This is a genomic window from Nitrospirales bacterium (assembly GCA_031315865.1).
Taxonomy (GTDB): domain Bacteria; phylum Nitrospirota; class Nitrospiria; order Nitrospirales; family UBA8639; genus JAGQKC01.
The window spans coordinates 807,400-865,070 of sequence record JALDRJ010000002.1; the positions used below are offsets into that span (position 1 = coordinate 807,400).

Here is a 57,671-nt window from a genome sequence, read left to right on the forward strand (position 1 = left end):
GGGTCACTCATCGTCGGCTGGTACTTATAGTGCGTGGCTCCGACGGCCTCACTCATACCATGAGCCATCAGAGCCCCGGTCGATACGATGGCATGAACCATTTCATGATCGATCATGGCACTGATGATTTTGCCCATTTTGGCGATCGTCATGGCTCCGGACAGGGTCATCACCACCTTGCAGTCCGGGTCCTCGATCATGTTGGTTAAGATGTCGAAGGCTTCCCCCAGACGTCGTCCACCAAAGGCCGTTTTTCGCATAGCGATCAGCAAATCAGAAAATGAGTGGATCGCGCCTGGATCGAGCGACTCGAGCGCTTCTAATCCATCTTCTTTTCCATCATGAAAATGTCGAGTGCTCATACAGGTCCAATCGTTCGAATTTTATCATTCATCATGAATAGCGGTTGAGTCTAGCAGTGAGAGGGAAGTGATTCTGATGAAGGTGGTGGTCCCAACGGGATTTGAACCCGTGTCTACACCTTGAGAGGGTGCCGTCCTAGACCAAACTAGACGATGGGACCAGCTTCCTCAACGTCTGCCCATTACTTTCAAATATCAGGTCTTTCGTTGAACATTTCAGAGGAGATCGACTCTACCATAGGGGGAATCATGGCGCAATGACATCGCAATCCATGAAACGCCACTCCCTCTATAAAGTAGTACGTCTCAGTATTTGCGGCAACCCTCTTTTTTAAATATCCGAGGATTGGATGTTTCGACTGCTTCCCCGTATCGTGAAAACCCCTCGCATGAACGGATGAATACCGCAGTGATAGGCATACTCGCCTGGCGGAAGGTCCGGAACGACAAAATTGCCTCCCGGCTCAATCATTCGTGAATTAAAAGAACAGCGAACTCTTCCCAGGCAATCATCCGCACGAATCGTATGAACTTCATGGGTGCGATTTTCCCACTGGATGATCGCACCCGCGACCATTGAGACCGGCGAGGGAGAAAAAAATGGAGGACGCGGGTCAATCTGGATTGAAACGGTTGGCGAGAGCGCGAAGACCGTTAGCGAGAATGTCAAGATGAGGAGCCCTACGGTCACGAACGAGAGACTTTTGATTGGTCGTGTTTTCTTCTGTAACATGTTTCCCAAAATGGGTCCGTTGAAAAAAGCCGCTAGCTTCGTTCTCGGCCTCTCGCCGCTTGAACCCCATGTGGTGAACGAGCAGGATTTCAGTGCGAGGATCATTATACAACAGTTGTAAGCATGGTCCCGATTCGCGAGAGTGCCGTGCTCACGTAATGCTAGTACGCTCCGCGCGTCAAAATGCCTGCGGCCTTGCTAAACGGACCTTTTTGAACGGGGCCCCTGAAGCTTCAGGCTCACAACGTCTTTCTTGCGAAATATGACCTTTGATTACTTCATGATTCAACACTTCCTACATTGAAAATTTCTGAGGCGTGACCGCGGCTACGGTTTGATCGTCAGAAAAATGGTGCGTTTTCCTCGCTTCAATAGGACGAGCACCGCTGACTCTTCATCCAATTGTCCGGCAATAGCCGTAAAATCTTCGATATTCCGTAAGGATTTTCGGTTGACTTCCAGGAGAATATCGCCATTGCGAAGACCTGCCTGACCTGCTGAGGAATCTGGGGCCACACGAGTGATCAAGACTCCACGTCCATCATCGGCTTTTTGAGGAGGAAGCGGTTCCACCGTGATGCCTGACAGCACATGGTTACCCGTCGATTCGACATCAGGCTGGCTCGATAATTCCGCGACATCTTTTGGCATTTCTCCTATATCGACTTGCAAGTCAAGACTGTTTCCATCCCGCCACACGGACATAGTGACTTCTGAATTCGGAGGAGTCTCGGCCACCAACGCCCGTAACTGCGTGGGATCTCTGACGGGTTTGCCGTTAAAGTTTCGAATGATATCCCCTCGCTGGACCCCAGCGCGTCCTGCTGGACTGTCTGAGAACACGTCGCCAACTAAAGCCCCCGCCGTATCAGGCACGTCGAATTGATTAGCCAAATCAGATGTCAGCTCTTGAATGGACACGCCAAGCCAGCCGCGAATGACTTTTCCATGACCGATCAAGCTTTCCATGACGTTTTTGACCATCCGGCTGGGAATGGCGAACCCTATTCCCATGTATCCGCCCGTTCTTGAAAAAATCGCGGTATTGATGCCAATGAGCTGGCCCGAAAGGTTTACCAGTGCGCCTCCGGAATTTCCTGGATTGATGGCTGCATCCGTTTGAATGAAGTTTTCATAATCCACGATCCCGACATTCGCCCGTCCCACGGCGCTGATGATACCCATCGTGACCGTTTGATTTAGTCCGAATGGGTTCCCCACCGCGAGCACCATTTCTCCTACCTGCAAGGCATTCGAATCTCCCCACGGCAAGGTTGGCAAATCGGTCGCGTCAACCTTAATCACCGCCAGATCCGTCTTGGGATCAGTCCCGATTAACTTGGCCGGAAATTTCCGTTTATCGCTAAATAAGACTGTCAATTCGTCTGCTTTCTCAACCACATGATTGTTGGTCACGATATAGCCATCAGGCCGGACAATCACCCCTGATCCCAATCCCTGCTCCTTCTTCCTTTTGGGCTGCTCAAACTGCCGTTCAAACTCCTCGCCAAAAAACCGGCGAAAAAACGGATCATCGAAGAACGGCGATCGCGGCGACTGCCCCGATTGAGCCACGTTACGGCTGGATGCAATATTCACGACAGACGCCATGGCTTCCTTGGAAACTTTAATGAATGTGTCGTTCGAAGGAAGGGAGACCGAGGCGACGTTCATGGGCTGGGGCTCGACATTGGATATCAGAGTCGAAGCGGTCGCCTCGGCTACGGGATCGGCATTGCCGGGCACCTCAGAACATTGCACGAAAGCACTGAATGTCCATAGGGCCAAGAGCCCCCATAAACCAAGTTTTGGCAAGTTCATAACATGTAGAACGGGACGAGACCGAGATAACAACCGCTGCATGCACGACTCCTTTCACCCAATCAACAGATTCACAGAGCGACCTTCCTTACGGGGCATGTTGAAAAAAGCCGCCAGCGGCGTTCTCGGCATTTTGTCGTGCTCACGTAGTACCAGTACGCTCCGCGCGTCAAAATACCTGTGGCCTTGCTGCTTGGCTCGCATTGCTCATGATCATTGCCAATGGCCCCTACCCTCGCATGATGAAGTGTTCAACATGACTGAAGCACGGAAGATGAGCCAAGACTTTTTTGAACCGCCCCGAAGCTGCTGAGGTACAACATCTTTCTGGCGGCATATGGCCGTTGATAACTTCCTTATTCAACACTCCCTTACGGCATATTCTACACAATCCACTCAATTATCATACCATTTCGGCCATTTGGGGTATATTATGGGAATGGTGAAAAAAGCCCCTATGTGGAAGCGTTTGAAAGGCGGGTCTCAACCGGACTGTGATGAATAAAGGGGAATCGCTGATTGCCAACCGAAATGATCCGCAAATGAACTCTACTCGGCAGGAGAGCGACGCACGCTAATCCCTTGCGGTGAAGCGACAACCAGGGCGGAAGTTAACCCCACAAACAGACCGTTCTCCACAACCCCGGGAATGGCATTCAATTGCTGCGTCAGCCCCCAAGGATTGGAAATAGTGCCCCCATGCAGATCCAGTATGTAATTCTGATTATCTGTCACAAAAAGTTTCCCATCGCGCTGACGAGGAGAAGCTTGATAGCCCAGATGTTCAATCTGCCTGACCGTGTTGGGCCATCCAAACGGGGTTACTTCCACCGGTAAGGGAAAAGAGGAACCCAAGACGGTGACGAGCTTGGCATGATCGACGATGACGACGAACTTTTTCGCCGTCGATGCGATAATTTTTTCGCGAAGTAACGCCCCTCCTCCTCCTTTTATCAGGTTGAAATGAGGGTCGACTTCGTCGGCCCCGTCAATCGCCACATCAATGTCCCATGCTTCATCATCTGACAGGATTGGAATGTGGAGTTCCGTCGCCAGCGCAGCGGTGGAGCGCGATGTCGGCACGCCTTGAATGCGCAACCCCTCTTTCACTCTCACGGCCAAGGCTTCCAGCAGGTACCGAACGGTCGTACCGGTCCCCAAGCCCACGATGTTTCCATCTTGAATAAATTCAAGGGATTTTTCGGCAGCGGCTCGTTTCAGGGTTGCCGTCTCAGTCGTCAATTCGAGTGACACTCCTTCGCGTTGAAATCTCTTCTTCTTGACCTTTCCGCTTGTACGTCTTCCCCGTCACGCCTTATTCGCCAATTGCGCGGCCAGGGACGCTGCACCAAGAAGCGCGGCCTGTGGATTAAGGATGACTTGAACAGGAATTTTCGACAATAATCGTTTGTATCGCCCCTTGGCCATGAAGGCTTTCATAAAGACGCCGTCTCGAAGGAAAGGAAGAATCTTAGGAGCAATGCCCCCACCCAAATAGACGCCACCATACGATAGCGTTTTGAGCGCCATATTCGAAGCCTCGGCTCCATAGATTGAAACAAAGAGCTTTAACGCATCCACGCAGATTTCCGGCTTCCCCGCTAACGCCGCCTCGGAGATCAAGGCAGAAGGATTGCCAGTCGGCAATTTCTCGGCAAACCACGTTGGCTCATTTTTTTGCGTGTCGCGAAGAAATTGATAAATCGTGTGTAGGCCGGGGCCTGATAGAACTCGTTCATAGCTGACATGGAGATAACTGGTTCGAAGATACCGAAGCAGCTCTATTTCCCGATCGCTATTCGGCCCAAAATCCGTATGACCTCCTTCCGATGGACACATATGATAACGGATCCCATCCCAGAACAATGTGACTTCCCCTAGCCCGCTTCCTGCAGCAAGCAATGAACGGGTCCCTGTTTCCATGCGGGGAATCGTAGGAGTCAGGGATTCGAGTTCATCCGGACGTAAAACCAACAATCCATGTCCCGTGGCTTCGAGATCGTTGACCAAACGAACGGTTTTTACCTGCAAATGCTCGGCTAACGTCTCACCCTTAAGAAGCCAAGGCAGGTTCGTGGTCTTACAGGCATTGTCAATCACAGGACCAGGCACGCCGAAGCAGGCGGTGGTGAGCGAGGCTCGTATCTCCGAACCTGAAAGGCGTGGAGAGGAAACAGGAGAGTCTTGGGAATTTGCTCCATCCTCTTCCAATTCCGGAGGAACAGCCATTTCATCTTGATCAAGAAATTCACTGAGAATGTCTTCGAGGGACTCATAATCCTGACTCCAAAATGAGTCCTCTCTGATCGGCTCAACCCGTTCATCTGTCCAGTCGAATAACGCCAGCAACGTTTTTGTTGCACCAATGTCTCCAGCAAGAATCATGACAACGCACTCATTAAATTTAGTCGTGAAAGAAACTCTGTTCTATCGATTTTCACTACACCCTTAGCAACCTATCAGGCTGGCAAGAACCATAACGAATCTATGGACAGGGTGCAAGGCGTGATGGAGAAAACCTGGCTTGCCATTCACCAGAAACCATCAGTTGACACGAAATACGAATCATGGAAACCATCATCAGTGTAAATATGACCACTTGGAAAACGTGGCGGCTTGTCCACACTGGAAGCCTCCCGCGTCCATGACGTTCCACACGATCGCGGCCTCCACGAGAAACCTCTTACCCGTTCTAGAAATACGGACACCTCGATAATCGTCAATATACCCTCGAGATCGAGCCCTACGTAGCATTTCGGCACGTTCAGTTTGGTTGACAGGTTCCGCCGTCAAACGAGACGGCGTCTGTCTGAACTGGTCCCAATCCATTTCCCATAGTAGTAAGGCCGCATGATTGCCATAGTTCAAAATCGGATTATCTTCGATTCCATGAGACACGACAATATCCAGACATTCAAAGACCCGCCGCGCCTGCTCGACCGTTGTTCCATGCCTTTCAATGAGATCAGCCCCCAGCCAATGTCGGTAGCTGTCTAAGAGCAACTGAGTCCAATGGACCACATGGGATTGTTGCCAAACTGACGCTTGTGAACATGGTTGTTCTGGTGGTGTCATGGGTAAAACGAAGACGGCCAAATCTGTCATTCTTAATAGTCTGGGACCAAATTCGCCGCCTCCGACCATAAAAAGTTTATTCAACGATCAACTGCACGAGTCTGAGAGAAGGGCAAAGATAGAGGCCGTTACCCGTTCCGGCGAGGCATGATCAGTTGCAATACTGTGGTCGGCGGCAGCCTGGTATTTTGGCGTGCGTTCTTTGAGAATTTCTTCAATTTCCTCAACGAAGGATTTAGTCCCAGACAACGACGGTCGTTGAGTATCCCCCCCGATTCGTGAAGCGATGGTAGGCACCTCAGCCGTCAACCAAAACACAGTTCCATTCGTCTTGAATGCCGTGACGTTTTGGCCCTTCAAAATCGCCCCGCCACCGGTGTCGATGACGAGACCATCTTGGCGACCTATTGTTTGACAGACCTCGGTTTCTAATCCTCGAAAATGATCCCATCCAAATCGTTCAACGATTTCCGGGATCGTCATTTTAGCCCTGGCGACAACTTCAGCATCGGTGGACATGACTCTCCGTCCCAGTCGTTGCCCCAAGAGTTTCGCCACCGTACTTTTCCCCGTGCCGCGGTACCCGATTAAGACAATATTCACCGAAAATGTTCCTCCAAAACCTTACGCATGACATCAACCGGAGCGGCTTGTCCCGTCCACTTCTCGAATTGACCGACGGCTTGATTCACGAACATTTCGACTCCTCGAATCGTACGGCAACCAGCCTCGCGTGCCTCTCTCAAGAGTCGGGTTTCCAAAGGGTTATACACAATATCCATAACGGTGAGATCGCGACGGAAGAAATCTTTCTTCACGCAACTTGCATTGACTGCTGGATGCATCCCGATAGGCGTACAGTGAACCAGGACCTGAGAAACCGCCATTGCGCTCTTGAGCGCTTCCTCTGTCAGATGAGCATCCGCCACAGTCAGAGATGTTCGTTCACGTATGTCTTGCGCCAACGCCCTTCTCTCGACATCGTCAATACCTAAAATCGTTAAATCCTTGACCTTGCCTTCGACTGCCAGGCCAAACGCAATGGCTCGGGCCGCTCCCCCGGACCCGAGCATCAACACCCTTTGCCCTTCGAGCGAAGTTCCATCCTGCTCAAGAGCCAGGAGCGCCCCCGTGGCATCCGTGTTGTACCCAACGAGTCGACCCTGGTCTTTGACGATGGTATTGACGGATCCAATGTGCCTGGCGGTCGGATCTATCTCATCCAAATAGGGCATGACGGCCACTTTATGAGGGATCGTAACGCTAAATCCTCGAAGATTGCCAAGAGCTCGAATGCCGCGAAGCGCCCCTTCCACGTCCTCCTTGAGCGGCAATGCAAGATAGACGTAATTCAGCCCAAGATGTTGAAAGGCTGCGTTATGAATAGCTGGAGACAGGGAATGATGGACTGGATTCCCCAGCACCCCGCACAGTTGTGTTTGCGTTGTGATCGTCATGCTCTCAACCACTCCTTACCGAATCCTGGATTTTCCGCCGATCAATGCGAATACGAATGTGGCTTGAGTTATCACATACTCATGAGGGAAAACTCAACTTATGGAGGTTCTACAGAGTTTGAGGAAAGTTACTTTGAAGAGGAATGGCAGGAACAAAGGAACAATGTTTCGAAGCGGGGCAAAAATACGCCGGGGAGGGTCTTGGCGCCACTCCCCGGCTAGGTTATGAAGAAATGACTCCTCGAATTATCGAGAGGTCTTTTTGCGGCTCGAAGATTTCTTCGAACGCACGGCGGCTTTCTTTACTGGCTTTTTCTTGACCACTTTGGCCATGAGCTCACCCCCTTTCCTATTCAGTCTTATCGGGCGTTATCGGCACGTTTTCTGGAACACTAAAGTCTTTTTTCTAGGAAAAGACTACTTCGTTTCGCCCCTCACCAGTCAGGCCTCGTTTGACGAAAACACAAGCGTCAGGACGCCGATGTTGGCGGTACTGAATACAGGAAGAGGAAACACTCTTGTCGAATGTTCCAGAATCGGAAGGTTAAAACAGAAGACGCAGAGTAAAGGCTCCAACATGCAGCGTGGAATCCCACTCACCGTTAATCAAGGCTCCATTGATATTGTTGCTGATTCCACGTGTTTGTCGAAGCAAGACCTGATACGCTAAATCTACCCCTATGGCCTTGAGGCCAAGACCATCACAACTCACAACACCAAGAAAATGCCCCCCTGGACCGCACAGGAATCCAAACCCGACAGAGGGAGCTTGATAGGTCGCATCAGGAACGCCTGGTTCGAACGTGGAGCTTGGGATCGGACTTTCCGAATACACGTAGCCTCCTCGCAGGGCCACTTCCCAATGAGGAAGCACGGCGGGGCGGAGCCATCGATGCTCCGTGCCCAGCATCACGATAAAGGCATCATTATAATTGCGCTGGAAAGGGACCGTCAGACCGTTTGAAAGGTTGAGATTGAGGTTTTTGAATTCTTTCCAGTCCTCATAGTCGACATCGACTTCGATTTTCCATTCCCGAAATTCATCCCGCACAGGCCAGAAGGCGATTCCAAAAGAGTAAATATCGGGAAGTTCAACGGTGGTCGATGAATCAGCGACCACGGCTCCACCGGCTAGAAACTGCCCCTTGAGGTTGAGATCGGCGCCACCGCGAAACACGAATCCTACATTCACGATAGGTTTGCCATCCTCGTTACGCCATGGCGTCCATAACAGACTGGCATTAAACCCCACGGCTGTATCCGTTCCATTGGCCTCCAACACAGTGCCAGCCGGTAGTCCAAATGGATTCCCTGGGGCCGCAACCTGCTTGAACTCTCCCTGTCCCTCACCCAGGAAACTGCTAAAGGTGAAGATATCGATACCGGCCCCGAGCGAAATATACTCATTGACCTTCAATGCGACCGTGGGTTTGATATCGATAAGCGGTAGCTCTACGCTCATCACAACCGGAGCCACTTGACTCGATGCCGGGTATTCAACGCTAATCCCAAACGGATTGGTCAGGCCTACACCCACTGTCCAGTCCTTGAGCCATTCACTCCCCAAATCGCCAAGATGCGCAGTCAAGTACAAATGAGTAGGAAGCGGGAATGCCACGGTCCCACCAAACCCTCCGTTGACTTTGGCTCCGGTGACACTGTCATAGTCGATGTCTGCTCCGACGAGCAGAGCGCCACCGGAAAATTGAACACCTCGGAGTTGAGTCATGCCAGCGGGATTAAAGTGTATGGCCGATGGATCATCGGCTTGAGCAAGAAAGGCCGTTCCCTGTCCGGTCGCCGATGCGCTTTGGTCCAAGATTCGAAATCCGGCACCGAGTGCCGCCGAGTGAAAAGTCATGACCGACAGTCCTGCGATGACTACACTCATGAGAAACCGTTGATAGAACGAGAGACCGTTTTGCATAGTGTGTGTCCCTATCTGTGGAGAGGGAGTGTTGTGTGGTACGGAGAGCTGAAACGTAAGGGCAATCCCTAATGATAGCATATCTGTAGGAGTTGGATAGACTCGTTGAATGTCTGGAATAGCACGTCGCAGCGCATCCTCCTTTTTAGGGTTGTCACTCCTTCGTTTCTTGTTGGAACCGGTCTCGATCGTTAGAATAGAGCGTTAGGACGTGAAAGGAGGAAGGGCATGAATATTACGAAACTACTTCATACTCGGATGCGGGTGAGTGACATGTCGCAAACAATCGCCTTCTACCGGGATGTCTTAGGATTAGAAGTCATCGAGGAAAAAGTCTCGCCTCGGGGATCGCATTTGGCATTCTTGGCAGTCCCTAATAGCGACGAACTCATCGAATTATGCAGTTTTCCTGCCAGTGGCCCCGTGAAGGTCCAAGAGGACCTCGTCCACTTGGCATTCCAAGTCCCAAACCTAGACGACACCATACGAGAATTGAATGAGAAGGACATCCCGATTACGGATGGCCCCACTACTTCTTCTTCCGGAAGCCGTTTCATCTTCGTGGATGCCCCTGATGGCTACGAAATCGAATTCATTGAACGCCCGCCCGGGGTCACAATCGTCTAGGTTCGTTCTGTTTTTAACGCATGCATACTGACTATCCGCGCGACCATGATCACGATACGGACGCACCGCCGGTCGATCTCGATCAAAAACTCCGCATCCTTCCGAGCCAGCCCGGCGTGTATCTCTTCAAGAATGCCAAAGATGAGATCCTGTACATCGGAAAGGCTGCGGTCTTATCGGATCGTGTGCGATCGTATTTTCAAACGAGGGCAGACTTCTCACCAAAAATCTCCGTATTAAGTTCCCTCATCCGGGACATCGAGACCATTGTCACGCAATCCGAGCTCGAAGCGCTGCTCCTCGAAAGCAACCTGATCAAACGGCATCGCCCACGGTTCAATGTTGTCCTGCGAGACGACAAACAATATCCCTATCTTCGATTGCCCATCAAAGAGGATTTTCCTCGGCTGTCGATCGTCCGACGAGTCAAACGGGATCATGCGCTATATTTCGGCCCTTACGTTCCCACTGGAGCCATGCGGGAAACGATAAAAATTATTCGCAAGGTCTTTCCTCTGGCAACCTGCGCCATCGATATCGATGGCACCGCGGACCGAGCATGTTTAGAATTCGAGATCAAACGCTGCATGGCCCCCTGCACGGGCAATCAGAGCAAAGAGGAATATCATCGCATCGTCAAACACGTCTGCCTGTTCTTGGAGGGTCGCGATCGCGAACTCGTCGACTCTCTCCGTTCGGACATGTACGCGGCCGCGGATCGAGAAGAGTTCGAAACAGCCGCTCGATTACGGGATCGCATCGCTCGTGTTGAAAAGACGCTTGAAAAGCAACGTATTACGCAGGTCGGCGCCATTGATCAAGATGTATTCGGCATCGCTCGATCTGGATCCGCCATTGACCTGCAATTGCTGTTCGTTCGAGGGGGCTTGCTCATCGGCCGGAAGGACTTTTTCTGGAATGATGGCCAGGACGCGACTGACGCGGAACTGATCCGATCGACGATTGAACAGTTCTACAACAAAGACATGCTGCCACCCAAGGAACTCTTGGTCCCCACCAGGTTCGCCGACCAAGATCTCGTGAAAACATGGTTGAGCGAGAAAAAAGGTCAACCGGTAAGAATTCTGGTTCCGGCGCGGGGTGCGAAACATGATCTGATTACATTGGCCCGAGAAAATGCGACCGTGGCACTCGACCATCATTTGCACAAGCAAAACAAAGAACAAATTGCACGTCGAGAGCTACAAGGCCTGCTCCACCTTCCCCAAGAACCCATGCGAATCGAGGGATTTGACATTTCCAATACCATGGGGACGAATTCCGTCGCCTCCATGGTCGTCTGGGAAGACGGCAAGATGAACAAGTCTGACTACCGACGCTTCAAGATTCAGACTGTCGAAGGGGCCAATGATTTTGCCAGTATCGAGGAGGTGATTACACGTCGCTACGGCGGGACTCTGGCAGAGAAGAGCGACAAAGCCCTGCCATTGCCTGATGTCATCCTCATTGACGGGGGACAAGGACAGCTGAACGCCGCAGTCAGGGCTCTACAAAAACTCCAACTTTCACGAACGCCTGTATTCGGCTTGGCCAAAGCGAAAGGTCAGAAAGAGGAACGCATATACCGCCCAGGCGACTCCTCCCCTATTGTGTTACCTCGAGATTCACAAATCAGCCGCCTAGTACAAACTATTCGTGACGAAGCGCACCGATTTGCTATCCGCTATCATCGTCGACTTCGTTCTCAATCCATCATCCCCCTTCAATCGACACGACGCCGGAACGTTTCGCGCCAACGAACCGGAACAACAGAGCAAGGGTCGGAAGACAAACGATGATTATCGTGAGTCGTGAGGTCACAACAATTTCCGCCATACACATTTTTTATTTTTCACGGTCTGCGGCGGCGTCTATTGACTCCTTACCCCTACACTCCTTACGTTTCACTCATCTAGAAGTGAGATCGACCACCTCTTTAATATTATGCTAACCAACCATCCTCTCCTAGCGTGGACAATCAGCATTTTGTTTTCCCTCTTGGCGATCTCCTTCGTCATTCAATTGGTCGATGATGCCGGGGATCCAATCGTGTTGGATCCAAATCACAAACTCGAACTTCCTCCCCCTCCACAATCCATGTACCAAATAGGAAAAGAGTCCCAACGCCCACCAACACGGACTGATCAAAAGACATCCCCCTCCATAAAACAACACCCAGAAAAGAACGCCATCAATCCGTAACGAACCACGATCTCATCCCCTTGACGGTTTCTAAACTCTCTAATCCAGCGCACCTTAAGAAATTCAGGCTATATCCCGACAAAGACGACAATACGTCTCCAAAGCTTGAGCCGTGACTCTCGACAGGACGTTACCCCACAAGAGCCATAAGCGATGGGCTGTGAATGAGTCTTTTGATAGCCATCAATACATTGTTTCTTGCGCACATCAAACTTCTGGTCCACCTAATTCTAAACCGGATCAATTGAAACCCTCTTCATGTTTGAGGCAGACAATCTTGAACCATTCGTAGCGTCCATCGCGCCACTCATGGAAATCCCATTCAACGCTCATGAGTGATCATCATCCCAACTTCACCCAATATCAATCGTTTGATTACCTGCCTGACGGGATCTGCATTATCCAAAAGAATTGGCTTATCAGATATTGGAATCTTACGCTTCAAGAATGGACCGGGCTTTCTAAGGCATCCGTCGAAAACAAGTCACTCCCATCGCTATTCCCTCATTTAGTCAGGACGCAATGGATTTCTCGGCTGAGTCCCTTGTTTCAAGGTGGCTCTCCCGTCACATTTGAACCTGGACTCGCCCCTCCCATTTTCCCATCCCTGCTTTCTGGAGGCCAACCTCGCATTCAACACACGATCGCCAAGGCCATACGAACTTCAGATGACCAGGAGTGGGAGATATTGATCACGACGCGAGATGTGTCAGGCTTGCCGGAAAATCTTTACGGGGGAGACAAGTCTCAAACGCGCACCCTTCAGAAAATTGACCTACCTTCAGAATCGCAAGGCAGTCGGTCGACTCATGAAAATTGGCTGGCTATCGTTGCGAACAATATCCCGGCACTGATCGCGTATTTTGACTCGACATGTCGCTATCAATTTGCCAATCAACGCTATTTGGATTTTTTCCAGTTGACAGAAGATCAAATAATCGGAAAACACGCTCGAGACATTCTTCCGGAAGACGTGTACGAACAGACGGTCAAAAACCAGGTAGATCGAGCTACAGATAGAAAACAGACCAGATTTCAAATCAAAATAAAGGATGGCGTAGGTCGCCAACGCTGGATAGAGCTAACCTATGGACCATATCATGATCTCCATGGGCGATTTCTGGGATTCTTTGCCGTCATGCTGGACATTCATGAACGAAAATGTGCTGAAGAAGAATTGCGCAACTTATCAGATCGTCTACAGCTGGCCACCCAATCAGCTCATATAGGTATTTGGGAGTGGGACATTCATTCGAATGTTCTTACCTGGGATGAACAGATGTTCAGGATATTCGCGGTAGATAGAAAAGCGGTAGATAGAAAACACGTTAACGGCTGCTATAACTACTGGCGTCAAACCGTGGTCCCGGAGGATCTCCCAGCGGTCGAGGCGATAATCCAATCGGCATTACAGGACCGAACAGCGTTTCAGACAGAATTTCGCATTAGATGGCCGGATCAATCGATTCACTATATCCAGGCTTACGGCATCATTCAATACGATCACCAACATGAACCTGTTCGCCTGATCGGGGTCAACTGGGATATTACCCGGGATAAAAAAGTGGATGAACAGTTCCGCCTAGTCGTCGAAGCCGCGCCCAGTGGAATGCTGATGGTCGACAACAAGGGCAACATAGTCTTGGCGAATCAACAGATTGAAACCATTTTTGGGTATACGCGGGAAGAACTCATGGGACAGTCTGTCGAAATGTTGATACCCAAGCGTTTTCAACGACATCATAAGACATACCGAGAGGGATTTTTCATCAAACCACAGACTCGTAGCATGCGATCAGGCGACGGGATACTTGGTCTTCGAAAGAATGGAACGGAATTTTCAGCAGAAATTGGGCTGAGTCCACTCGTGACAAATCAAGGCACGTTCGTACTTGCCGCGATCTTCGATATCTCTGAACGGAAAAAAATCGAATATCGCATAAAAGCTGAACACGACATCGCCAAAGCATTGACCGAAGCTTCCTCATTGGATGAGGCAGCTCTTCCTCTTCTCCAAGCCATTTGCGTCAATCTTCAATGGGAAGTTGGGGCGTTCTGGAAACCTCTTGAACGTGATGAAGAGCTTTTTTGTGTCGGCATGTTTGAAATGACTCCCGATTCTCATCCCACGTTTCGAAAGGAAACCTTCAACACGACATTTGCCCCGGGCATTGGCCTGCCAGGCCGTGTCTGGCAGAACGGTAAGCCAGCATGGATCAAAGATGTGACGACAGATATGAATTTTCCTCGTGCACCGTTCGCAGAGGCCGAAAACCTCCATACGGCAATCGCGTTTCCCATTGAAATGGATGGATATCTATACGGAGTCATGGAATTCTTCTGTTCAGAGCTCCTTAGTCCAAACACGGACATTTTGGCGATGATGAAAAACATCGGTCGTCACGTTGGTCAATTTGCCAAACGAAGAGACGCCGAACTGAGGGTCGCGACCAGCGCACATATTTTGGAGCAGCAAAATCGCGATCTTGCCCATGCACGAGATGAAGCGCTTTCAGCGGTCAAGGCGAAATCCGACTTTCTTGCCACGATGAGTCATGAGATCCGCACGCCCATGAATGGCATCATCGGGATGACTGACTTATTACTGAACACCTCATTAGACGATGAACAATTGGATTTAGCCAAGACCGTCAAGTCTTCAGGAGAACTTTTACTGAAGATTATCAATGACATCTTGGACTTCTCCAAGACAGAAGCCGGGAAATTAAATCTAGAATCCATTCCATTTGACCTCCGCTCCTGTATTGAAGAAGTCCTGGATTTGCTCGCGGAACGCGCAGAGGCGAAAGGTCTTGAGCTGATCAGTATCGTCTACGCATCCACCCCCACGGCCCTTATCGGAGATCCAGGGAGAATTCGTCAGATCGTGATGAACCTGGTAGGCAATGCTATTAAATTCACTGAAAAAGGCGAAATCGTCTTGCGGGTTTCCGCCCCTCAGCAACAGGAAGAGTTCGTGCACATTCGAATGGAAGTATCCGACACAGGCATTGGAATGTCCGAGGAGGTCCAAAGCCGTCTCTTTCAATCCTTTACACAAGCCGACAGTTCAACAACGCGCAAATATGGAGGAACCGGACTTGGGTTGGCCATATGCAAAAAACTCGTGACTCTCATGGGTGGTGAAATCGGCGTGGACACTTCGCTGGATCAGGGAAGTACATTTTGGTTTACGATTCCTTTGAAACAACAGGACCATGAAACATCAACGTCTGTTGCACCTCCCAGCTTTCTTCGGAACATTCGAATCTGCCTCGCCGAAAGTAACGATACGGTCAGATTCCTTATTCGACACTATGTGCAGGATTGGGGATCGGTTTGTACAGCCACGGCGACAGGAGCTGAGACAATCGCCAGATTACAAGAAGGTATCACAAGACACGAGCCTTACGAATTGACGATCATCGGACGCCAACTTGACGACATGGATGGCATTGAACTCGCCCATTTCATCAAATCCGATCCACGTATCGCCAGTACTCGAATGGTCCTCCTGTCCTCTCTTGGGCAACGGGGAGAGGCCCGTTCCGCTCAAGATGCCGGATTTTCAGCGTACCTCACAAAACCCGTCAAACAGGAGCAATTGTATAAGTGTTTGACGATGGTCATGGGGAAAACGCAATCCGCCACGGATCAAGTGGAAGCCACGACAACATCTCTGATCACCAGACACACACTGATGGAAGATGAAAACCGAAAAAAGATTCGGGTCTTATTAGCTGAAGACAACGTGGTCAATCAAAAAGTCGCTGGAAAAATGCTCAATAAACTGGGCTATCGCGTCGACATCGTCACAAATGGGAGAGAAGCCATTGAGGCCCTGGCTCAAGCTTCGTATGACCTCATTTTCATGGATTGTCAGATGCCTGAGATGGATGGGTGGGAAGCCACAAGAAGAATCCGTGCAGTGGAACACGAACAGCTGAATACGGATGAGGAGTCTGTGTCTCAGGCCTCACGCGTCACATCTCACGTGCCAATTATCGCCATGACGGCGAATGCCATGAAAGGTGACCGGGAAAAGTGTCTAAATGCGGGCATGGACGATTTCATCTCTAAACCCGTGAAGCTTGAACAATTAGAGGAAACCTTACAGCGATGGACCACTCGAAGCACAGAATCAGAAGAACGCTCGAATGTCCTGAGTCAAAACCTTTCGTCACCAGCTCCATGCATAGCTCAAGAAGTTCCTCCGTTGGACATGAACGTTCTGGATGAACTTCGTGCATTGGGAGGGGAGGAAGACCCTGAATTTTTCTCTTCAGTGATCGATCAATTTCTGGAAGACATCCCTCCCCATCTCGATGCGATTCGTCAAGCCATCGAACAACATGATGCCGATTCCCTGATGAAAGCCGCACACGGGTTTAAAGGGAGTTGCCGGTACATCGGCGCCAAGCCATTGGCCGATCTCTGCTTTAGCCTTGAACAGCTGGGGAGGCAAGGGACGACGGAGGGAACCGATTCTCTTCTTGAACAGTTTGACGCCGAACTTTTTCGCGTCCAACGAGCATTACAATCGGAACACCAAATTCAGATTCGTTCCTAACTTGTACTCTCGCAACTGGACACCATTTTCCCTCTACCTTTGATCTGTCGATTCAAACTCTCTAAATCTGAGCGAACTACTAATCCGCTGAGCCATGAGATGACAACCATACCCTGGCTCAGCCACGCAATTCGACGATCCGTGTCTGCTGGAACCTGGCTGAGGTCATGTGAGTTACTGAACAGACCTGTTGTTTGTTAGCGGATTAGTCGACCGCATGACTCATCCGGATTATCTGGAGATCTGGACGAGCAGGTTATCAAGCAATCGCACCTTTCCAAGGCGAATAGCTCCAAGCAAGACCATCTTTCCTTGCGCATGCTTGAGCGGTTCAAGGGTGTCAGCATGGCACACGGCTAAATAATCGACCTTGGCATGCGACTCGTCCTCGACCACCCTCCTCATGAGTGCCTCAATCCGGGAAACGGACGCCGCACCTCGTTGAATCGCCGACTTCCCTGCCTGAAGAGCCTGGTAGAGAAGGGGAGCCCGTTGACGTGCGTGTTCCGACAAGTATTTATTCCGAGAACTTAGGGCTAATCCGTCCGCTTCGCGTATTGTGGGACAACGCACAATTTGCACATCGTGGTTCAAATCTTCGACCATACGCCGGACAATACAGAGTTGTTGATAATCTTTTTGACCGAAGTAGGCACAATCCGGTTTCACCAGATGAAACAGCTTTGTCACCACGGTCGTGACCCCTTGGAAATGCGTGTTGCGTTGAGCGCCTTCCCAGCGTTGCCCCAAATGATTGACCGTGACGAATGTTTGAAAATCCGATGAATAGAGGTCTTGGCGCTTGGGAATAAAGACGGCGTCTATCCTCTCGTTCCGACATATGGCGATGTCCGCTCGTCGAGGACGGGGATACTCATCCAGATCTTCCGTCGGACTGAATTGCAATGGATTGACGAAGATACTGACCACCACATTCTGGCACGAACGTCTGGCTCGCTTCATAAGAGACCGGTGCCCTGCATGCAATGCCCCCATCGTTGGGACAAAACCAAGAAGCGCGTCCTCCACATGGCGTTGTTTCCGCCATCGACGAAGAGCGTTGACTGACCGGAGTATTTTCATGCCGTACGCGGAGGGGGAGAAACGCAAGACGGGCGATTCCCATAACGTGAGCCGGGAACCAGGTCTAAACGCCGAACATCCGACGAATCATCGACTGCGCGGAGAAGATCCAGCGTTGATTGATTGAGAAGTGGATGATTCCACTCTGGGTCGATTTCGACTAACGGTTCCAACACGAATCGGCGGAGATGAAGTCGTGGATGAGGAATCGTGAGGCCTGGTTCATCGATTATCTTCCGACCATAAAACAGAATATCTAGATCCATGGTCCGTGGACCGTTCCGGTTCTCTTGATCACGCCCGAGCGCTCTTTCGGTCTCCTGGCAAATTTCGAAGAGCCTCTGAACAGAAAGCCCAGTCTCGACTGTCACCACGCCATTGTAAAACCAGGTTTGGCCCAGCCGACCTTCCGAATCTACCGGTTGCGTTTCGTAGTATGACGACACGCCGACTAACTGAGACTGTGGTAGCAATCCCATGAGCGCGATGGCCCGATCGCAAAACTCTTGTCGATCGCCGACGTTAGAGCCAAATCCAATGAACGCCGTTTCCATAGACCACACACAATACTGGAGAGAAACGAGGCAGGAAAGCCTGACACCTTCTTCTAGTAGTTACCAGCCTATCTTCTGCATCCGATCGACGGCTTCCGCCAGCCGTTCTTTCGGCGTGGTCACCGTCATACGAATATACCCTTCACCAGGATCTCCAAACCCGTTACCCGGAGTCGTTACGATACCAGCCTTTTCGATTAAATGAGCGGTAAATGAGGCCGATGTGAACCCTTTCGGGACCTCAATCCACACATAAAACGCCGCCGCAGGATTATTGAGAGTCAATCCAAGACGTTGTAGGCCTGGGACGAGAACATCACGTCGCTCCTGATAAATCTTTCGAAGGCCGTCAGTCAGTTGGTCATCAGATTCTAGAGCCGTAATACCAGCCTCCTGAATCGCCTGGAAAACCCCTGAGTCAATATTGGTTTTAACTTTCCCTAGGCCGGCGATGACATCTTTGTTTCCGACCGCAAACCCGATTCGCCATCCAGTCATATTAAAGGTCTTCGACAATGAATGAAATTCGATACCCACATCCATCGCGCCTTCGGCTTCGAGAAAGCTGGGCGGCCGTTTCCCATCATAATAAATCTCCGTGTAGGCCGCATCATGGCAGACAATGATGTGATGCTCCTGGGCAAACTCCACAACACGTCGAAAGAAGCCTTTCTCGTACACGACGGACGTCGGATTATTCGGAGAATTTAAAAACATCATTTTGGCCTTTCGGGCCACGTCCTTGGGAATCGCATCCAAATCCGGGAGAAATCCATTCTGCTTCACGAGTGGCATGATGTGGGCAATGCCTCCGGCAAAACTCGTGGCCACTGGATACACTGGATACCCTGGGCTGGGAATTAAGACGACATCTCCAGGATTGATGAACGCCATGGGAACATGGCCAATCCCTTCTTTTGACCCGATCAAAGTGACGATTTCAGACTTTGGATCAGCATTCACCCCAAATCGCTGCTTGTACCAGCCGGCAACAGCTGTACGAAACGATATCATGCCGTCGTAGGAAGGATATTGATGGTGTTTGGGGTCTTCTGCAGCTTGTTTAAGGCGCTCGATAATCGGAGCCGGCGTCGGCAAATCGGGATCCCCTATGCCCAAATTGATGATATCCATCCCCCTTTCAATCGCCCGTCGTTTCATCTCATCAATCGCCGCGAATAAGTACGGCGGTAAGGTTCGAATACGATCGGCGTACGTGATAGGAAATCCGCCCATGAATGCACACTCCTTTCTTATCCTTGGAAGTACCGTAACGTGTATCTCGTCACACACAATCCCGTTTCGCCTGTTCGTCCCGATCAACGAGGCGATGCAGGCCTATGCACGTTACTCCAGGAACAAGGGCCTAATCAAGAAGCTCAGGGTAAACGGCTCGGGGACTATGTAAGAAAACCCTCTTAAAGAGACGCTGACGTTAAGTGTGTGATCAATCGATCGGCGCAGGCATGCAGTTGAGGAAATGCTGGCAGGGCGCGTGACATTATCGCTTCTGGAGAAAGACCGCTGCGCGTCACATCGTCTGGACATTGTTGACAGAGTTCCTGGACACCCGTCGCATCCAGCTCAAGGTGAAATAACAACGCATAGACGCTGGTGCCATAGCGATATGCCTGCACGGGATCGCGTTCGGATCCAGCAAGATGTACCGTGTTAGGAGGAAGCTCAAATCCTTCTCCGTGCCATTGGAATACATCAAATTTCCGAGGCATCGTCTTGAAGACAGGGTCTTCTTGCCCTTCTTCACTCAATATGATCGGCATCATGCCAATCTCAAAATGGTCACGAGGCGTGACGGGATTGCCCATTGCCTGTGTCAGCAATTGCGACCCCAAACATACACCCACGATTGGAATATTTTTTGACAGAGCCGCTTGTACGTACACGAGCTCTTCTGACAACCATGGATCTGAATCATTCACCGACATGGGCCCGCCCATGAGCAATAAAAAGTCACCCAGCTCGGGAGGAAGCCCGTGTTCTGGAACAAGTTGCCGTAAGACTTGATAGCCCTGCCGCTCCAGCGAAGCCTGAAAGACTCCAGGACCTTCAAAGGGCACATGCATGAGACAATGTGCGGTCTTCATGAATACAACGTTGAACAATTCCCGGCACGAAGCGCGTAGGACGAGAGTTCCATCCAATAAAGTGTTCAGACCGACAATGTGTTTAGGTACAGTCGGTTTGAACGGAACCAGGCAAAGTGTGGAGTGTGAAGCAGGTCACTTGACGGAGACAGCCGGCATTGCATGGCCATTTTTTTGATTGACGCATTCCACCAGATGCCAAAAGCGAAGAGGGTTTACTTTCTTTTTTCTTTCTACGACAAGGGTGGTCCCTTCTAAGACGGTATTGAGGGATAAGTCGGTTCGAAATCCAATGTGTTTACAGAGTGGGGAGATCATTTTTTCAACCGCGGCGATGACTTTGTTGCCATTGCTGAAGTGATTCAGCATCACAATGCGACCGCCAGGCTTACAGACGCGGATCATCTCTCGCACAACTCTCCGATAATCCGGAACGGCCGTGACGACATATGCCGCCATGACGATGTCGAACGAATCACTCTCAAGGTCCATATGAGCCGCATCCATTCGTCGCAAGCTTACATTCGTGAGGCGATGGGTTTGAATCCGTTCTTTAGCTTTCTCTAACATCCCTTCCGAAAAATCTATACCAAGAATTTCACAATAATTTGGGTACAAGGGAAGCGCCTCTCCGGTCCCGATTCCAACTTCCAAGACCCGGTCCCCTGGCTGGATCGGTAATCCTCGGACGGCCGACTCTCGTGATTGCTGAAAGACACGGCCAAAGGTTTGGTCATACATACCGGCATAATTTGTATACACCTTTTCAACTTTGTCGAGGTCCATATACCCTCCAAGAGACGCTTTCACTGATTCGTTCACACGCATTGAGTGAATTGAATATCAATCACATTAATAATGAAACATGAATAAGAAATCTGGTTGGGGATCGTTCAGTTAGGCGGGATACCCGGATGTTGGCGCCGTAGTCGGGACGGCCCACCTCCGCATGACGTTGGCATAATCTACCCAACTTTCAAGGTAGAGTCAACAGATAAGACCACAACTTTCTTCTCGATGAGAAAACAGGAATCAATCACGAGTAATCCTGAAACCTGGGGATATCTCCACTACGACCGATAAACAGGGATTGCAATGCGATCACCTGGTTTCCTACAATCTGAACCTTCATTCCATACGGTATGATAACCTCATCTATATTTCAGGTAAAAAGAAGACTCGGCGAAAGGAAGAATCATAATGCCATTACGCAATCATTTTTTCCCCCTCTTCTGCCTCGTCTTACTCACCACTGAGCTTTTCACGTGGGATTCCCTCTCCAGATACGCCTATGCCATAGACGTAGACCTGACCATGGAACAGGCCAAGCAAGCCTTGTCTCATGGCCGTGAGTCGATGGAAAAGGCTGAAAATGTCGAAGATGTCGCGAACATTATGAAGGCGGCAGAACGAGCCATTCGCGTCGGAGACAATCCAGAGGAAGCCCCCTGCGGCCCCCACGCCATTCTTCGTACACGTCGGTATTGGCTGGAATATTTCGGTCGGCGAGAAGCCGCTGAATCGAAACGCCAGAAAAAAACGGTACGTATGCCGGATAGTAAAATAGAAGAAATCTTAAAAATGCCGTACCTTGAGGTCGAAGTTCGTCTCTGTGGTGATGAGGAGTTTTTCGCCGAAGGGGTTGATGTGGCGTTACAGCAGGGGAGAACCATGGCTCGTCCTGTCGATGTTGGAGCCGCTGAGCGCGGGAAGAAAAACCCCGGTGACGTCCCAAGTTACCGGTCTCGCTTTACGGCAAGATTTGCCTATGCGGACTTCGACCCAACAGCCGAAAGCACGTTGGCAGTTTTTTTTCCTGATGGAAACCTCATCAATATCAATGCCGATCTTTCGAAAATTCACTGAACGTTCTGACTGACATATTTCGTATCTGATTCTTTTCTCATATTTCTGGGCTGGCCTCTTCAGCTCCCTTTTCCCATTCTGCCATTTTCAACGTATAGAGATGGTGATAGAGTCCCCGAAACTCGAGTAACGCGGCGTGCCGGCCTTGCTCAACGATCTGTCCGTGATTCAACACGAAGATCCGGTCAGCTGATTGAATCGTCGTCAGGCGATGCGCGATGATCACCGTCGTTCTTCCCTCCATAAGTTTATCCAGAGCGGCTTGGACAAGCGTCTCTGATTGACTATCGAGGGCCGACGTGGCTTCATCCATGATTAAAATCCTCGGATTTTTCAGGAATGCTCGAGCAATAGCTATACGTTGTCGTTGACCACCGGACAGGTTCACGCCTTTTTCTCCGACGAGTGTTTCATACCCGTCCGGCAGAGAAAGGATGAACTCATGCGCATTGGCGCCGAGACTTGCGGCATAGACCTCTTCCTTGCTCGCGTCACGACGGCCATAACGAATATTTTCGAAAATCGTGTCGCCGAACAACACGGTCTCCTGGGGAACCAACGCGATTTGCCGGTAGAAGCTATCCAATCGACATGTTCGTAGGTCATGGCCATCGATAGAGATACGTCCATCTATAGGATCATAAAATCGGTGGAGTAGATTGATAATCGTAGTTTTCCCCGCACCCGTCGGCCCGACAAAAGCCACACGTTCCCCGGGTTGAATCTCGAATGACACATCAGACAACACCCGCTGCCTTGGATCATAGGCAAACTCGACGCGATCAAATTGTATGTGGCCCTGAATTTTGGGAAGAACGTTCATATCCGGTGAATCACGAATTTCCGGCTGGGCATCAAGAATCTCAAAGACTCTGGTCATGGCGCCTTGCGTTTCCTTAAACTGCGCGAACACTCGGGCCACGGAGCCGAACGGACCGATGAGGATGCCGGCAAACAGGACGAAGGCAAAGAGATCTCCCGGTGTCATCGTTCCTTCGATGACCTGCTTTCCTCCATACCAGAGGACTGCGATCGCCATCGAAAATGTGAGGAGGGTAATTACCGGAATGAAGACCGCCAAAATGGCTGTTCGTCGTAACGTGGTGGCCACGAGCTCATCGGAAGCAGCCCGAAATCGCTGCTCTTCCCGAGGCGTTTGCACAAAAGACTTGACGATACGTATACCCGAAATCACCTCTTCTATAAGGGTCGTTAGCTCAGCCGTACGATCTTGAATCTGGACGGAGAGTGATTTCAAACGACGGCCGAAAAGACGAGCCACGAGCGCCAACAGCGGCAACAGCAATAGAATCAGGCCACACAGACGCCAATTCATCATCACGAGAAACCCGACTCCACCAACCACGGTCACAAGATGTTTGACGGAATCGATAGGGGTTTCCGTCAACATGGACTGAATGACTCCCACGTCGTTCATGAGCCGCGAAACGATCTCTCCCGTACGTCTTTTCGAAAAAAAATTGAGTGATAACTGCTGGACATGGCTGAACAGTCGCACTCGAAAATCAGCCACAATCCTCTGTGCGACCTGTGACGTTAAATAACTCTGCGCCATCGACATCAAACTCTGCCCAACCATGAGCCCTAAAAAGACCCAGACCGCCGAAGTGAGCTGCGCCAGATCCCGTTGAACGGTGATGAGATCCCACAGGTTTCCGGCATAGCGAATTAACAGGAGATTCAGTGCGGCAACCCCCATCACCAGCAAGGCGGAAACGGCCATCTTAAAAAGGTACGGGCGGAGGAAAGGGAGAAATCGAGAGAAAGTGGCCATGTCGTATTGATGGGGAAAGAACTACAGCGTAAGACCAGCCTTGAGAAGGCGTGAGGATGAAACAGAAACGTGCAGAAGAGAAGACGACAAGGGAGGGCTAGGGCACAAGTTTCATCAGTCCAATTGAGTCACAGACTCAATCATATTTTTGTTTAAAGCCACGAAGTCAGCCGGTTCGCTCTCATTCACGATCACTTCGGTCAAATTAATGAACAACACTGATTCATCGTTCAAGACGTCAGAGATTCTGTTACGCATGGGAGGAATCAACAGACTCCCCACATAGGTATTAAGAGAGGAACGGATTCGAATACGCGCTTTTTTTCCCTGAGTCATATGTCCCTATGGCTCAGAATGATGAGCCGTTAATTCCGACGACGCGCAAATTTCATTCGACGACGGAGTTTCTTATGCTTATGTTTTCGCATTTTTTTTCTCCGCTTTTTGACGACGCTTGCCATAGACTCTTTCCTTACAGACGCATAGGGAGTAAAAGGACTATCCCGATTGTATCAGAGAAACCTAAAACTTCAACCGTAAAACCTGTGAGTTGAACACAGGAAGGGTAAGTATCACAGGCTCATAAAAGGTGTCAAGAAATATGCAGATGGCCGGATTGCCTTCATCGGACCTTTCGACTCTGTATCTTTTCACGAATCGACTTGACCTCTTCTCTCGCGTGCTCGGTATAATGTGCCGTGACTGAACCAACGATGATACGCGCATGGTCCTTACTTCTTCTCATCCTCAGTTCGACGGGATTTCTTATCAGTTGCTCCTCTGATCCTCCTCGGTATCCTGAAAGCCATGCACGATTTGAACGAATCGTCGAAGCGGTCAACGTGCTACGACAGGCTTATGTCGCTCAAGACCTGGAAAAGATCAAGGACCTGCTTCTCCCGCTCGAGACGCTCCAGCGGTGGGAGCGAAGCGTTCAGCGAGACTTCGAGACCTATTCCAGCATTGAGTTAGATCTTTCGATCGACCGAATGGTCATTAACGGCGATCTGATCTCTGTCCTCGTTTCATGGCAGGGAGAATGGAAAGAATCTCCTGAAAAACAAAGCATAAAAGAACGAGGCCATGGGACACTGCATTGGAGCGGAACACACGTCATTTTGCTCAGTGGCGTGGAAGGCAATTTACCGTTTGGCATGGCTGACCGACAAGCCATGTCTTAGTCGATTCTCAACCTCCGTTTCTGTATTTTTACTCACGCCCACGCTACACCTCATCATCTATGGCCCTCGCTCACACACCGCAAGTCACGCAAATCATCGAGACGGACTTCCTCGTCATCGGAAGCGGAGTCGCGGGAATTCGGGCAGCCTTAGAACTGTGTCATCATGGCCGAGTTCTCATGGTGGCCAAAGGCGGCCCACAAGAAAACAGTACACTCTTCGCGCAAGGCGGCGTCGCCGTGGCGTTAAGCGAGGAAGACCACGTCGATCTTCATTTTACGGACACGATGAAGGCCGGGCACCAGCTTTGCCGTAAGCCTGCGACTAAAGCCCTTGTTCAGGAAGGACCAGCCCGTATCGAAGAACTCCTTGAATGGGGGGCTAAATTCGACAAAGTAAAAGGCAAACTGGCTTTTGCTCATGAAGGCGCTCATAGCCGGCGTCGGATTTTACGCGCGGGAGGCGATGCAATCGGATGCGAGATGGTCAGGGTGCTCACGACTCATGCCCGGCTCCAACCGAACATTCAGTGGATCGGCAATCAATTCAGTATCGACCTCGTCGTGCTTGACGGTCGGTGTTGTGGTGCTGTCATCCTCGAAGAGCAGACTGGTCAGCTAAAAGTCATCCTTGCGGCCTCGACTGTTCTGACGACTGGAGGGGCCGGACAGGCCTATGCTCGCACAACTAACCCGATCAGCGCCACCGGCGACGGCATGGCGATGGCTCTAAGAGCCGGGGCAGCACTCGAAGACATGGAATTTGTCCAATTTCATCCTACCGCGCTGTATTTACCCTCGAGTCCTCCCTTCCTCCTTTCAGAAGCCATGCGAGGAGAAGGTGGCCGGCTGAGGAACAACAAGCGGGAGTTTTTCATGAAACGGTATCACAAGGACAAAGAACTCGCTCCACGTGATATCGTCGCCAGGGCCATCTGGTCCGAAATGCAAGCCACGAAGGCCCGGCATGTCTATCTCGACATCACGCATCTCAGCGCAGGGTTTATCAAAAAACGTTTTCCGACTATTTACACCACCTGCCTTCGGTACGATATCGATATTACCGAAGAATGGATTCCTGTCTCACCCAGCGCGCATTACTGGATGGGAGGGGTACACACCGACCTCAACGGGGCGACGACCTTACCAGGGCTGTTTGCAGCTGGTGAAGTGGCGTGCAGTGGCGTACATGGCGCAAACCGCCTGGCCAGCAATTCTCTCCTCGAAGGATTGGTATTTGGTCTGCGCGCGGCACAGGCCGCGGTTACATTCGCCACACGCTCCTCGTCCTCGCACCCCTCTATTCGTGAATTCCGGCTCAAGCACAGATCACCGTCGAGACCGGTCAAAGATGCAGAAAAACTTCGAAATTCCCTTCGTCGCTTAATGTGGACCAAGGTAGGACTAATTCGTCATGGGGACGTCCTTCGTCAGGCAGTCCGGCAACTCAAACAGTGGGAACAAACACTGGAACAATCCCCCCTAACGCGGACGAACATGGAAACACGGAATCTGATCACAGTTGGGCGATGCACGACAGAAGCCGCATTATGGAGAAAAAATAGTGTCGGGGCACATTTCAGGTCAGATTTTCCAATCTATAAAGGCCTTAACTGGAAAGTTCATAGTCGCTCTCATCGTCCAGGAAAGGCTAAACACTTTCCCTTACGATTGAAGTAGAAATCGCGACACTATTCCCTATCGAGAAAACGACTGAGATTTGCCTGGAATAATTCATGAATTTTCATGGTCCACACGCCTGGGAAGCCTGTTCCAATGGAGCAATTTTGGATCTCTGATACCGGCATGACTTCCAGTCCAGTATTGGTAATAAAACATTCCTCTGCATGCAAAAGCTGCTCAGGACTAAAAATTCCCTCCTGGACACTCATTCCGTTTTCTCGTGCTAAGGACAATACCACATCGCGGGTCACCCCACGAAGAATCCCACATTCAACGGAAGGCGTATGCAGTCGTTTCTGATGAACAAAAAAGATATTGCTCGTCGTGCATTCTGTCACGAATCCATCCATATTCAACATGATGGCATCGAAGCCGCCAGCCTGATCCGCCTCATGTTTAGCGAGAATATTATTCAAAAAGCTGAGGGCCTTGACGGCGGGAGGTTGCGCAGCAGTAGGATTCCGTCGGGTCTTCACCAGAGTCAATCTGACCCCACGCTCACGCCATGTACGTGTATCCGATCTTACCATTCGCGCCATCATCACAACCGTCGGGCGTGGACATAACTCTGGGTCCAATCCGATTTCCCCGACCCCTCGGGAAATCGTGACCCGAACCAATGCGTCTGACAACTCATTCCGCGACAATATCTCTGCCAAAAGCTCAGGCCATCGACGTTGAGGGAACGGCAACGCCAACCCGATGCGCTCGCAAGACTCGCGCAGGCGATCGATATGCGCTTCAAGTTGAAAAAACTTTCCGTCATAGGCGCGCAACGTTTCAAACACGCCGTCACCATACAAGAAACCATGATCGAATACCGAGATCACGGCGTGAGCGCGAGGCACGAACCGATCGTTTACATAAATCCATTCAGGAGGTACAGGCTTCATTGACCTCTCCACTGAAGACGCTTTGGCCTTGGACCTGGGATGCATGACCGGGTGAGATGACGTTTTCAGCCTGCGTCTTTTTGAGTGAAGGCCTGAAAAAACGCTTGTGCTTTATGAACCGTCTCATCATATTCTTGATCTGGATTTGAATCGGCGACGATTCCTGCGCCAACCTGAAGGTATCCTCGCTCTTTCGTCAACAAAAGTGTACGAATCAATATATTCATATCCATATCTCCAGACCAGCTGATATACCCGAGAGAACCGGTATAGACGCCACGTCGAACGGGTTCTAACCGTTCGATGATCTCCATACAATGAACCTTGGGAACTCCTGTGATCGTTCCGCCCGGAAAAGATGCCCGAAGGACATCAAAAGCCGTCAGCCCCTCTCGGAGGAGGCCAGCAACATTTGAGACAAGATGAGAGACATGGGAATACCGTTCAACCCTCATGAATTGATCCGCTGCGATGGTGCCATACCGGCATACCCGACCAAGATCATTGCGCGCGAGATCAACAAGCATGAGATGCTCCGCACGTTCTTTCGGACTTGCCAATAACTCTTCGATGAATCGCCGATCCTCCGTGAGAGTCGAGCCACGTGGTCGCGTGCCAGCGATCGGCCGGATATCGACGCGCTGCCCTTCCGACCGAACAAGGCGTTCAGGAGAATTCGAGACCAATGCGTAGTCCTCGAACAAGAACAGTCCAGAAAACGGCGAGGGATTGACCTCACGAATTTTCTGATACCACTGCGCACCCTGAACATGTGGCGAAAACGGTTTTTGTCGAGTGAGATCGACAGAAAAACGATGAGAGAGATTGGCCTGATAAATATCCCCCGCAGCGATAAAATCCTGACATTCTCGCACTCGATGCACATAGTCTTTTCGTGATTGCTGGCTTTGAATACGGGGCACTCCGGCCCGGCGATCTAGCGACAGATCAACAGATTCGACAACACTCTGCAATCGTTCTTGCCATTCCAGAATTCGGGACTTTCCCTCTCTGACGAGCTGATCTCTTGACTCGCCGAGCCATCGTCTGGGATCAGGTGAAAAAATAAAATGAAGAGCTTGGTCGACATGGTCGAGCACAGCCGCGAGCTCCACGAACATAAACCACATATCAGGAACATCAAGATCATCAACCGCCTCACTTGGCAAGCACTCAAATCCACGCACCATGTCATAACTCAGAAATCCGACGGCTCCGCCGAGAAATGGCGGGAGATGTGGCGACCGTTTGTACGGCGATATCGTGAAAAACTCCGTCAAGGCTGAAAAGGTATCCCCCTTTCCAGAAATCGTTCCATCTTTATTCCACACTTCATACCGATTTTCTTTGGCTGAGAATGTTCGGTAGGGATCGCATCCGATGATCGAATAGCGAGCGATGGCCGGGTTCTCTCCCCCACTCTCCAATAAAAAAGACGGAGGCGAACATCCAGTTAATCGTACGTAAAGCTCAAAGGGGGATTCACAGGGTAAGGGGACAGAAAGACTTAAGGGTTCTGCAGAGGTGGCATGCAGGAACCTCCTGGTTGACCAGGCACTCGACGATGACATGCCCCTCATGGATCACGGATCTGCCTTTGTGGGAGACTCAAGCGCTTCGGCAGCTTCGCTAGGGGTTAGCAGTCCTTTATTGACGAGTGTGTCCAGGAGGCCTTTCACAGATTTTGACGAGACACGTGGTTCCCCACGAACTTGGAGAGTCGGCGGAAAAAATCGCAAGTAATCTGGATTATCGAGTGCGATCGTGATTGGCTCGCTTTCTTCAAATGGATCTAAATCTTTTTTATCGCCGACCGGAATGTGGAAATAAGGTCTTCCACTTGAAGTATATCCGTCAGCTCCGGAAATCTGGATACGGTCTGAAACATCATGCCCACTCAGTTCGATGATTTTTTCCACAACCAAGACCAGAGATTCGCCCACTATCGGATCACCGGTCTGATTCTTGACTCGAACGACATATTCGATATGACTCACCGAAGTGAGTTGACCACTCGAGAATGGATCATGTTCTTTGTAAGAAATACTGGGTACAACCCCGGTGGTCAGATTCTGAAGATCATCAACGGTTTCAGCGCCCACGACCACGGAAAACACTGTCAAAATTGCCAGTATCGCACCTAAAATTCCCTTGGTATACGCGATGGAACGCTTCATAAAGTAATTGGTACCATAGCTGATTCATAAAAACCAGTAACAGCCACACCACTCACAAGTCTTTCTATGCCTCATCGCTTGACAAATTCAAGGTTTTTTTGTTTAGATTCGGCTCCTTCCGTGGTCTTATGCTTGCCGGTGCGTAAAGAATGGCACCTTCTCAGAACCCAATGTTTGCTGGGTTGGGACAGGCGGTCAGGGTCAGTACAGACCTGCTAGCCTCTCTCATCGTAGGGGGAGCACTTGGTTGGCTCGTTGACACATATGTGTTAACGTCTACACCATGGGCCCTGGTCGTTGGGCTTATGCTGGGTCTCATCGCTGGCATTCGAAACGCGTACAGGACAGCGCAACGGTGGCATTCGTAATCCTTAAATTGTAGGCATATTCTTGCAAGATCCGTTACACGCCTTTGAACTACACCCGATACTTCCGCTCTCGCTTTTCGGACTCGATATTTCCTTAAACAAAGCGACAGTCGTGATGTGGGTGGTCGTCGCTCTGATTATCTGGTTCTTGTTCAGGGCCGGCTCCAGCCGGTCACTCATCCCGGGGAAGCTCCAAAACCTGGCTGAAATCTTAGTGGATTTCATCAGAGGAATCATCGAGGATACGATGGGCAAGGATGGCATGCGGTATTTCCCGCTCATCAGCACCCTGTTTCTCTTCATACTCTTTTGCAATCTTCTCGGATTGATTCCTGGGTCCTACACAGTCACGAGTCAACTTGTCGTCACGGCTGTTTTCGCCGTAGGCGTCTACCTGTTAAGTCTGGCAATCGGTTTTTCCATTCATGGTGGAAAGTTTCTCGGAATTCTTGTGCCACCCGGCACACCAGGTTGGCTCCTGCCCCTGATGATTCCGATTGAATTGATCAGCCAATTAGCGAGACCCATTTCTCTGGCCGTCCGGCTATTCGCCAACATGACAGCCGGTCACGTTATTCTCGGCGTGCTCTTCGGGCTCACGATTGCGGGAGGATTCCTGATTGGCTGGCTTCCGTTTTCGTTTACGATTGCGTTATATGGATTAGAGTTTGGGATTGCCTTTATTCAGGCCTATATTTTTACAGTATTGACGTGTGTGTATATCGGAGATGCGATGCATCTTCATTAAGAAAAGGCATACGTCGAATTTACCATTAACCCCCTACCAAAACGGGAGGAGTTCACTACGATGGATGTTGCTGGAGCAGCTTTATTAGGAATGGGGCTTGCCGCCGCAGGATTTGCGGGCGCGGGAGTCGGAATCGGGTATATTTTTGGAAAAATGATCGAAGCCGTCGCTCGTCAGCCGGAAGCTGAAGCCCGAGTCGGGAAATATATGTGGATTGGGTTCGCGTTGGTCGAGGCCATTGCCCTCTACGGATTGGTGATCGCCTTTATTATCATGGGCAAGGGATAATGAAGGGTTAGGCCATGCCACAATTTGACAGCCATTTCTTTTCATCGTTGATATTCTGGGAGTTCATCTCATTCGGGATTCTCCTCTGGGTTCTGTATAAGTTTGCACTGCCTCCCATTCTGGAAACGCTTGAAGCACGAGAGAAGAAAATCCGCGATAGTATCGAGCAGGCCGAAAAAAATCATACAGAGTCCGAAGAACGTTTAAAGACTTACGAGGCCAAGCTTCAGAACGCGGCGAAAGAAGCGGAAGGCATACTGAACGAAGCGCGAGACAAAACCCAGCGTCTTTTGGATGAGAACCAACAACGCATCCGCGTTGAAACCGATCGCTTGAGGACGGAGGCATCCCAAGAAATCGATCGAGAGCGACGCAAGGCCCTTCAAGACATCCGCAACGAAACAGCAGATTTAGCGTTACGAGTGGCCGAACAAATCCTGAGTCGCAGCCTGACGGATGATGATCACCGACGCCTTGCCCAAGAAGCCCTGACAGCCGTCTCGGACCATCAAGCCAACTAATGCAGTAATTTAACAGGTCTCTGTGCGAATGATGAAAAACGATTGGTAGAACGAGAAGGCTCAATGACTGGTTGTTACGCCTACCGTATGTTCGTGCCTCCCAAACGATAGCCTTCAAGATCCACGGTCACAAACTGAAAGCCCAGGCGTTTGATCCTCTCGACTACCCGGGTTCGGCGGGCACTGTCTTGAAATAACGCAAGCTCCGAGCCAGAGGTCTCAATCCTTGCGATCTCTTCATGGGCTCGCACTCGCACCTGGGTAAATCCCTCCCGGAATAACAACGCCTCGGCCTGCTCCACGCGCGACAGCACCACTCGAGTAATCGGAGTCCCACGAGGAATTCGAGAAGACAGACAAGCTGCCGCAGGCTTGTCCCAATTTGAAAGACCTAACGACTTCGCCAGCCTACGAATATCATCTTTTCCAAACCCCAATTCGACGAGTGGGCTTCGAACCCCTAACGACCGAGCGGCTTGAATGCCGGGACGATCATCTCCCAGATCATCCACATTCGTCCCATCAACGATGATCTTCACATCATGTGTTTTTTTGATTTTCTCAAGCAGTTGGTACAAATCCGTCTTACAGTGAAAACAACGAGACGCATCGTTTCTCACAAATTCATCGATTTCGAGCTGGTCCGTCTCGACAACTTGCAATCTCACTCCAATTTCTTCGCTTAGCCGATACACATGTTCGAGTTCAATGACCGGGAATGTCGGCGAAACAGCCGTGACCGCGATCGCATGATTGCCTAACGCATCATAGGCCGCCTTCGCAACCAACGTGCTGTCGATCCCACCGGAAAACGCGACGATCGTCGAGCCCTGGGCCTGAAACCATTGCTCTAAAGCCACATGCTTTTCGCGAATTCTTGATGGCACATCACTCTTCTTCATCGCCCTTCGAACCTTTCTACCCTCAACCACGAGTTCCGGTTGGCAGAACACCTAACTGTCCACATGCGCCAAGAACATCATCGCCCCGACTTTTTCGAATAAACACATCAAAGCCGGAACGTTGCAAGACTTCTTGAAACCGTTCGATCACGTGTTCATGCGGACGCTTATAGACGTTTCCCTGAAATTCATTAAAAGGGATAAGATTGATCTTGCAACGGATGCCATTCAATAATCTTGGAAGACGCCTGGCATCCTCGAGAGAGTCATTGATTCCGGACAACAGTACATACTCGAAGGTAATCCGGCGTCCTGGCTTCAGAGGAAATGCACGACACGCTTGCAACAGGTCAGCGAGCGGATGAAGGCGATTGATCGTTGGCATGACTCGGTCACGCTGAGCATTGGTGGTTGCATTCAGTGAAATCGCTAAATTGACCCCGAGTGAGGCAACGTCTTTCAGACGCGGCGCTAGCCCCGCGGTCGACAACGTCATTCGACGTGGTGAAATTCCGAGTCCCCATTCCTTATTGGTCAATCGTTCAATCGCCGCAGAGACATCCTCAAAATTCGCTAACGGTTCGCCCATTCCCATAAAGACTAAAGACGTGAGACGAGATGTATCCGAGAGACGATCTTGGACCGCTAAGACTTGCTCCACGATTTCATGCGCCCTGAGGTTTCGCGTAAGTCCCATTGTCCCGGTCAAACAAAAGGTACAATCTAATGTACATCCAACTTGCGTCGAGACACACAAGGTCAGGCGATCGCCTTCAGGAATCAACACACTTTCAACTTGAGCCCCATCTTCCAAGTCCAGAAGAAACTTTTTCGTTCCATCCAACGCTTCTCGAATCCTGACGCCTGTGGCCCGCGAGATCATCGCCACCGACCGAAGCTGCTCACGATTCGATAAAGAAAGATCTGTCATCTCGCTGATGGCATGTAACCGTTTTTGATACAGCCAACGCAGGATTTGAATGGCGCGGTACCTTGGCCAACCCAACGTGGCGACGAAGGACTGCATACTTGATTCACCGAACGCCGATAAGTTAACCGGCTTTGTCGAGTTCAGGATCTTTATCGGCTCACTAATCATAGTCATTTTTCGCTAGGTATAGACACGAGATCAGGAACGACAAACTTGTCTGCTTCCATCATCATACAATGATGAGAAGCTGACGGCAAAATGGTACCGTCTTCTATACATTTCCGCCCCCTCCCCACTTAGACTTGTGGACAATCACAAACTCGCCTGTTTTGACTTTTCTCCTTTTGCTCTTCAATTTTCCATTGCTTCATTCCCTGAGAATTTTAGATTCATCATTCCTACAAAATTCAGTGGTATGAAAACTTGCTACCTACAACCAATAGGCTTCTATATTTTTGATTAATGAAATACGATCCACATGATTTTGAAACTGTCATATCTCTATTTTTTTCAGCCGATTCACGAAAGCAATTTATATAACTTACTTTTAAATAATTCTTATTGACATTGCTTCAAACCAATGATAAATATCACCCATAGATGCTAGAGAGGATCTACCGATGGAGGGCAGTAAAGAAAAGGGTGAACTCAAAGATATCATCGTTGGGTTAGAACAACGTATCAGTGTTTATGAATCAAAGCTCAGGGATCTACGAAAAAAACGGGAGCAACTCAATGAAGAAATCGCAACGATTGAGAAATACATCGAGTTGGCGAAAACTCTCTATCGTGTCGAGGCGGACAAAGCGAAGCTGGCGAGTCTCTCGAGCCAGATCATTACGGACGAGACGGGAGCACTGCCCTCGCAGGACACGGATGTCACGGACCAATCGCGCGAGATTCTTTTAGGCCGCAGTAAATACGTGGGAATGAGCGTTCCTGACGCAGTTCATATGATCTTGAAAGAAGCCAGACGGTCCATGCATGCCAAAGAACTTTGTCAACGGCTCGTGGAAGGCGGCATGCATATCCGCGGAAAGACTCCTGTGACGTCAGTCGCCACATCATTGAAACGGGACCGGCGATTTCGCAAGGTCGCCCCTAACACCTTTGCCATTATTCGCCATGAGGGCGAAAACCAGCCCCTCACACACGCGGTGTGAGTTTAGGCGCGTAGTCCATGCGTAGCCGGAGAATGTGAAAGGAGGTGAATACCTTGGCCACGAAAAAGAAAGCCGCTCCCAAAAAGAAAGCTGCGACTGTGAAGCCAAAGGCGAAAGCCAAAACCAAGAAGAAGTAATCTCGATTCCCTCCGCAGTACCGCCGGGGGCGGGGCCCCCCGCTCCCGGCGTGTTTTCCTCCTACTCCCCACTGCACATCGATCTACCCCCAGCACGATTCCTTGGAGTTCATGCCATTCTTCTGTAAACTGGGGAATGAATTCGGACAAGAACGATGCAACACCCTTCTATTGAGCTTAACGAACTTTCCAAGACCGCTATTGAAGCCGCTCAACTCGGTGGCTCAATCCTGACAGACTATGCGAAAAAAGGGTTTGAGATTGAGAAAAAGTCCGACATCAACCTCCTCACTGAAGCGGATCTTGCCTCGGAACGCGTCATCGTAGAAAAAATTCGCACAACGTTCCCGTCTCATCAGATTCTTGCAGAAGAAAAGGGCCTTCAAACCCACAGCGAGAATCCCTACAAATGGATCATTGACCCCCTGGATGGCACCACGAACTTTGCCCATGGCTTTCCGATGTACAATGTCTCGATCGGGGTCGAATATGAGGGAGCAATCGTGGTCGGCGTGGTCTTTGACCCGACGCGCAATGAGCTCTTCGTCGCTCAAAAAGGACAGGGCTCGACTTTGAACAACGTTCCCATTCATGTTTCGGCAACCGCCCTTCTCAGCGAAGCGCTTCTCGTCACTGGATTCGCCTATGACATCCATACGGTCGCCGATAACAATCTCAAGGAATTCTGTGCCTTCTCCCTGCGTGCCCGTGGCATGAGAAGAACCGGAACCGCCGCCATCGACCTGTGCTATATCGCCTGTGGCCGCTTCGATGGTTTCTGGGAATTGAAATTAAATCCGTGGGATACCGCAGCGGGGAAACTCATCGTTCAAGAAGCCGGTGGGCAAGTGACCAATTATCAAGGAGAACCGTACTCGATTTACGGACAAGACCTGATCGCGAGCAATGGACTCATCCACCAGGAAATGGTCGGGCTACTTCAAGAAATTCGATTTCCGAATAGACCCTCGTAAATGCCGAATTCGACTATCAACATGAGATGGCCATTCTGCCAAGCAGAACTCATGATTATCCCATCTCCAAAAGCTGATGCTCCGGATTGCGTTCGCGGGCGAAGTTTTTGGACCAGGGCGAGCGGAAGAGAACGACAGGACGCTCACGTTGATCGATCACGACCATTGCGTCAGAGGGCGCTTTAAACGTGTTGACATCGCCTTCCAGCCACGCGCTTGACTCATACCCCAGAACATCCAATTGCGTCTCCACTCGGTATTCGCTTCGCAGTCGAAAGACCAGCACATCAAACTGAAGTTTGCCAACCGCGCCGACGAAGAACTCCAACCCGTCAAGGCTGGTAAAGATCTGAATCGCGCCTTCCAGTGCCAACTGTTGAATACCCTTATCAAAGGCTTTTCGTTTTGTCGTGTCGGTCGGTCGAACACGCGCAAAAACCTCCGACTGAAATTGAGGGAGCGGTTTGTAATTAAACCCATCCGTCAAGGAAATCGTGTCCCCGATCTGAAAGACTCCCGGGTTGATAATCCCGATGACATCGCCCGGATAGGCGACATCAAGCGTGTTTCGGTCTTTCGCTATCATACTGTGCGGACGCGAGAGCCGGACCTCGCCCTTTTCACGATGATGCTTCACGACCATGTCGCGTTCGAACCGTCCTGAGCACACGCGAAGAAAGGCCGTGCTGTCCCGATGTCTGGGATTCATATTGGCTTGAAGCTTAAAGACGTACGCGCTAAACGGCGTTTCCACGGGATCCACAGTGATCTCTGTTCCGTCGTGGGCATCGGCGGATCGTCCCTCGGCGGAAGGAGCGAAATCGACAAAAGCATCAAAGAAAGTCTCCACGCCAAAATTCGTCAATGCCGACCCGAAAAATGCTGGAGTGACTTCGCCAGCTTGAAAAGCGCCCTTTGAAAACGGATTGCCCGCGACATCCAATAATTCCAGATCCTGTTCAAGCTGTTCACGGAGGTGAAGAGGCACATGTTCAACGAATTTGGCATCGTCCATGCTCACTTCTGTCACGATCGGTTTTGCCGCACCGGCAGAGGCCGTCTTCGTGTATTGCAATAGCCGCCTCAGACCTCTATCAACGACCCCAAGAAACTCGGCCCCTGATCCGACCGGCCAATTGATCGCGCTGGCATGAATACCCAAGACATCTTCGACCTCCGAAAGCAAATCCAACGGAGGACGCCCTGGCAGGTCCATTTTATTGATAAAGGTCAGAACCGGGATGCTTCGGAGCCGGCAGACTTCGAACAATTTCCTGGTCTGAGTTTCCACACCTTTGGCCGCGTCGATAACCATGATGGCACTATCAGCAGCCGTTAACGTTCGATAGGTATCTTCACAAAAATCTTGATGGCCGGGCGTATCAAGCACGTTGATGATCGTACCTTTATAAGGGAATTGCATCGCTGAGGCGGTGATAGAAATCCCGCGCTCTTGTTCCATCTCCATCCAATCCGAAGCCGCGAGCTTCCCGCTTTTTCTGGCCCCGACCATTCCCGCTGTCCGCAACATCCCGGAATAGAGCAGGAGCTTTTCCGTCAACGTGGTCTTGCCGGCGTCTGGATGACTAATGATCGCAAAGGTCCGCCGTTTGCGGGCGGCGGCACGAATTTCCTGTTTGAGCTGTGGCGTAAGCATCAGAATGATCCTGTTTGGAATGAGAAAACGAGCAGGCTATAAATCGTGAAGGCGCCCTTGTGCCCGCGCCAGGTTCACCCGGGCGGCATTGAACGTAAACAGGGCTTCAATAAGATTATCTCGGGCTTGCGCGACGGAGGTCTGCGCGTTCGTGACTTCAATGTTCGTGGCGACCCCGACCGTAAACCGCTCACGCGCAAGGTCGAGTTCCTGGAGTGAGAGCTTGAGCCCGAGTTGCGCGACTTCGACTTGTTGCTGCGCGGATTCAATGGTGAGCAAGGCATCCCGCACTTCGAGGATGACCTGGTACTGAAGATCCTGCATTCGAATCGCTTCTTGACGGACTAAGCTGCGATTTTCAGAGATCCGGCCTTCTCGTTGACCTCCGTCAAAAATGGGCACCCTCATCAAGACCTGGACATTGTCGGTCGTCAGCGCGTTCGGAACTTGATTTCCAATGAGTCCAACATCTCCAGAGGCCTCCACGCTGGGAATCCTTTCACTCACGACCGAGCTGAGCGTGAGAGCCGCGAGCCGCTTTCGCCGTTTTTGCGCCTGCAGTTCAACACGATTCTCTTGGGCCACCAGCAGAGCTTCTTTCTCCGTTTGCTTGGGGACTGGGACCACAGTCAATTCGTCGGTCAAGATAAGCTGCACATCGAAGGACAAGCCAATGGCGCGAATCAGGTTGAGCTTCGCACGGTTATGATCATTACGAGCCACGAGCAGCCGTTGATGTTCATTCTCTAATTGCACACGAGCCCTGGTGACATCCAGACTCGTGGCCATCCCCGCCGACTTTCGCTCGGCGGCCAAACGGAGCAATTCCTTATTCAATTTCACATCGGCTTCCCGGGCATGGACGGCTTTTTGAGCGCGAAGCGATTCAAGGTACACCAAGCCCACCGTCGCCATGGTGTCGCGTTCAGTGACTTCGGAGTCCAAATTCGCGACCTCGACGCCGGTCTTCGCTGCACGCCAACGTTGAATCAAGCTCAAACTAAAAATATTTTGCGTCAATGATGCCCTGGCCTCATAGAAATCTATGGGCTTCGATACTGAAGGCGAGCCACCGAATGAACCAAGGAAAAACTTTCGCCGCGCTCCACTGACCCGACCTGATAAATTCGGAAGCAACGCGCCAAAATTCGTATCGGCGACATACTCGGCCTGAGTGACCTGCTCCTTGTATAATTGAACCGTCGGATTTTTATCGACCGCGGCGTTCATCGCTCCACGAAGGCTCAGACGCAATTCTGGCGGACGTTCCTTGGTCTCGCTTGTCTCGTTGTTTCCCGACTCTGCCTGCGCAGCGTGAACGCCGAGCCACATCACCAATACAACGCCTGTGGCCATCCAGAGCCATGGCCGTGGGCGCAAGGTATCTGACAAATGCTGCTTGAACAGGTTCATAGAAGGATAGCCTGCCTGATCATAACCATGACGACATGCAAGAGGTTAGAGCTTGACATCTGCAACGACTGGTGGTGCGACCACTCGATGTTGCCGTTGCTGCTTGAACTCGATGACGATACTAAACAATGCAGGCACGACAAACAACGTAAATGCCGTCGACATGATCAATCCACCGAGCACCACGCTCCCGATACCACGATACAGCTCTGACCCCGCTCCAGAAGACAAGACAAGAGGAAGCAACCCGAACGTTGTCGTCAACACACTCATCATGATCGGCCGTACGCGAGAACGCACCGATTCTCGAATGGCATCTTGGACTGACAGACCCTGGGCTGGATGTGTCTCTGAAGACAAAGCATGCTCCTCGTTTCGAGGCTTCATAAAATTTAACGCTTGATGAACGACCAGAATCGCGTTATTGACGACGACTCCGATAAGAATGATGAATCCAAGCATGGTCAGCACATCTAAGGGCTGATAGATCACGAAGAGGTTCACTAAGGATAATCCCATAAAACCGCCGGCCGCTGCCAACGGTACGCTAAAGATGATGATAAACGGATAGAGAAAGCTCTCAAATAAGGCAGCCATAAGCAGGTAAGTGATAATTAAGGCCATGAGCAGGTTCCACTTCAGAGCCTCATACGTTTTTGTCAGATCGTCCGCTGTGCCCGACAAATGAATATGATAAAGCCGACCAACCTGGCCGCTCTGTTGCAGTGGAGTGATGACTTTCTTTTGAATCAGATTCATGGCCGTTTCCAGTGGCATCTCCGAGTCTGGAATAACTTGAATCACGATCGATCGTTCTCGTTCGATATGATTGATCTGTTCAGGCCCTGAAACGAGATTCACGTCAGCAATCGCGCCAAGCGTCGTCAATTTTCCGCCTTTGGTGAAGATTGGGATAGTCTCAAGGTCCTGCGTACGGCTCGAATATTGGTCTTCTCCTCTGACCGTCAAGTCGATTTCATCGCCCTCAAATTGGTAGTCGCTCGCCTTGGCCCCATCCACCAGCGCATTGACCGTAAACCCGACTTCGCGATTCGTCATTTGCACATCGGCTGCGCGATCCCGTTTAAGCGTGACATGGATTTCCGGACTTCCGAGATCGAGACTCGGCTTTGGCCGTATCTGCGCATCAGGAAGAAGCTGATTCGTCATGCCAAAAATCTGCCCGCCCAAAGCAATTAACGTTTCGAGTTCAGGGCCAGTAATCTCAATGTCGATGTTACGACCTTCACCAAGACCACGCTGGAATAAGCTTCGCTGCGTAATAATGCCAAACACGCCGGGCAAGTCCGCCGTGGCCCGGCGAAAGACCGGGATGAGCTCTGCTGCCAGCTCATCCTGATTGGTCCGTCCCCCCATGAACACCATCCGTCCTCTCGCGACAAAAAAGAAGTTTCGAACACTCGGGCCATCAAGCGCAGCCTCTTCAGGCGAACCCGGCTTGGCTTCCCAGTAAGGCCTCAACACGCCTTCAACGGCCTGTCCTACTCTCACAAATTCATCGGTATTATACCCGGCAGGCGGAAGCAGAATGCCCATCACCAAATTGCGATTGCCATTCGGCAAATATTCAGCTTTGGGGAAAAGAAGCACCGTTAAGCCAATCGCCAAACTCGTGAGGACCACCACCGTGAAGACTCGACGACTTTGTTGGACACAGATCCAATGAATCAAATCAGCAAATCGATCAGAACTGATTCCCATTCGTGAGATACCCGAATCAATCACTTCGAAGATCCGGCTCGTTCTGCCTCGAACGGACGATGACGTGCGTTCCTCTCCGGCCTTCTTCGCCGTGCTCAGAATCCTGGCAGACAGACTCGGGATCACCGTCATGGATACCAGCAAACTCAACCCCACACCAGCACTGATCGCAATAGCGATATCCTGAAACAACTCGCCCGCCTGCTCCTTGAGGAATACGATGGGGATAAACACGGCGATCGTGGTGAGCGTGCTTGCCAGTACGGCGCCCCAGACTTCGACCGTCCCGTCATAGGCGGCTTGAAACAGCGTCTTTCCCATTTCGCGGTGGCGATACACGTTCTCCAACACGACGATCGAGTTATCGACCAACATCCCCGCAGCAAACGTCATCCCGGCCAAACTGATGACATTGAGGTTTCGACCGAGCATCCAGAGCGCGATAAACGTTCCCATAATGCTGATGGGTATCGCTAACCCGATCACCAACGTCGTGCTGCCCGTGCGGAGGAACAAATACAGGATGGCAATCGCCAGGAGGCTACCCACGATCAAATTTTGCTGAACGAGGGAGAGTGAACTGTAGATATAATCGGTTTCATCATAAACCTGATAGAGTGTGAACCCTCGTGGATTCAAAATTTCTTCGTTCAAGGCTTGTACTGCCTCACGAAGTCCCACCATGGTTTCCAAGACATTCGCTCCCGTTTCTCCCAGCGCATTGACCGCAATGCAGGGACGTCCTGACTGTCTCACAATGCCCTCGGCATCTTTATACCCCAATTTGACCGAGGCCACGTCCCGGACATAGATAGGTATCCCGGCTCGGCGGGTGATGATGACATTTTCAATATGTTCAGGACTCTGATATTCCCCGACCGTACGAACGACATAGGTTCGCTTACCTTCGTCAAAATCACCAGCGCTAAAATCCCGATTTTCTTCATCGAGGGCTTGGGCCAGTTGCAGCATCGTCAAGGAACGTGCCGCCAATTTATTCGGGTCCACGACGACTTGAATTTCCCGCTCCCGGCCGCCGTACACATTCGAAGCGGCCACTCCAGGCACCCGTTCGAACCGCGCTTTAATCAGGTCTTCCGCAAAATCCCGCATCGTATCGATGTTGACGGGATTATCCGATAACGGCTCAAATATGAACCAGCCAATAGCCGAACCTGCGGTATCCGTGCTGCTAATGACCGGCTCATCAACTTCGATCGGATATTCCTTCACTTGATTCAATCGATTCGACACGCGCAGAAGAGAACTATCGATGTTGGTTCCGGCGGGAAAGCGTAAAATCACTTTCCCATTCCCGTTCGAACTCTCCGAAAACATTTTTTCGAGCCCCTCGACACCTTTGAGTTGCTCTTCTTGTTCATCGACGATTTCGCGTTCGACCTCATTCGGGCTGGCCCCTTGCCACCGGGTATCGACCGTTATTTCGGTCTTCGTCACATCGGGAGTCAGTTGCACGGGTAATTCGTAGAGCGCCACAAGACCAAACAGCACCACAAGAAGTACCCCTACCGTCGTGGTCACCGGATTCTGAATCGCAAATCGAACGAGCGGCATGGCGTTATCCTTGAGTCTCCAGAATTCTGACGGGTTGCCCAGGACGAAGCCGCTCATTTCCTTCGACCACAACGGTCATCCCCTCGTGAATCTCTCCCACGACTTGCACCCCTTCATCCATGTGGAGCTCCGGCTTCACTGGGACTTGGGAGACCGTTCCTTCATGAACCACGAAGACAAACTCTGTTCCCCCTCGCAGCACCAACGCATCTTTGGGAACGACCACAGCTTGAAAAGGTGCTCCCACCTTTAGAGTCACTCGAGACACCATTCCACTTTTCATCTTCAACCCTGGGTTCGGGATTTCGACTTTGATCGGGAAGGTGCGAGCGGATCGGTCGGCCTGCGCGACGACCGAAAACACACGCCCCGCCATACGAAGCCCCGGCAATCCATCGAACACCGCTGTGACAGGATCATTGACGCGAACGTCTTTCACGTACCGTTCCGGGAGCGGGACCTCGACCTGCACACGGGAGAGATCGACGATCTCAACCACTTGCCCGCCCGCCGCGACCCACTGACCCACTTCCGTAAACTCCTGAGTAATCCAACCGTCAAACGGGGCCACGATACGCGATTTTTTCAACTGATCCCGAACCTGATGGATTTCTGTTTTTAACTGAACCAGCCGTTGCCGCAAAGCCGCTTCTTCAGTAATCGCATCGTCATATTCTTTTTGGGTCACTAATTCTTTTTCGAACAGTACCTTGATACGTTTCAAGTCTTTCGTGGCCTGCCGATAACGCGTGAACGCTTCACGATGTGAAGCTTCTGCCGAGTCCAGCCGAATATCCAGCGCATCCGTCCGAAGACGGGCGAGGATTTGGCCACGCTTCACGAACATGCCTTCCTCCACAGGAAAGGCATGAACCAGTCCGCCAATTTCGCTGGCCACGACGCTTCGGCGCCAAGGCTCGACCGTGCCCACGAGATTCACGGATCGTTGCACCTCTTGTGTGACAACAGGCACGACACGAACAGGTGAAGGTGGACGTCCTTGAGGTGGCGCGGCAGCCTGCTGTTCACTACAAGCTGCGACATGTGTCGCGAACATAGCGAGGAGGAGCCACTGGGAAATATTCTTAATCAAAGCGTTCAACTCACGTTTCCTTGACAGGATTTTCAATCCCGTTGAGAAATAAATTCCCCAACAGTTGGCCCTTACTGGCAAGCGACTCCTGGGGGCTTACTTGAAGAATCCAGACGTATATCGTGGCATTTAACATCCCGTGAAAGGCCAGTGAGGCCGACTCTGGGTCAACACGCTGGAACTCACCCTTGCGAATCCCTTCGCGAACGAGATCCGCCACCAGCGTAATTTGCGCAAGGTAACACCTCCAAACCCGATCCCCGAACGCGCTCTTCACGGTCCATTCAAACCCACCCCATTCCGAGACATAAATGCGAAAAAAGTCTCGATTGCAGTCGGCAAACGCGAGCTTTACTTGGATTATGCCACGAATTTTCTCTACCGTCGTCTCCGCTCGTGCGATTCGTTCATGGATCAACCGCATGAGTTCTTCAACCTTCGACTCCATGAGGGAAATATAAATCTCTTCTTTACTCTCAAAGATCTTATAGACTGTTCCCATCGCGAATTGTGCCGCATTGGCGATTTCCGCCATATTCGTCTTAAAAAATCCGTGCTTCGAAAAAAGACGCTCGGCTGCGCACAGAATTTCGGCTCTCCGCGCCTCAACCTCCCGCAGTTTCCGCTTGGTACGTTGGTCCATTACCGACATACTTGAATACTAATTCTAATTGATGAGTACTTATTCTACCATATAGAATAGCTATTCATCATTCGGCATCACCACCGCTGAAATTGAATCCACTTCCGGGTATCGGTCACAGTGAAGAGAGCCCCTCCATTTGTGGTCCTCCAGAGACTCCACCTGACACGATGAACGCCATGACATCTGAACTATCGGCATCCAGGGGCCGGACTTGGTCCTTGGGAAAAACCAGTAGATTGCCCGCAAAGTTATACGATTGCGGAAAGTACACGGCTACATGATCGAGCAACCCTAAAAATTCCATATTGCTCCTGGTGACAAAGCCCACGGCCTCCGCATGACCATCAGGCATTAACGTGACGATCACGGGTTGATCAAACCGTTTTTTTTCACCCATAAATGCGGCAATCAAGTCCTTGATAGACATATAGAGCAATTTGATGAATGGCGCTTTCGTGAGCACACGTTCGACAAAGTCAAAGACTTTCTGGACAAACACATTGGAAGCGAATCGTCCCGTCAACACGATGAGACTGACCGTCACCACGAATCCTACTCCCGGAATAGGGATATTCAACCACCCGTCGATCGTCTCGAACACAAAGAAGGCGACTGAGATGGTCACGACTAATGGGACCAAAATGAGCAGTCCTTCAAAAAAGTTCCTGGCTAAATCGTTCATCGTGATGTTTTTCCAAAACGCTGGTCTATCCCATTTCATGAGCGTTCACCCTCCACGGTTCAATTGATTGGTTCCAAACATCTCTAAAATAGACGGACTCACGGTCACCTGATTTTACGGCTGAATGGCTCTTCATGTAGACTCTATCCAAGGTTCAAAAGCGATACAAGGACACCAAGCCTGTTGTCCCAGGAGCCAGTACGATCATTCAGTCTTTTAACGCGCATGCAAGAAGGGAACATAGTATGGCTACCAGTGGAGGAACGAATCCGGGACACTCATCTTCTCAACCTGCTGAACCGGCAGACGAAACAGAAATTTTAAACGTGGTCGTTCAACGAGAAGGACAGAAAGTCAGCACGAAATGGGGTCTCCACCCCAATCTTAAAGAAGAACTGAAACCCGAAGAATGGAAAGAACTCACAGAAATCATGGGCAAGGTCACCACGATCATCGGAAACCGGTTTTCCCAAGTCCTTGGTGAAGCCGAGGAAGGCAAGGCCGGGACGGCGTAACCCAATATGGCTCGCGTCATCTTGTCACTCACCTGATCGTCAGTTGTGTCGATTCTTCGCAGTGAGTTTCGCCAGCCATTCTGGCTATTCCAAATCTTTCGCACACCGCACGCCATGTGCCGCATTACGGGAAGTGCGTAAGTTAAAGATACGAACGCCAGTGCCGACAAACTCTGGAGATGTCGCCCAGGAACCTCCCCGTAGTACCTTAAAATGTCCTTCAGGAGGGCCATTGGGATTCTTCCTGGGACTGCGCGAGTAATAATCTTCTGAATACCAATCAGCGACCCATTCCCACGCGTTCCCGATCATGTCATGCAATCCCCAGGCATTCGCTTCAAAAGAACCGACTGGAGCCGTCCTGACCCAATGGTCATTGTAGCCCTCAAGAATTGGCCATGGTCTATTAGGAAATTCGTTCTTGTGGGAAATGTCGGCGACATTCCCGACTATTGTTGATCTCGAATCTGTCGTGGCCAACCAGGCATTGGTTGAGGAACCAGCTCTTGAGGCATATTCCCATTCCGCCTCAGTCGGCAAACGTTTTCCTACTCCTTCACAATAGGCTTTGGCGTCATCCCATGAAATCATTACGACGGGATGACTCCCCCGTCTGGTGGCAAACACACTTTGCCTTCCCTCAGGCTTTTTCCACCATGCCCCGGCTTCTTCTGTCCATTGCTCATCCTCCACATACACCCAGGCCTTTCCTAGTTTCTCTGCGGAAGTTTTGAACTTGTGTCGTGTCACGAATTTTCGGAATTCCCGATTGGTGACTTCATACTTATCCAAATAAAACGCGTTCAGCGAAACCATATGCCGGGGACGTTCGTCAGCACCCGATTGTGGATTAGCAGTCCCCATTTCAAACACTCCGGCCGGAAGCAAGACCATATCGCTCTGGGTTTCGTGCTCCTCAGATAGGGCCAGGCTAGAGGGACCAACCAAGCCATTCCATGAAGGAAAAAGGCCAACCGGGAAAAAAGTTATAAGAATAGTGAAAAAGAAAATAGGCATACGAAAAAACTCCACCCATGAATCATCTTGAAGCGTTCATCAATTCCGCCTCGCCATCCCTCGTGGCTCGCCGACATCCCACCCTCCCCCCACGGCTTTGAACAGAGCCACCATTTCCGTCAAGCGGGCCCGTTCAGTGGAAACCAGTGATTGTTCCGCCGTCAAGACACTGCGCTGGGCATCCAGCACATCGAGGTATGTCACGAGGCCTTTTCGATAGCGAATCTCAGCCAAAGCGCGCGCATCTTGAGCCGCTGCCACCTGACGGCCTTGGTATTTGAGTTGTTCAGCCCGCGTTTGCAAAGCCACCAGAAGATCCGATACTTCACGAAACGCGTTTAAAATCGTCTGGTGGTATTGTTGGAGCATTTGTTCATACCGAACTTCGGCAATTTCGAGTCGAGCAACGTTCGTCTTTCCGAGGAATATGGGAAGCGTGATGGATGGACCAATAGCCATCGATCGACTGGCCCAGTTAAACCATCGATCAAACTCACTCGTCTGAAACCCACCATTTCCCGTGATGCTCAGGGAGGGGAAAAAGTACGCTCTCGCTTCACCAATCCTGGCATTGGCAGCCATCAATGAATGTTCAACCTGCACGATATCGGGCCGGCGCGCTAACAGGTCCGCGGGAAGACCCACGGGAATTTCCGGTTGTGTCACGACATCCCGCAGCGGTTTTCGTGGAAGAGCTAATGCGTCGGGGGGAGAGCCGGTCAAGACTTCAAGATGGTGAACTTGCGCAGCCCGTTGCCTGCGAAGTTCCGGAATTTGCGCCGCACTTTCCGCCACTAAAATTTCGGCCCGTCTCACATCAAGGTCGGAGATCAGGCCTGCCTCTGCCCGTGTCAGGAGCAAGTTCAATGAATCTTGCCGAAGGGCGAGGTTTGTTTCAGCGATTTCAATCTGTTCATCAAGCTCCCGCAGCCGAAAATACGATTCACCAACATCACTGATGAGCGTGAGGACAATGCCCCGTCGCTCCATTTCCAAGGCCTCGGCCTCAGCCTCAACGGCCTCCAAGCCACGTCGTATTCGCCCCCATAGGTCTAACTCCCACCGCAAATCCAGCAACGCATTCCAGACATCGAAATTGGCTCCAGGCGGCGCAAACCCTTCTGGCGCACCTCCGGTAGGACCGACCAAGATGGTCTCAGAACGTCGGTTCCGACTGTAAGAACCATTGACATTGACCTGAGGATAGAGCCCTGCGCCAGCCGCGATTGTCAGCGCCCGGCCTTCCATGACACGAAAGCTCGCCTGTCGCAGGTCATGATTGTTCTCGACGGCTAGGGTAATAAACCTGGAAAGTTCCTCATTTTCAAACGCCTGCCACCAGGCGGCGTCAGGAACCGCATGCGACGAAATCGGGACCGCCGTGCTGTCACCGTTTAACGTCATCACATTCCAATCACTCGGCACGTCAACGGACGGCGGCCGGTAGTCGGGACCCACGAGACATCCGGAAAGACTCAGAAGTACCCATGCCAGGACATACCGGACAAAACGAACCGAGTGGCGCCAGTCAACGACGATGACGCGTAAAGTGTATGGCATCATGTTCGCTCGCTTTCCTTATCGAGAAGGGTGGATGCCGTCTTTTGAGACCTGACCACGCTCGATGAAGACATCGACCTGCTGCCCGACATACACAGGAAATTCTGGTTTATGAAATCGATAAATAACTTGGAGGACACGGGTATCAACCCGTTCCCGATTGTCGCCTGTCAAGGAACGCTTCGGGACGATGTATGGTTCAATCCGTGTAAATTCAAGCGGGATAGACCGTGTGGTCGATCCTTTGAGATAAGCGACGGCAGGACTTTGAGGCCGAACCAATGGAGCATTGACTTCGTCGATATCCGCGCGCACCTGTAAGCGTTCCGTGTCTCCCAACAGGATATAGGGGTCTTGCGCACCCACGATGGCATATTCCCCGGCTCGTATATTGACTTGCAGAATCGTCCCTGATCGTGGAGCGCGAACGGTTAACCGTTCCAGGAGAATTTTGGCCTCGTCCCGTTGTGTTTTGGCCAGATGAAAGTCAGCCTTAGCTCGAATGAGTGCACGCTTGGCTCTTTCGACTTCATGCCATTTTTTTTGCAGATCATCCTGACTGACCGCCCGCCGATCTTCAACGGCCTGTAGTCGTCCCAATTGATCCTGGAGATCTTTGAGACGAATCTTTTCTTCCTCAATTCGGGCCAAGACTGACGGCAGCGAATCCTGTCGTGTCCGAAGACCTGCACGCAAGGCACGATCATCGAGTTGAAACAGCGGCTTCCCCCGTGACACGTGATCTCCGACCTCAACGTAGACCTTGGTGACGAGCCCCGAAACCGGTGGCGCGATCCGCACGTTTTCATTCACCGCTTCGATAATGCCCGATGCGGCAACCGTCGCCGCATAAGGATTCCGGGGAGGCGCTTCGAGGGGAGGAGGCGCTGGAGAAATCGCACGTGCGCCCCATAACGCCACGACCGTTAGGATCACGCCCCCAATCGCGACCCAAAAACTCAACCGTTTCAGGATCATGACGTATCTCCGCCATTCACGTATTGCACTTGATGAATTCTTCCATCTTCCATATGGACAATACGATCCCCAAACTCGAAAATTCGTGAATCATGCGTGACAATCACGACGGCGCGGTCCGGGCGCTTTCCGATACGCCGGAGCTGCTCGACCACTTTATGACCGGTCTCGCCATCGAGGCTGGCAGTCGGTTCATCGCACAGCAGTAAACGCGGGTTCCCGACAAGGGCGCGGGCAATCGCAACCCGCTGCTGTTCTCCGCCTGATAATTTGGATGGTAGCGAATGAACGCGCTCGCCCATGCCAAGTTGAGCCAATACTTCTTCCGCGTTCTCTAACGCGTCCTTCTTAGGAATCCCCCGGATAAAAAGAGGGACGGCGGCATTCTCCACAGCCGTGAGCGCTGGCAATAAGTTGAATTGTTGAAACACGAAACTGAGATAGTCACGACGAAATCGCGTTTTCGCGTTCGCGGAAAGCTCCGTGATGGATTCGTCGAGAATAGAAAGCTCTCCCTCATCAGCATCTAAAATTCCCGCGATGACGGATAGAAGAGTCGTTTTTCCACTCCCCGACGGCCCGACCAATAACAGGATTTCTCCAGGCACCACATCGACGTCTACCCCTTTTAAGACAGAGATCCGCGCTTCGCCCTCGCCAAACCCTTTGCAGAGACCTCGTGCTCGCACAAGACGTGATGAACCGTTTTCTACGCTCGCCGTGGACATACCTACCCTCGGAATACAATAGCCGGTTCCAGTTTCGCCAATTTTCGGATACTGATCGCGCTCGACAACCCGCAGATCCCCAACAACGCCACAAACACTCCCGCCAGTAACGGCCAGGTCTCCACGAACGGCAACTCCTCATTGCTCGCAGCGGTGAGACCAAATACTGTGGCTAATCCAATACCGATTCCATACCCGATGAACCCCACTAAAAAGCTCTGGAGCAAAATCATACGCGCCAGCATTCCCGTGCTGGCCCCAATCGCTTTTAACGCTCCAAATTGCTTCAGGTTTTCGACCGTAAAGAGATAAAACGTTTGTCCCGAGATAGCCATTCCAACGATAAAGCCTAAGAGCACCGTCGTGCCAAAGTTGACGCCGATACCGGTGTTTTTCAAGATCCACTGAATCGTCTTCCATGAAAATTCCTGCTGGGTAAACGCCCCCAGATTGGTGTGTTCCTCGATCCGACGAGCCAGCGATTCCGAACTCAACCCAGGAACGGGTTTCGCCAACACATAAGAAAGCTTTCGTCGCTCGGGAGGAGAGTAACTTAAAGCCCGTTCATAAGTGGTATACACAAAGGGGATGTTTTGAAAACTTTTTTGGGTGTCAGCAATGCCCACAACTCGGGCTTTGCGGTCATTAATCTCAAAAACCGTCCCCAACCTGATCACGTCCGGCCCTCCCAGCCGCTCCACCGCCCATTGATCCAGCACCACGGTATCAGGGGATCGCAGTTCTTCAATGGAGCCCTCAAAAATAACGTTCGGACGCCCGATGAGCGTCGCCGCATCGAGTCCAACCAAAGAAATCTGCTGATAGTTCCCATCGGCCAATCGTGCCCGCTGCACCCCTTTATACAGAGGGACGGCCCATTCAACGCCCGGCACACTTCGGACGATCGTCACTGCCGTATCCGCTAACGGCTTCACTTCATCCACGTGGTTGATATTCGGATCGGTCACCCAAATTGGAACATTGATGTTACTGATCCCCGACTGGGAGTACATCATCAGCCCCCAAAAGATCGCCCCCTGTTGCACAATCAGCATGGTAGAAAAAGTCAAACCCGCCAATAACATTAAATATTTCGCCCGATCGCCAAACAGCATCTTCAGGGCAATAAAGTTCATACGCGCGTACGCTTTCGAGGTGAGTGAGGTTTGTTTCTGCGCGTCGGCTTCTGTTTCGGCGAAGGAACATGGCCGGCACGAAGACCATCTAAGAATATGGACACGAACGTTTCTTCAATCTCTTGGGGATTTTTCTTGACGGGCATGTTGAAGATCTGACTTAACAGGCGATGATAAATCAGCATTCCCATGAATGCCCGGGCCGAAAGGAGTGGATCGGCTGTTCGAAAAGCCCCTTCTTTCATGCGGCGGTCGAGATAGCCAGCCAAAAATTCATAGAACACGCGAACATGATTCTGAAAAAACATGTCCGACAATTCATGTTCTTCCAGAGCGCTGAACAGTAAGAGGCGCATAAGCTGAATGTCCGGAGCATGTCTCACGATGGTCCGGGCAATAAAGGTAAACACCTGCTTATCATCCTGCTGGTCAGCCAAGACTTTCAGTTCATGCAGAATGTCAGGAACGGGAGATGCTTTCGCCAAGATGGCGGCATAGAGTTCATTTTTTGAGGGAAAATGTTTGAACAGTAGAGCCTCACTGACGCCCGCGTGCTCGGCAATGGCCTTCGTCTTGGCCCCGGTAAACCCCCTCGCGGCAAATTGCGATGCAGCTGAAGCAATGATACTCGCTCGACGCTCCGCCCCTGAGAGTCGAGAGGAGCCTCCTTTACGGGGACGTTTGCGCATGTTTATCAGTGAGCAACAGAATAAGTGAGTATTTACTTAGTGGGAAAAACCATAACGCTCGCCATAGGAATTGTCAACGAGAAGACCTCTCATCCAACGGAACCCAGAATTCTCAAAGGTATTGCACATACAAGCCATAGCCTCTCGAGAGTGATACAATGCCACTAACTTCATCAGTCATCAGTCTCATGGAGAACGGCCTCTCTCATCGAGGCCAGATTGGGCTCAGAGGATGGTCCGCTTTCTTTCGACCTCAGGCAAGGAGGGCACATGTCACGATTAGCTGAAGTGATGACCACAGATTTAAAACGTATACCCTGCCAATCCTCTGTCCTGGATGCCGCCAGGCGGATGCGACAAGAAAACATCGGCTCTCTGCTCGTAGAACGCCCAGGAAAGTTATTGCGTGATCAAGAATCCAAAATCATTGGCCTCGTCTCGGAGACGGACATTATCCGGAAAGTCGTGGCTGAAGAAGGTAATTTGCGCGAGACAAAGGTGGAATCCATCATCACATCACCCATGATTTCGGTCGAGTCTAGCTGGCCCGTCGAAGAGGCCTATGAAATGATGAAACAACAGGGAGTCCGATACCTGCTCGTGACGGAATCCGAACATGTCGTTGGACTGATCTCGATGCGTGACATTCTCGTGCACCTCAAAGGAACATGATCCTATCAGGCCAATGATCGGCCGAACTGAACGTGTTCCAAGACTTGACTCTTTCTTATTCATGCCTATCTATGGGTACGAAAAGGCCGGCTGCGCCCACGATTGACTGACTAACGAACGATACAAACCTTGAGGAGTCAATAGAATGAGTGACGACGGATTGATTACAAGTTTACCAGTGGTCCCCGTTAAACGGACCGTATTATTTCCTGAAACATTAGTGCCTTTTACCATTGGTCGCGCTCGGTCCATTGCGGCCGTTGACGCCGCGATGAACAGTGAGGACAAGGCGATCCTGTTCTCGGCTCAGCGCGATTTTGAGCAAGAAGACCCCAAATTCGAAGATCTTTACCAAATCGGCACCAAAGCGCTGATCAAGCAAATGGTGAAGACCTCGGAAGGACATCTCAACATCTTAGTTCAGGGTGTCGAGCGAATGGTGCTCCTCAAGATAGAAGAGGACGATCCTTACCTTATTGTCCGCGCACGGCAATTAGGCCTCCCGGTTGAGTCAAGCCATGAGATCGAAGCCTTACACCGGGCGCTTCTCGATCTCGTCAGCCAACTTACCGAACTGATGACCAACGAGGGCGTCTCCGAAATCGTCAATGTCTTACGCGCCGAGAAGAATCCACTCTCTGTCGCCTACCGGCTTGTTCCACTTCTCAACATGGACGTCGAGCAATTGCAGGCCTTATTAGAAGAATCGCAACTCACCGAAGTCCTGCGAAAAGTCTACGCCGCGTTATCCCATGAACTCCAAATCCTGAAACTCCGGCATCAAATCGCGAGTCAGGCTCAAGCCGAGATTGGAAAGTCGCAGCGTGAATACTTTCTCCGGCAACAGCTCAAGGAAATCCAACAAGAACTGGGTGAATTTGAAGGCGGCGAACATGAGGAAGGTGACGTCGCTCATCTCAAAAAACGCATCGAGGAAACCGATCTTCCTGAAGCCGTCAAAACCGAAGCCAACCGTGAAGTCAAACGGCTGGCCAAGCTCCCTCCCACTGCGCCGGACCATCAGGTCATACGCAGCTACCTGGAACTGGTCCTTGAACTGCCGTGGAACACCACGACCGATGACAACCTCAACCTGTCACATGTCCGTACCGTGCTTGATGAAGACCACTACGGGATCCCGGATGTCAAAGAACGTATCCTCGAACATTTGGCCGTACTGAAGCTGAACCCGTCCGCGAAGGCTCCCATCGTCTGCCTCGTCGGGCCTCCCGGTGTCGGGAAAACCAGTCTCGGTCAGTCTATTGCCCGAGCACTCAATCGAAAGTTCGAACGCATTAGTCTCGGCGGTCTCCACGATGAGGCGGAGATACGGGGCCATCGACGCACGTATGTCGGCGCATTGCCCGGTCGGATTATTCAAGCTCTGCGTCGCGCCGGGTCCAAAAACCCCGTTGTGATGCTCGATGAAGTCGATAAAGTCGGAAGAGATTTTCGGGGAGACCCAGCTTCGGCATTGCTGGAGATACTCGACCCCGCGCAAAACCATACATTTCGGGACAACTATTTAGATCTTCCGTTTGACCTTTCAAAAGTCATGTTCATCACGACGGCCAACACGCTGGACTCCATCTCTCGGCCACTCTTGGACCGCATGGAGATCATCCGGATTCCAGGGTACAGCCAACAGGAGAAACTGGAAATCGCTGTCCGTTATCTGTGGCCTCGCCAACAAGAAGAAGCCGGATTGAATGATGATGTCGTCACTATTCATGACGACGTGATTCCACACATGATTAATCGCTATACCCGGGAAGCCGGAGTCCGGCAACTCGAACAACAATTGGGGCGGCTCACGAGAAAAATAGCCTTGCAACTCGCCGAACGGCCAGTGGATGCTCCACAAGAACAGATCGTCATCGCGAAATCCGACTTGGCCGAGATGTTAGGGATTGAACGGTTCATGCCCGAAGAAGGGCGCAAGGAACTTCCCGTCGGAGTGGCCACCGGCCTGGCCTGGACTGAAGCCGGAGGCGATGTGTTGTACGTGGAAAGTACGCTGCTGCCCGGAGGTCACGAATTGACCATTACAGGACAACTCGGTGACGTGATGCAAGAATCCGCACGCGCCGCCAGGAGCTTTCTCTGGTCACGTGCCGATACTATGGGCTTGTCTCCTTCTTTGTTCAAAAAGAATGGCTTGCATATCCATGTGCCGGAAGGGGCCATACCGAAAGACGGGCCATCGGCTGGCGTCACGATGGCCAGCGCGCTCGCCTCTTTATTCTTGCGTATTCCTGTCCGTCAGGATACGGCCATGACCGGCGAAATCAATCTGAGCGGAATGGTCTTGCCCGTAGGGGGCATCAAAGAAAAAGTTCTCGCGGCGCACCGGGTGGGTATTCGGCGGATCTTGCTACCCAAGGCCAACGAAAAAGACTTGAAGGATGTGCCCGATCAGGTCAAAGATGACATTCAAGTCGTATTCGTCGAGACGATCGACGAGGCCCTCAGAGAAGTGCTTCAGACAGATTCACCATTGGTGTTTCAGGCAAAACTCAAGACCGCCACTCAGCTTGCACCCATTCATCATTGACAACAATGACCTCTGCTCAGTCACGAAACACCCGATTTCTCATAGGCAACCTCGCAAACAGAGGTTGCCTGTGCAAGAGTTCAGACAGCGGGCTGTTGGATCTCTACCCTCTTGGCTTTCCAGTATTTCTTCGCCCAGTAGGTATTGTCCAAGCTTGAAAGCCGTACGCCGCTACTCTTGGACGCATGGAGGAATTTCCGGCCTTCGACATAGATTCCTACATGTCTGGTATGCGGATTGATGGTAAAAAAGACCAGATCTCCGGCCTGTAATTGTCGTTGCACGACCGGTTGCCCCACGTTGGCCTGATCCGTAGACGTCCTCGGCAGTTCAATCCCAAAATGCGATCGATAGGTCAAGTAGACAAACCCCGAACAGTCGATACCGTTTTTGCTCAACCCGCCATAATCGTAATCCACGGCCTTCCATTCTTTGAGCTGATCATAGAGCGATTGCTTCACCGCCTCTTCATCCGACAGTGAGACGACCGTCATCGCATGAATACTCGCGATTGGTCTCTTGGCCTGCGACCAACCGCCGTGACAACCGCTCAGCAACACGCAGCAGACACCGGCGAGAATGATCTGATTTATTCTGCAGACTCGCATGGCGCACGTCCTATGTCTTCGAAATTTGAGCAAGGCAATCTCCTGAGGGTAAACGTTCCGCCTGGCTCCAACGGATCATGGTCTTCTCCGATACGGGTGTACCACCAGTGTCCGTCGGCTGTTTGAAGATCCCGGGCGAGCCGCATTTCAAAGCCCCCCTCCCGGTCGTTGTCCCGCTGATGCCAGCTTCCCTTCCAGACTCCATTCTTGAGACTCGTCGTCACAAACCGTCCATGCTTCCATTCATAGGCCCCGTTGCCTTTCTCGTCGAACGTCAAGGGATAGACGGCATTCCCATCCTGATACTCCCAGGCTCCGACCAGATCAGTAATTCGGATTTGATTCAAGTCTTGTTCTATGACGTTTTCCTTGGTGTCCTGCGGGGTAAGCGGCGTCGCGACGCAGCCGCACATCCCTGCGATCAATACCAAGCCTCCAGCGATGTCCTTCAACATGCGTTCAGTCATCATATTCTTTTGAATCAGCTGTGACGGTTGTTTTTTCCAGTTTCTCGCTCTCCTGATTCACCCGAACATGCCCCTCTCTGTTATTACCCTAATCTAGTCGGAAAAAAAGTCAAGTATCCTGATATTCGTTGATTTAGGTTCCCTCTCGTTTTTTCCGATAGAAACCACCAGACGCCGCAACATCGACACGTTCTCCTGTTTCATTGAACGCCGCCAGGGCACGACTGCGAGGAATCTCAACATGGATTCGGCAACTGATCTCATCTGCCCCGAGTGTGGCGAACAACAACCAGGCTCCGATGAATGCGTGTCTTGTGGCGCAGACCTCGCCAATCTGAATGAAAATATTCCAACCATGCAGGGGAAGAAGCCTGTATCCGCGGCTTGGCCTACTCAGACCGCTGGGAACACCCCCCCCGGTCAACAGGGCACAGCCAGCTCCGGCGTAGTAAGTCAGCCACTGCCTTCAAACGAGACGACAGACCAATCCGACACAGCCGTTACAGATCAAGACACCACAGAACGCCCGCCCAGGTCAGGAGAATCTTTAACGGCCGAGAGCGCACAGAATGATCCTCACTCTGCTATGCACACGGAAACATTCGTGTCCCAGGAAATACCTCTGCCATTGCCATGGAAAGACATTTCTCAGACTGTAGAGGAGAGCGCTCTCGAAGCGTCACCTCCCATCGAACGGACAATACCCATCGAACCCTCAGACTCCACGGACCCGGAATCCCAGTCAGGTGAAACACTTCCTCCTACGGCAACGAAGGCATCGCCGCAAGATGCCTCGACCGATTCACACAAAATTAGACATCCATTGTTTTGGGGAACCGGACAATCTCTGTTCGGCATCTTTATCGTCAATACTTTTCTGACATTGATCACATTCGGTATCTATTCATTCTGGGGCAGGGCTCGCGTCCGGTCATTTTTGAATAGCCAAACGAGTTTTGCCAAAGCCAGGTTTGCCTATCATGGGACGGGGAAGGAACTCCTCACTGGATGGCTCAAAGCGATGCTGGTCTTCGGTATTCCCTATCTGTCTTTGAGTGCGGTGCCCTATTTTTGGCAAGGGCTTCCTCAATATATCGCTCAAGGATTCGCCGCAGTGCTCTTACTTTGCTTTATTCCGGTTGCCGTCGTCGGGGCCCACCGCTACCGCCTGAGTCGAACCTCTTTGCGGAATATTCGCTTTTCCTTCTGCGGCACCGTGTCGGACTACGCCAAATTATGGCTGAAAGGCTCTTTGCTGACCATTCTGACTCTTGGTCTCTATTATCCATATTTCGAGAATGCCAGACGGCACTATCTGGTGTCGCACTCCCAATTCGGCAGCCGGGTCTTCACGTATGATGGAACTGGGACAAGTCTTTTTTCCATATACGGAAAGGCAACCGGGCTCTATCTTGGCGTGATCCTGCTTCTAGGGGGAGTCACGTATGGCGTGCTGGTTTCTTATCTTGCCATGCCTCTCACTGACATACAGACTTTAATGTTATTTGCTGCAAGCTCCTTCCCGATCATTGCTGTCGTAGGGCTCATCTTTCCTTGGGTATATTTGCAGGCTGCCCGCCAACGCTATTTTTGGAATCATACCCGATTTGGTGAAGCCCGATTCGTCTCTACCGTCACCGTCTGGAAAATCTTTGAGCTACGCCTGACGCATCTCATCCTCTTACTCTGTACCTTGGGACTCGCCTGGCCCTGGGTCCAGGTTCGCAACCTTCAATTCTTTTATTACTACACCGGCCTTCATGGAGTCATTGAACTTGACCACATCGGACAGGAAGCCACGGATGCCTCGCCAACCG

Annotated in this window: 52 protein-coding genes and 1 tRNA gene (2 of these 53 only partly in view); 16 read left to right on the forward strand and 37 right to left on the reverse strand. The window is 51.2% G+C overall.

The window, feature by feature from the left end; genetic code table 11:
* The 10 genes from MRJ96_03795 to MRJ96_03840 form a co-directional block, all read right to left on the reverse strand.
* Positions 1–362: the start of a deoxyhypusine synthase family protein gene (locus MRJ96_03795; GenBank protein MDR4500562.1), read on the reverse strand. Its footprint begins 745 nt before the window's first position; the window shows 362 of its 1,107 coding nt (coding positions 1–362); its start codon is at positions 360–362; the stop codon falls past the left edge of the window.
* Positions 363–445: 83 nt separating this feature from the next.
* Positions 446–523: transfer RNA gene (locus MRJ96_03800), tRNA-Glu, on the reverse strand.
* A gap of 170 nt (positions 524–693) precedes the next feature.
* Complete coding sequence (locus MRJ96_03805; GenBank protein ID MDR4500563.1) at positions 694–1,095, reverse strand: hypothetical protein; 402 nt, start codon at positions 1,093–1,095, stop codon at positions 694–696.
* Positions 1,096–1,422: 327 nt separating this feature from the next.
* The gene (locus MRJ96_03810) at positions 1,423–2,958 is read right to left on the reverse strand and encodes a DegQ family serine endoprotease (protein ID MDR4500564.1); all 1,536 of its coding nucleotides are present in this window, start codon (positions 2,956–2,958) and stop codon (positions 1,423–1,425) included.
* A gap of 507 nt (positions 2,959–3,465) precedes the next feature.
* Entirely contained in the window at positions 3,466–4,158 is a 693-nt protein-coding gene (gene rpiA, locus MRJ96_03815) for a ribose-5-phosphate isomerase RpiA (GenBank protein MDR4500565.1), read from the reverse strand.
* Between the two features lie 66 nt (positions 4,159–4,224).
* Positions 4,225–5,301, reverse strand: coding sequence for a glucokinase (gene glk / locus MRJ96_03820; GenBank protein MDR4500566.1), 1,077 nt, complete (start codon positions 5,299–5,301; stop codon positions 4,225–4,227).
* Positions 5,302–5,496: 195 nt separating this feature from the next.
* Positions 5,497–6,075, reverse strand: a complete 579-nt coding sequence (locus MRJ96_03825) for an MEKHLA domain-containing protein (GenBank protein ID MDR4500567.1) — start codon at positions 6,073–6,075, stop codon at positions 5,497–5,499.
* Positions 6,076–6,078: 3 nt separating this feature from the next.
* A complete protein-coding gene (locus tag MRJ96_03830) occupies positions 6,079–6,594 on the reverse strand; it encodes a shikimate kinase (GenBank protein MDR4500568.1) in 516 nt (171 codons plus the stop codon).
* Positions 6,591–7,448, reverse strand: a complete 858-nt coding sequence (locus MRJ96_03835) for a shikimate dehydrogenase (GenBank protein MDR4500569.1) — start codon at positions 7,446–7,448, stop codon at positions 6,591–6,593. Before MRJ96_03835 ends, MRJ96_03830 begins: the two co-directional genes overlap by 4 nt.
* 544 nt (positions 7,449–7,992) lie before the next feature.
* Complete coding sequence (locus tag MRJ96_03840) at positions 7,993–9,375, reverse strand: outer membrane protein transport protein (GenBank protein MDR4500570.1); 1,383 nt, start codon at positions 9,373–9,375, stop codon at positions 7,993–7,995.
* Positions 9,376–9,603: 228 nt separating this feature from the next.
* Between MRJ96_03840 and MRJ96_03845 the strand changes: the two genes are divergently transcribed.
* The 3 genes from MRJ96_03845 (at position 9,604) to MRJ96_03855 (ending at position 16,774) form a co-directional block, all read left to right on the forward strand.
* Positions 9,604–10,002 (forward strand): VOC family protein, encoded by a 399-nt coding sequence (locus tag MRJ96_03845; GenBank protein ID MDR4500571.1) that lies wholly within the window; start codon positions 9,604–9,606, stop codon positions 10,000–10,002.
* A 20-nt stretch (positions 10,003–10,022) separates the two neighbouring features.
* Positions 10,023–11,801, forward strand: coding sequence for an excinuclease ABC subunit UvrC (gene uvrC / locus MRJ96_03850; protein ID MDR4500572.1), 1,779 nt, complete (start codon positions 10,023–10,025; stop codon positions 11,799–11,801).
* 734 nt (positions 11,802–12,535) lie between these two features.
* Complete coding sequence (locus MRJ96_03855; GenBank protein MDR4500573.1) at positions 12,536–16,774, forward strand: PAS domain S-box protein; 4,239 nt, start codon at positions 12,536–12,538, stop codon at positions 16,772–16,774.
* A gap of 231 nt (positions 16,775–17,005) precedes the next feature.
* Here the strand turns inward: MRJ96_03855 and panC are convergent, their stop codons facing one another.
* From panC to MRJ96_03880, 5 genes are all read right to left on the reverse strand, one after another.
* Entirely contained in the window at positions 17,006–17,857 is an 852-nt protein-coding gene (gene panC, locus MRJ96_03860) for a pantoate--beta-alanine ligase (GenBank protein ID MDR4500574.1), read from the reverse strand.
* A complete protein-coding gene (gene folK, locus MRJ96_03865) occupies positions 17,854–18,411 on the reverse strand; it encodes a 2-amino-4-hydroxy-6-hydroxymethyldihydropteridine diphosphokinase (protein MDR4500575.1) in 558 nt (185 codons plus the stop codon). Before folK ends, panC begins: the two co-directional genes overlap by 4 nt.
* Before the next feature lie 60 nt (positions 18,412–18,471).
* On the reverse strand, positions 18,472–19,647 hold the full coding sequence (locus MRJ96_03870) for an LL-diaminopimelate aminotransferase (protein MDR4500576.1): 1,176 nt from the start codon (positions 19,645–19,647) through the stop codon (positions 18,472–18,474).
* 182 nt (positions 19,648–19,829) lie between these two features.
* Positions 19,830–20,516 (reverse strand): type 1 glutamine amidotransferase, encoded by a 687-nt coding sequence (locus tag MRJ96_03875; GenBank protein MDR4500577.1) that lies wholly within the window; start codon positions 20,514–20,516, stop codon positions 19,830–19,832.
* A 135-nt stretch (positions 20,517–20,651) separates the two neighbouring features.
* The gene (locus tag MRJ96_03880) at positions 20,652–21,326 is read right to left on the reverse strand and encodes a methyltransferase domain-containing protein (protein MDR4500578.1); all 675 of its coding nucleotides are present in this window, start codon (positions 21,324–21,326) and stop codon (positions 20,652–20,654) included.
* 390 nt (positions 21,327–21,716) lie between these two features.
* On the opposite strand from MRJ96_03880, the gene MRJ96_03885 reads away from it, so the two are divergent.
* Positions 21,717–22,382 (forward strand): hypothetical protein, encoded by a 666-nt coding sequence (locus MRJ96_03885; protein ID MDR4500579.1) that lies wholly within the window; start codon positions 21,717–21,719, stop codon positions 22,380–22,382.
* A gap of 37 nt (positions 22,383–22,419) precedes the next feature.
* Here the strand turns inward: MRJ96_03885 and MRJ96_03890 are convergent, their stop codons facing one another.
* From MRJ96_03890 to MRJ96_03900, 3 genes are all read right to left on the reverse strand, one after another.
* On the reverse strand, positions 22,420–24,177 hold the full coding sequence (locus MRJ96_03890; GenBank protein MDR4500580.1) for an ABC transporter ATP-binding protein/permease: 1,758 nt from the start codon (positions 24,175–24,177) through the stop codon (positions 22,420–22,422).
* A gap of 114 nt (positions 24,178–24,291) precedes the next feature.
* Entirely contained in the window at positions 24,292–24,435 is a 144-nt protein-coding gene (locus tag MRJ96_03895; GenBank protein MDR4500581.1) for a hypothetical protein, read from the reverse strand.
* A 107-nt stretch (positions 24,436–24,542) separates the two neighbouring features.
* Positions 24,543–24,638 carry an AURKAIP1/COX24 domain-containing protein gene (locus MRJ96_03900; protein MDR4500582.1) on the reverse strand — a complete coding sequence of 32 codons (96 nt, stop codon included), beginning with the start codon at positions 24,636–24,638 and terminating at the stop codon, positions 24,543–24,545.
* Positions 24,639–24,875: 237 nt separating this feature from the next.
* On the opposite strand from MRJ96_03900, the gene MRJ96_03905 reads away from it, so the two are divergent.
* Together MRJ96_03905 and nadB are read left to right on the forward strand one after the other, a co-directional pair.
* Complete coding sequence (locus tag MRJ96_03905; GenBank protein ID MDR4500583.1) at positions 24,876–25,358, forward strand: hypothetical protein; 483 nt, start codon at positions 24,876–24,878, stop codon at positions 25,356–25,358.
* 59 nt (positions 25,359–25,417) lie between these two features.
* A complete protein-coding gene (nadB, locus tag MRJ96_03910; GenBank protein MDR4500584.1) occupies positions 25,418–27,037 on the forward strand; it encodes an L-aspartate oxidase in 1,620 nt (539 codons plus the stop codon).
* Positions 27,038–27,048: 11 nt separating this feature from the next.
* Here nadB and MRJ96_03915 read toward each other — a convergent pair whose 3' ends face one another.
* The 3 genes from MRJ96_03915 to MRJ96_03925 form a co-directional block, all read right to left on the reverse strand.
* Complete coding sequence (locus tag MRJ96_03915; protein ID MDR4500585.1) at positions 27,049–27,933, reverse strand: aminotransferase class IV; 885 nt, start codon at positions 27,931–27,933, stop codon at positions 27,049–27,051.
* A gap of 65 nt (positions 27,934–27,998) precedes the next feature.
* Positions 27,999–29,504: an anthranilate synthase component I family protein gene (locus MRJ96_03920; protein MDR4500586.1), complete on the reverse strand. Its 1,506-nt coding sequence runs from the start codon at positions 29,502–29,504 to the stop codon at positions 27,999–28,001.
* Between the two features lie 12 nt (positions 29,505–29,516).
* Positions 29,517–30,110, reverse strand: coding sequence for a hypothetical protein (locus MRJ96_03925; protein ID MDR4500587.1), 594 nt, complete (start codon positions 30,108–30,110; stop codon positions 29,517–29,519).
* 149 nt (positions 30,111–30,259) lie between these two features.
* Between MRJ96_03925 and MRJ96_03930 the strand changes: the two genes are divergently transcribed.
* The 4 genes from MRJ96_03930 to atpF are packed head-to-tail and all read left to right on the forward strand — an operon-like array spanning position 30,260 to position 32,035.
* Positions 30,260–30,478, forward strand: a complete 219-nt coding sequence (locus MRJ96_03930; GenBank protein MDR4500588.1) for an AtpZ/AtpI family protein — start codon at positions 30,260–30,262, stop codon at positions 30,476–30,478.
* A gap of 22 nt (positions 30,479–30,500) precedes the next feature.
* Positions 30,501–31,226, forward strand: coding sequence for a F0F1 ATP synthase subunit A (locus tag MRJ96_03935; protein MDR4500589.1), 726 nt, complete (start codon positions 30,501–30,503; stop codon positions 31,224–31,226).
* A gap of 60 nt (positions 31,227–31,286) precedes the next feature.
* Positions 31,287–31,514 carry an ATP synthase F0 subunit C gene (atpE, locus tag MRJ96_03940; protein ID MDR4500590.1) on the forward strand — a complete coding sequence of 76 codons (228 nt, stop codon included), beginning with the start codon at positions 31,287–31,289 and terminating at the stop codon, positions 31,512–31,514.
* Between the two features lie 14 nt (positions 31,515–31,528).
* A complete protein-coding gene (atpF, locus tag MRJ96_03945; GenBank protein ID MDR4500591.1) occupies positions 31,529–32,035 on the forward strand; it encodes a F0F1 ATP synthase subunit B in 507 nt (168 codons plus the stop codon).
* A gap of 80 nt (positions 32,036–32,115) precedes the next feature.
* Here the strand turns inward: atpF and larE are convergent, their stop codons facing one another.
* The gene (gene larE / locus MRJ96_03950; GenBank protein ID MDR4500592.1) at positions 32,116–32,937 is read right to left on the reverse strand and encodes an ATP-dependent sacrificial sulfur transferase LarE; all 822 of its coding nucleotides are present in this window, start codon (positions 32,935–32,937) and stop codon (positions 32,116–32,118) included.
* A gap of 22 nt (positions 32,938–32,959) precedes the next feature.
* Positions 32,960–33,964: a 23S rRNA (adenine(2503)-C(2))-methyltransferase RlmN gene (gene rlmN, locus MRJ96_03955; protein MDR4500593.1), complete on the reverse strand. Its 1,005-nt coding sequence runs from the start codon at positions 33,962–33,964 to the stop codon at positions 32,960–32,962.
* 524 nt (positions 33,965–34,488) lie between these two features.
* On the opposite strand from rlmN, the gene MRJ96_03960 reads away from it, so the two are divergent.
* Positions 34,489–35,031, forward strand: a complete 543-nt coding sequence (locus tag MRJ96_03960; protein ID MDR4500594.1) for an HTH domain-containing protein — start codon at positions 34,489–34,491, stop codon at positions 35,029–35,031.
* Between the two features lie 292 nt (positions 35,032–35,323).
* A complete protein-coding gene (locus tag MRJ96_03965; protein ID MDR4500595.1) occupies positions 35,324–36,142 on the forward strand; it encodes an inositol monophosphatase in 819 nt (272 codons plus the stop codon).
* A gap of 55 nt (positions 36,143–36,197) precedes the next feature.
* On the opposite strand, the gene MRJ96_03970 is transcribed toward MRJ96_03965, so the two are convergent.
* The 6 genes from MRJ96_03970 to MRJ96_03995 form a co-directional block, all read right to left on the reverse strand.
* On the reverse strand, positions 36,198–37,799 hold the full coding sequence (locus tag MRJ96_03970) for a peptide chain release factor 3 (protein ID MDR4500596.1): 1,602 nt from the start codon (positions 37,797–37,799) through the stop codon (positions 36,198–36,200).
* Between the two features lie 36 nt (positions 37,800–37,835).
* Positions 37,836–39,212, reverse strand: a complete 1,377-nt coding sequence (locus MRJ96_03975; protein MDR4500597.1) for a TolC family protein — start codon at positions 39,210–39,212, stop codon at positions 37,836–37,838.
* Between the two features lie 45 nt (positions 39,213–39,257).
* On the reverse strand, positions 39,258–42,509 hold the full coding sequence (locus MRJ96_03980) for an efflux RND transporter permease subunit (protein ID MDR4500598.1): 3,252 nt from the start codon (positions 42,507–42,509) through the stop codon (positions 39,258–39,260).
* Positions 42,510–42,513: 4 nt separating this feature from the next.
* The gene (locus tag MRJ96_03985; GenBank protein MDR4500599.1) at positions 42,514–43,611 is read right to left on the reverse strand and encodes an efflux RND transporter periplasmic adaptor subunit; all 1,098 of its coding nucleotides are present in this window, start codon (positions 43,609–43,611) and stop codon (positions 42,514–42,516) included.
* A 1-nt stretch (position 43,612) separates the two neighbouring features.
* A complete protein-coding gene (locus MRJ96_03990) occupies positions 43,613–44,245 on the reverse strand; it encodes a TetR/AcrR family transcriptional regulator (GenBank protein MDR4500600.1) in 633 nt (210 codons plus the stop codon).
* Between the two features lie 115 nt (positions 44,246–44,360).
* The gene (locus MRJ96_03995; protein MDR4500601.1) at positions 44,361–44,969 is read right to left on the reverse strand and encodes a DUF502 domain-containing protein; all 609 of its coding nucleotides are present in this window, start codon (positions 44,967–44,969) and stop codon (positions 44,361–44,363) included.
* A gap of 206 nt (positions 44,970–45,175) precedes the next feature.
* Between MRJ96_03995 and MRJ96_04000 the strand changes: the two genes are divergently transcribed.
* Positions 45,176–45,445 (forward strand): hypothetical protein, encoded by a 270-nt coding sequence (locus MRJ96_04000; protein MDR4500602.1) that lies wholly within the window; start codon positions 45,176–45,178, stop codon positions 45,443–45,445.
* Between the two features lie 84 nt (positions 45,446–45,529).
* Here the strand turns inward: MRJ96_04000 and MRJ96_04005 are convergent, their stop codons facing one another.
* From MRJ96_04005 to MRJ96_04030, 6 genes are read right to left on the reverse strand one after another with little or no spacing between them, the layout of a single operon-like run.
* Positions 45,530–46,462: a formylglycine-generating enzyme family protein gene (locus tag MRJ96_04005; protein MDR4500603.1), complete on the reverse strand. Its 933-nt coding sequence runs from the start codon at positions 46,460–46,462 to the stop codon at positions 45,530–45,532.
* A gap of 39 nt (positions 46,463–46,501) precedes the next feature.
* Positions 46,502–48,025, reverse strand: a complete 1,524-nt coding sequence (locus MRJ96_04010; protein MDR4500604.1) for an efflux transporter outer membrane subunit — start codon at positions 48,023–48,025, stop codon at positions 46,502–46,504.
* A gap of 15 nt (positions 48,026–48,040) precedes the next feature.
* Positions 48,041–49,000, reverse strand: a complete 960-nt coding sequence (locus MRJ96_04015; protein MDR4500605.1) for an efflux RND transporter periplasmic adaptor subunit — start codon at positions 48,998–49,000, stop codon at positions 48,041–48,043.
* Complete coding sequence (locus MRJ96_04020) at positions 48,997–49,728, reverse strand: ABC transporter ATP-binding protein (GenBank protein MDR4500606.1); 732 nt, start codon at positions 49,726–49,728, stop codon at positions 48,997–48,999. Before MRJ96_04020 ends, MRJ96_04015 begins: the two co-directional genes overlap by 4 nt.
* Positions 49,729–49,730: 2 nt before the next feature.
* Positions 49,731–50,864: an ABC transporter permease gene (locus tag MRJ96_04025; protein ID MDR4500607.1), complete on the reverse strand. Its 1,134-nt coding sequence runs from the start codon at positions 50,862–50,864 to the stop codon at positions 49,731–49,733.
* The gene (locus tag MRJ96_04030; protein MDR4500608.1) at positions 50,861–51,553 is read right to left on the reverse strand and encodes a TetR/AcrR family transcriptional regulator; all 693 of its coding nucleotides are present in this window, start codon (positions 51,551–51,553) and stop codon (positions 50,861–50,863) included. The genes MRJ96_04025 and MRJ96_04030 overlap by 4 nt, the downstream gene beginning before the upstream one ends.
* Positions 51,554–51,823: 270 nt before the next feature.
* On the opposite strand from MRJ96_04030, the gene MRJ96_04035 reads away from it, so the two are divergent.
* Positions 51,824–52,225, forward strand: a complete 402-nt coding sequence (locus MRJ96_04035; GenBank protein MDR4500609.1) for a CBS domain-containing protein — start codon at positions 51,824–51,826, stop codon at positions 52,223–52,225.
* 145 nt (positions 52,226–52,370) lie between these two features.
* Positions 52,371–54,779: an endopeptidase La gene (gene lon / locus MRJ96_04040; GenBank protein ID MDR4500610.1), complete on the forward strand. Its 2,409-nt coding sequence runs from the start codon at positions 52,371–52,373 to the stop codon at positions 54,777–54,779.
* Positions 54,780–54,859: 80 nt separating this feature from the next.
* On the opposite strand, the gene MRJ96_04045 is transcribed toward lon, so the two are convergent.
* Together MRJ96_04045 and MRJ96_04050 are read right to left on the reverse strand one after the other, a co-directional pair.
* On the reverse strand, positions 54,860–55,387 hold the full coding sequence (locus MRJ96_04045) for an NlpC/P60 family protein (GenBank protein MDR4500611.1): 528 nt from the start codon (positions 55,385–55,387) through the stop codon (positions 54,860–54,862).
* Positions 55,369–55,857: a hypothetical protein gene (locus MRJ96_04050; GenBank protein ID MDR4500612.1), complete on the reverse strand. Its 489-nt coding sequence runs from the start codon at positions 55,855–55,857 to the stop codon at positions 55,369–55,371. The genes MRJ96_04045 and MRJ96_04050 overlap by 19 nt, the downstream gene beginning before the upstream one ends.
* Before the next feature lie 238 nt (positions 55,858–56,095).
* On the opposite strand from MRJ96_04050, the gene MRJ96_04055 reads away from it, so the two are divergent.
* Positions 56,096–57,671, forward strand: partial view of a DUF898 family protein gene (locus MRJ96_04055; protein MDR4500613.1) — the 5' portion only. The gene runs 47 nt beyond the window's last position; 1,576 of the gene's 1,623 nt are visible here — the first part of the coding sequence; the start codon lies at positions 56,096–56,098; its stop codon lies beyond the right edge, outside the window.

Coding starts and splice junctions, on each gene's coding strand:
- MRJ96_03805 (MDR4500563.1), bottom strand. CDS start 1,095: ATGTTACAGAAGAAAACACGACCAATCAAAAGTCTCTCGTTCGTGACC.
- MRJ96_03810 (MDR4500564.1), bottom strand. CDS start 2,958: ATGCAGCGGTTGTTATCTCGGTCTCGTCCCGTTCTACATGTTATGAAC.
- glk (MDR4500566.1), bottom strand. CDS start 5,301: ATGATTCTTGCTGGAGACATTGGTGCAACAAAAACGTTGCTGGCGTTA.
- MRJ96_03835 (MDR4500569.1), bottom strand. CDS start 7,448: ATGACGATCACAACGCAAACACAACTGTGCGGGGTGCTGGGGAATCCA.
- MRJ96_03840 (MDR4500570.1), bottom strand. CDS start 9,375: ATGCAAAACGGTCTCTCGTTCTATCAACGGTTTCTCATGAGTGTAGTC.
- MRJ96_03845 (MDR4500571.1), top strand. CDS start 9,604: ATGAATATTACGAAACTACTTCATACTCGGATGCGGGTGAGTGACATG.
- uvrC (MDR4500572.1), top strand. CDS start 10,023: ATGCATACTGACTATCCGCGCGACCATGATCACGATACGGACGCACCG.
- MRJ96_03855 (MDR4500573.1), top strand. CDS start 12,536: ATGAGTGATCATCATCCCAACTTCACCCAATATCAATCGTTTGATTAC.
- panC (MDR4500574.1), bottom strand. CDS start 17,857: ATGAAAATACTCCGGTCAGTCAACGCTCTTCGTCGATGGCGGAAACAA.
- folK (MDR4500575.1), bottom strand. CDS start 18,411: ATGGAAACGGCGTTCATTGGATTTGGCTCTAACGTCGGCGATCGACAA.
- MRJ96_03870 (MDR4500576.1), bottom strand. CDS start 19,647: ATGGGCGGATTTCCTATCACGTACGCCGATCGTATTCGAACCTTACCG.
- MRJ96_03875 (MDR4500577.1), bottom strand. CDS start 20,516: ATGAAGACCGCACATTGTCTCATGCATGTGCCCTTTGAAGGTCCTGGA.
- MRJ96_03885 (MDR4500579.1), top strand. CDS start 21,717: ATGCCATTACGCAATCATTTTTTCCCCCTCTTCTGCCTCGTCTTACTC.
- MRJ96_03890 (MDR4500580.1), bottom strand. CDS start 24,177: ATGGCCACTTTCTCTCGATTTCTCCCTTTCCTCCGCCCGTACCTTTTT.
- MRJ96_03895 (MDR4500581.1), bottom strand. CDS start 24,435: ATGCGTAACAGAATCTCTGACGTCTTGAACGATGAATCAGTGTTGTTC.
- MRJ96_03900 (MDR4500582.1), bottom strand. CDS start 24,638: ATGGCAAGCGTCGTCAAAAAGCGGAGAAAAAAAATGCGAAAACATAAG.
- nadB (MDR4500584.1), top strand. CDS start 25,418: ATGGCCCTCGCTCACACACCGCAAGTCACGCAAATCATCGAGACGGAC.
- MRJ96_03915 (MDR4500585.1), bottom strand. CDS start 27,933: ATGAAGCCTGTACCTCCTGAATGGATTTATGTAAACGATCGGTTCGTG.
- MRJ96_03920 (MDR4500586.1), bottom strand. CDS start 29,504: ATGTCATCGTCGAGTGCCTGGTCAACCAGGAGGTTCCTGCATGCCACC.
- MRJ96_03925 (MDR4500587.1), bottom strand. CDS start 30,110: ATGAAGCGTTCCATCGCGTATACCAAGGGAATTTTAGGTGCGATACTG.
- MRJ96_03930 (MDR4500588.1), top strand. CDS start 30,260: ATGGCACCTTCTCAGAACCCAATGTTTGCTGGGTTGGGACAGGCGGTC.
- atpE (MDR4500590.1), top strand. CDS start 31,287: ATGGATGTTGCTGGAGCAGCTTTATTAGGAATGGGGCTTGCCGCCGCA.
- atpF (MDR4500591.1), top strand. CDS start 31,529: ATGCCACAATTTGACAGCCATTTCTTTTCATCGTTGATATTCTGGGAG.
- larE (MDR4500592.1), bottom strand. CDS start 32,937: ATGAAGAAGAGTGATGTGCCATCAAGAATTCGCGAAAAGCATGTGGCT.
- rlmN (MDR4500593.1), bottom strand. CDS start 33,964: ATGCAGTCCTTCGTCGCCACGTTGGGTTGGCCAAGGTACCGCGCCATT.
- MRJ96_03960 (MDR4500594.1), top strand. CDS start 34,489: ATGGAGGGCAGTAAAGAAAAGGGTGAACTCAAAGATATCATCGTTGGG.
- MRJ96_03965 (MDR4500595.1), top strand. CDS start 35,324: ATGCAACACCCTTCTATTGAGCTTAACGAACTTTCCAAGACCGCTATT.
- MRJ96_03970 (MDR4500596.1), bottom strand. CDS start 37,799: ATGCTTACGCCACAGCTCAAACAGGAAATTCGTGCCGCCGCCCGCAAA.
- MRJ96_03975 (MDR4500597.1), bottom strand. CDS start 39,212: ATGAACCTGTTCAAGCAGCATTTGTCAGATACCTTGCGCCCACGGCCA.
- MRJ96_03980 (MDR4500598.1), bottom strand. CDS start 42,509: ATGCCGCTCGTTCGATTTGCGATTCAGAATCCGGTGACCACGACGGTA.
- MRJ96_03990 (MDR4500600.1), bottom strand. CDS start 44,245: ATGGACCAACGTACCAAGCGGAAACTGCGGGAGGTTGAGGCGCGGAGA.
- MRJ96_03995 (MDR4500601.1), bottom strand. CDS start 44,969: ATGAAATGGGATAGACCAGCGTTTTGGAAAAACATCACGATGAACGAT.
- MRJ96_04000 (MDR4500602.1), top strand. CDS start 45,176: ATGGCTACCAGTGGAGGAACGAATCCGGGACACTCATCTTCTCAACCT.
- MRJ96_04005 (MDR4500603.1), bottom strand. CDS start 46,462: ATGCCTATTTTCTTTTTCACTATTCTTATAACTTTTTTCCCGGTTGGC.
- MRJ96_04010 (MDR4500604.1), bottom strand. CDS start 48,025: ATGATGCCATACACTTTACGCGTCATCGTCGTTGACTGGCGCCACTCG.
- MRJ96_04015 (MDR4500605.1), bottom strand. CDS start 49,000: ATGATCCTGAAACGGTTGAGTTTTTGGGTCGCGATTGGGGGCGTGATC.
- MRJ96_04020 (MDR4500606.1), bottom strand. CDS start 49,728: ATGTCCACGGCGAGCGTAGAAAACGGTTCATCACGTCTTGTGCGAGCA.
- MRJ96_04025 (MDR4500607.1), bottom strand. CDS start 50,864: ATGAACTTTATTGCCCTGAAGATGCTGTTTGGCGATCGGGCGAAATAT.
- MRJ96_04030 (MDR4500608.1), bottom strand. CDS start 51,553: ATGCGCAAACGTCCCCGTAAAGGAGGCTCCTCTCGACTCTCAGGGGCG.
- MRJ96_04035 (MDR4500609.1), top strand. CDS start 51,824: ATGTCACGATTAGCTGAAGTGATGACCACAGATTTAAAACGTATACCC.
- lon (MDR4500610.1), top strand. CDS start 52,371: ATGAGTGACGACGGATTGATTACAAGTTTACCAGTGGTCCCCGTTAAA.
- MRJ96_04045 (MDR4500611.1), bottom strand. CDS start 55,387: ATGCGAGTCTGCAGAATAAATCAGATCATTCTCGCCGGTGTCTGCTGC.
- MRJ96_04050 (MDR4500612.1), bottom strand. CDS start 55,857: ATGATGACTGAACGCATGTTGAAGGACATCGCTGGAGGCTTGGTATTG.